Here is a 56,117-nt window from a genome sequence, read left to right on the forward strand (position 1 = left end):
GGCCGGGGCGGCAGTGAACAATGCAACCGGTTCGACGGCACAGCCAAATACCGCAGGCACGGGGCAACGTGTTGATAATCGTGGCACCCAGTTGTTTGGCGTGATTGAAAACGAAGGCTCGCCGCCCTCTGTTCCGTCAGGTCCGGCAAATACATCTTCGGCGGCACCTGCCCGAACGGCAAGTGCGGCAGCCGGTGGCGCAGCACTTCCGGCCGGTACACCGGAAGAGCAGTATCGTTATGCTTTTGATCTTTTGCGCCGCCAGGATTTCGCCGCGGCTGAAACCGCACTTGCCGCGTTTGTCAAAAGCCATCCGGACAATGCATTGGCCGGTAATGCTCAATACTGGCTTGGCGAGACATTCTATGTTCGCGAACAGTATGATCAGGCGGCTGTTGCCTTTACCGAGGGCTTCCAGACATATCCCGATAGCAGCAAGGCAGCGGACAACCTGCTGAAACTTGGCATGTCGTTGGGCAATCTTGGCAAGAACGAGGATGCCTGCACGACTTTTGGCCATCTGATTGCGAATTTCCCGAACGCGTCGGCAGTGGTGCTTGACCGCGCCCGCCAGGAACGCAAAACACGCGGCTGTTCGTAAAAGCAGACTGATGACAGATCGATCAAACGATATGATCAAATCTGATCCGGCGTCCGATGGAACCCCATTGGACGCCGTTGTCTTTTCGCGACTTATGAACGCGTTTGCGCCGTTTGAAGACAGCCCCAAAATTGCCGTGGCTGTTTCCGGCGGTGCGGACAGCATGGCGCTGGCGTTGCTGGCGCATGAATGGTGCCAGTCAAACGGTGGCGAATTGATCGCCATTACGGTTGATCATGGTTTGCGTGCGGATGCGGCACAGGAGGCGATCTGGGTCGGGGAGCAGCTTCAAAAACACGGGATTGGTCATCGTATCCTGCGCTGGAACGGTGAAAAACCACAAAGCGGCATTCAGGAAGCGGCGCGCAAGGCCCGATATGAATTGCTTGATCGCGAATTGGGTGCGTTGGGTATCCTGCATCTGTTGGTCGCCCATCACCGGGATGATCAGCGTGAAACGCTTGTGATGCGGCAGAACCGTGAAAGCGGTGTCATTGGACGGGCAGGGATGAGCGCCCGTCGTTTTCTGCGCAATGCGCGCTTGTTGCGACCGTTATTGCCTGTTGCCAAGGCCAACCTGATCGCAACGGTGCGAGCATACCGGCAGGATTGGGTCGAAGACCCGTCAAACCGCAATACCGGCTTCGAAAGGGTTCGCATCCGGCATGGTTCGTTTTTGGCGGGTGATGCAGGGGGGGCAGATCAGGATCGCGGCACGGAAGAACGTCAGGCGGCTGAACATCTTATCGGTGATCTTCTGGCAGAGACGGTTCAGGTCGCGAATTGCGGTATTGCCCAGGTTGCATTTTTGAAATGGCGGGATGCCGGAACCGGTGACACCACGGCCTGCTATGGCCTTGGACATATTGTCCGGGTGATTGGCGGTGAAAATTACATGCCTGCTTTCGATGCGTTGGCGGCCGCCTTGTTACAATTGAGGGGGCAGGAAGACGCGCGCGTCAGTCTGGGCGGATGTGTGTTGCACCGCCGCGGCGATATTTTACTGGTTTATCGCGAAGTCGGGCGGATGGATATCGCGCCGGTTCGCATCAATCCGGCATTGGTGACGGGGCCAGCCGGTCAGCGCTGGGACAATCGTTTCGAGCTGTTTTTTGACGGCATCAGGCAGGTTGCAACCGCTGATTATGCTGATTTTGGCCGGTTTGTGATTGCGCCGCTGTCTGCTTGTGATGCGTTTCACACACGGGCATTTCGGGCCGCCATTGGCAAAATCTCGCCGTTTGTTGATCGTTTGCCGCGCGCCGCCCTTGCATCCATACCCGCCCTTTATGATAAAGAAGTCCTGCATTCCGTTGGCGGGCTTGAGGTTTCGGGCATTTCCGACGTATTATCCGCCGCCGGTTGCCGGACGGCCCCGATAGGGACAGAAAACGCAATCGGAATGCGATGGCGGTTTGCACCCCCGACACCTTTGTGGGAAAGTGGGTTTAAATCGTCGCCGAAACCCGACGTCCTACTTGCGTAAAGGTACCTTATCATTATCTGATGGTCAGGCCGTGCGCAGGGCGATTGCGCGTCATGGCGAACACAAATTGCGATCAGTAGCTTGGAATGAATATGGGAAAAAATCTCGCACTGTGGGTTATCATTGCCATCCTTTTGGTGGCTTTGTTTAACCTGTTTCAGTCGCCATCAGGACGGAGCGGCCAGTCAACGCTGGCGTTTTCGGACTTCCTGGCCGAAGTTGACAGCGGCCAGATTTCAGAAGTTACGATCCAGGGCAACACTCTTACAGCGCAAACCCGCGATAACCGGACCGTTAGTGTTTATACCCCTGATTATCCGAACCTCGTCGAAAAGCTGAACGACAAGGGCGTTCGTATTATCGCCCAGCCGGAAGAAAGCCTGTCGCCGCTTATGAGCGCGCTGATCAGCTGGTTCCCGATGCTGCTGATTATCGGTGTGTGGATTTTCTTCATGCGTCAGATGCAGGGCGGCGGCGGCAAGGCCATGGGCTTTGGCAAATCAAAGGCCAAGATGCTGACCGAGAAATCCGGTCGTGTGACCTTTGAAGACGTGGCCGGGATCGAGGAAGCCAAGGGCGAGCTTGAAGAAGTCGTCGACTTCCTGCGCGATCCGCAGAAATTCCAGCGCCTTGGCGGTAAAATCCCCAAAGGCATGCTTCTTGTCGGGCCTCCGGGTACTGGTAAGACGCTTCTGGCGCGTGCGATTGCCGGTGAAGCAAACGTGCCGTTCTTTACGATTTCGGGTTCCGACTTCGTTGAAATGTTTGTTGGTGTCGGTGCATCGCGTGTGCGTGACATGTTCGAACAGGGCAAAAAGAACGCGCCATGCATCATTTTCATCGATGAAATCGACGCCGTTGGCCGCCATCGTGGTGCCGGTCTTGGCGGCGGTAACGATGAACGCGAGCAGACCCTGAACCAGCTTCTGGTCGAGATGGATGGTTTCGAAGCCAACGAGGGTGTTATCCTTGTGGCGGCAACCAACCGTCCGGACGTTCTGGACCCGGCATTGCTGCGCCCCGGTCGTTTTGACCGTCAGGTTGTTGTGCCGAACCCGGATCTTGAAGGCCGTGAACGTATTCTTGGCGTTCATGCCCGCAAGGTTCCGTTGGGGCCGGATGTTGATCTGCGCACTGTTGCGCGTGGTACGCCGGGCTTCTCGGGCGCGGATCTGGCAAACCTTGTCAACGAGGCAGCGCTTCTTGCCGCCCGTCTTGGCAAGCGTGTTGTCACCATGGCCGATTTCGAGAATGCCAAGGACAAGGTGATGATGGGGGCGGAACGCCGTTCCATGATCATGACCGACGACGAGAAGAAGCTGACGGCCTATCACGAAGGTGGTCATGCGCTTGTCGCGCTGCATACCCCGGCATCCGATCCGATCCACAAGGCAACTATCATTCCGCGCGGTCGTGCGCTGGGTATGGTGATGCGCCTGCCGGAACGTGATCAGGTTTCCAAATCCTATGAACAGCTGATTTCCGACCTTGCGGTTGCCATGGGTGGTCGCGTTGCCGAGGAAATCATCTTTGGCAAGGACAAGGTAACGACGGGTGCGTCTTCCGACATCAATATGGTGACGCAGTATGCGCGCAAAATGGTGACCGAATGGGGCTTCTCGGACAAGCTTGGCAACGTCAAATATGTGGACAATCAGGAAGAAGTGTTCCTGGGGCACAGCGTTGCCCAGCACAAGAATGTTTCCGAGAAAACTGCACAACTCATTGACGAGGAAGTGCGTCGTTATTCCGACGAGGCATATGTCTTTGCCAAGCGGGTTCTGACCGAGCATCTTGACGATCTGCACGTTCTTGCCAAGGGGCTTCTCGAATACGAAACCCTGTCGGGCAAGGAAATCGATGCGCTTCTGCGTGGCGAGGAAATCAACCGTGCGGGCCATTCCAATGGCAGTGGCAAGGACACGGGCGGCGGTCGCCGTTCGACGGTTCCGACCACCGGTGGCGCACGCAAGGAAAACCCGGGTGAAGGTGGCGGGGATTTGTCCCCGGAGCCGCAGCCGGGCAGCTAACTGAAAGAGACTGATGGACAAGATCGAAGGATCGGTCCTGCGAAGCCCCGCCGATGTGCGGGGCTTTGCTGATTTTGACGGACCGTTATATTACGCACCTACCGGTTTCATCGACCATGCCGATGATCCCAATACGTTACCGCTTGCCGGATCGCGCCGCGGGTTTTCCGCGCTTGAAATCATTCGCCGTCGCGACGGCGGCGGGGCCGAAAGCATGATCCTGCCGTTGCTGGCCCTTGAAGGCTGGGTCCAGAATTCCGGGCGGGTTGATGAAATCAATGACGTCCTGAACCGTCTGACCACGAAGCGTTCCGATTTTGCCGGGCTTGATATGGCGTCCTGCCATGTAATGGGCATTGTTAATGTCACGCCGGACAGCTTTTCCGATGGGGGCGATTACAATACCACTGATCAGGCGATTGCACGTGCCCGCGCGCTGGCCGCGCAAGGGGCGTCCATCCTTGATATCGGGGGGGAATCGACCCGTCCGGGGGCGGAAACCGTTTCCGAAGTGGACGAGATCGCGCGCGTTGTTCCGGTGATCCGTGCCCTGGTCGAAGACGGTCATTGCGTTTCCATCGACACCCGCCATGCGGGCGTGATGGAGGCCGCGATTGAGGCCGGTGCGGCCATCATCAATGACGTTACCGGGCTTGAGGGGGATGAGCGGTCAATGGAAGTTGCCGCCGCATCCGGCAAGCCGGTGATCCTGATGCATATGCAGGGCGAACCGGGCACCATGCAGGAAAATCCGCAATATGATTGTGCGGTTCTGGATGTGTATGACTATCTGCTGGACCGCATCGAAAGTTGTGAACGGGCGGGGATTGCGCGCGACCGCATCTGTGTCGATCCGGGCATTGGTTTTGGCAAGTCATTGTCGCACAATCTGGAACTGTTATCGCGTCTGGCGATTTTCCATGGCCTGGGCTGCCCGATCCTGTTGGGGACATCGCGCAAATCCTTTATCGGCAAGATTGATCCGGCAGCAACCCCAAAAGAACGTCTTGGCGGGTCGATTGCATCGGCGATCAATGGCTGGCGGCACGGGGTTCAGATGATCCGGGTGCATGATGTCCACGAGACGGTTCAGTCGATTTCCGTCACGACGGCCACGTCCCTGGTATAGGCTTCTTCGACCGTCAATCTATGGATGTATAGATTGACGGTTGTTACCGACGATTTATAAAAGGCCTGCAGTTTTGTGTACTTTCGGGTGCCCGGGCTGCGGGCCTTTTTACTGGTGTGGGGAATCTGGCAATTTCTGACAGATAGTGCTTGGGGCTTGCGGATTTTCCCCAATCGCCACATACCATTATAGATAAAATTAAATGCGACCAGGAAGGTCGCGCGAATGGTTGGTTCTGAGCAAACATTGAAAGCGAAGTTGAATGAATGGATACAGCGCGCACCTGCGCGTTGAGCAGTCCGGAACGGCTGCAGGTCAGGAAACAATGGCGACTTGTGTTTTCGTGGTTGAGGACAATACCGATCTTAATCGGGATTTGTGTGAGTACCTCGAGATGTGCGGCTTTGATGTTGTCGGTTGCGAGACCGGTGCAGCGTTTTACCGTGCGCTGACAACCAAATCACCGGCGGCGGTCATTCTTGATATCATGCTGCCGGATGCCGATGGCTATGAGTTGGCCAAATATGCGCGCGCCAATCTTGATTGCGGGATCATGATGCTGACATCCCTTGCGGGGATGGATCATCATCTTACGGGCTATAAATCCGGTGCGGATGTGTATCTAACCAAGGACAGCCCGCTTTCGGTGATCGAGGCGGCCCTGCGTCCGCTGCTGCGCCGGGTCGGCCGGAGCGAGAACGAGGCGGAAGCCGAACTTGAGTCGCTGGCCCGTGAAGATCGCTGGACGCTTGATATGCTGAACTGGACGCTCAGCAATTCCGAGGGCAATTCTTCGAGCCTGACGGCGACCGAGCGCACGATTGTGCGGTTGCTGGTAGAAGCCAATGGTGCGTGGTTGACGCGTCCGGAAATTGTCATGGCACTGGGCAAGGCCGATACGGCTGAAAACTGCCGCAATCTTGATACGGCAATACGGCGTGTCCGCCAGAAGGTGCTTCGCGAAGTTGGCGAGGAATTGCCGATCCGGACCGCTTATGGCCGCGGATATGCATTTACATCCTCTGCCGCTATTGTGGGTGTGCCCGAAAGCGCCTGAGACCCTAATCGTTGAATGATCCGGTGATCTCGTCACAGGGCAGTAACAGACAGAGTTCGACACCGTCTGTTCCCTTGTCGCGCATTTTAATCGATCCGCCATGCGCATCGACAATGCGTTGCGAAATATGCAGGCCGAGTGCGCTTTGCAGGGATGCTGCCTCAACCTCGCGGCGGAACAGGGCATCGCTGATGCGGCGGATTTCGTCGCTGTTCAAATCCTGCCCGTGATAGGGGATATCGATTTCCACAAGCCAGTCACTGTTGGGGTGTGCTGTCACATGAATGGGTGTGCCTTGGGCATATCGGCGTGCGGTTTCGATCAGGTTGGTGATGGCAAGGCCGACAAGCGTGATATCGACATAGGTTTCCAGATGTTCGGTTCCGATGCATTCAAGCGTGATTTCGGCATCGGCGCGTGATGTGTTCGATACGAAGTCGGCCAGCAGGCGATTGACCGGTACCAGTTCGCGGGCCAGGGCAAAGTCACCGTCATCGATGCCATCCTTGTTGAGGAAAATATCCACCAGACGGGATAGTTTTCGCGCCTGATCCTGAATGCGCTGCAGGCGGTCAGTCACATCGCTTCGTGCTTCGCGCAGGCGCAGCGAAAGCATTTCGGACGATCTTTGAATGACGGCAAGCGGTGTGCGGAATTCATGGGAAAGCATGGAAATCAGTTTGCGCTGTTCACCGACAAGCGAGGTTGTTGCTGCGGCGATTTTGACCATGTCCATGCGTTCCTTTTCGATTCGGGACAGGCGAAAGCCCATGATCACGCTCATGGCGCACATATGGAAAAGCAATGTGAACTGATGCAGTCCGAGCCGCAGCGGCGTGGCTTCGATCAGGCCTGCATGGGTCAGTTGCAGCAAGACGGCAGCCCCGGTCGGAAGGGCAAGCACAACGAAATAAAGCCATAACAGCCATTCGGTCGGCGCGCGTATGATCCGGTAGGCAAGAACAATGCAAAATGTGGTCAGCAGTGCGGCATGCAGCGGCACAATGTAGGAACCATAAAGCGCATAAAAATTATTGGTTGCGGTCAGTATGCAGGCAATTGAAAGCACGCAATAAATTTTGATGAGCCTTGCCACGACATTGTTCTGGCTGTTCAGATCGAGAATATAGAACCACAGGAAAATGGCGGCCGCAGCGGCCAGGGTATTGGTTCCACCAACGATCAGATCATTGGCATAGGGCCATTCGGGTTGAATGATCGACAGTGCAAGGCCGCTTGCCGATGATGCGAGGATCCCGATCGACAGGCCACAGAAACCATATGCCGCGATGGCCCGGTCACGTGCCAGTGTTCCCAGAATGATGTAAACCACCCCCAGCATCAGAATAACGCCGAAATAGATGCTCAGTCCGGCATCGCGCAAGGTCAGGCTGGAAACCAGTTGATCAGTTGGCCACAGCTTGGCCATAAGGAACTGGGTGCTGTTTGATTTGGTTCGGATGGCAAGCACATAATCACCTGCTTCCAATGGGGGAAAGCGGTCGACCTGTTCACTGCCTTTCATCGGCCGCTGGCTTGCCGGGATATGATCCCCCATCTGGCTTTGCCACACGTGCCGCGATGTGCCTTGTCGGACCAGATAAACATCAATGAAGTTCATATAGCTTGGGCGAATTTCAAGATGCAGCGGTTCGTTCAATCCTTCGGGGACCGAAAGCGCCAACCAATACCAGACGGTGTCACCGGTATAACCGAAACTTGGAATGCCGGGGCTGGGGACAAAGTTTTCGGCGGGCATCTGCAGGATGTCTTCAAGTGTCAGATCATTTGTCCTGTCTTCAAGTGACAGAACATGATTATGCAGATTAACCGGGCTGGAAATGCCGGGCAGAAGTGTCAGTTTGCCAAAATCCGAAGCCCTGGCCGATGACATGATCGCTATGCCGAACAGTAATGTCATGACCGCCAGCACGACGTGTTGCCAAACAGAATATCCAGACAGGGTTTTGCGGTGGTTCATGACGGATTTCCCTCGCGGGAAACCGGCATGGCCGGCGGATCAAGATTATCGGTTCCTGCGGCTTCGATATTGTTGTTGGTCAGTTCGCGGTCATAAGGCAAACGGATCAGAATGGTCGTGCCGCCGGTTTCGCCGACGCTGATCGTCATCCGGCCACGATGGGCATTGATGATCCGGTTGGTGATGTGCAGGCCCAACCCGACGCCATGGGTGCTGCCTGATGCATTGCCGCGATAGAATGCTTCCGAGGCCAGTGCCAGATCATCCTGGGATATTCCCGGCCCGTTGTCGGTCACGCGGATATAGACATTGCCATCGCTTCGATGGGTGAAACCGATACGGACACTGGCATTCGGGGCATATTTCCGGGCGTTTTCAATCAGATTGCTAAGTGCCCGTTCGATCAGGGTGCGGTCGATCTGGATGACGGTGAAATCGGTTTCGCCCAGATCGACATCATGATCCGGGTTTTCGCGTTGGCGCCGTTTGACCAGATCCTTCAGGAACGGGGCCAGAATGGTTGGTTTGGGCGAAATACTGAAATTGGTGCTGTCCAGAGTTTCCTTAGTCAGGAACACATTAACCAGTTCCGACAGTTGCGAGGCATTGCTGCGAATGGTCGCGATACGGTTCGTGACAGCTTCGGGGGCGTTCTGAACATGCAGCGCAACCATTTCCGCCGCGCGCTGGATAATCGCAAGCGGTGTCCGGAATTCGTGGGACAGCATTGTAATGAATTCACGTTGCTCGTCAGCGAGCTGGTTGGCGCGCGTATTGCTGCGATAGGCCGAAACGCGCTGATTGGCGAGGTCATGCGTTCGTCCGGCCATCGCGATCCCCAGCAACAGCAAGTGTGCAAGAGACGCCACCTGATAACAGTTGCTGGTAAAGACGTTGGCCTGGACAATGCCCATCAGCATCAAAAGATGCACGATTGCCGCAACCGCAGGCAAACCAAGAGCCACAAAATACACGCGCAGCATTCGGGCATCTGATCTGGTCCAGCCGAAATAGAACAGATATCCAAGGAGGATCAGCAGGACACCGATATGCGGCAGGAACATGCCGCGGGCAAAATAGATATAGATGTCACTGACCGATGTAAGGGCACATAGACCGGCAAACGCGGCATAAATCGCCAGGGCCCGGAACACATTGCGTTTGAACCGGTCCAGTCCAATGATGTAGGCCCACATCATAACACTGGTCGCAATCGAAAATGCCGTACCCGATCCGGTGATCGCGTCACTTGCCCGTTGCCATGTTCCCGCCAGAAGAAGATGGGCATATCCTGAAATGCCCGCCGTCGCGGTGAACAGGGCAAGAATGTAAAGACCGTACCAGATAATTGCCCGGTCGCGGATCAGCAAACCGAGCGTGAAATAGACCATAAAGCCAATCAAAAGAATGCCGAGATAAAGGCCGTACAGGAACGTATCCTGCACGTTTTCGGCAATCAGAACCGTATCGGATTTGATATGTGCATTCAAAAGCTGGGCGCTGTTGCTGGAAACGCCAATCACCAGCCAGTAACTGCCCGCAGACAGGTTTGGCCATGTGCTCAGATGCTGTCGCCCGCGAGCTTCTGATGCATTCGGGGTGATATGGTCCCCGACGATGTTGTTCCAGACCGGCAATCGGGTCTGGCGATCAAGAATGGTCAGCGTGATCCGGTTCAGATAGGGCGGTGAAATTTCCAGATAGCGTTTGAATTGTAGGGGTTCCGCACCGGCCTGCGTGACATGGATCTGCATGCGGTACCAGACGGTATCAAGCGTATAACCCGCCCCTGCAGACCCGATAACCGGGGTGAAATCGTCTGTCGGAAGGCCTGCGACCTCGGATGCTGTACGGGCGGCCGGCCGGTTTGCTTTCAGCCTGTCAATCAACGGGGTAAGGTCGATATTATCCTCGTCTTCGGAATAGGACCCGATGACCAGTTCATGATTGCCAGGATGGGCAAGGGCAGGGCGGATCATGGAAATCATCAAGACGATGACCTGTAATATGATCACAGCCATACAGCCGTTGCGGTAACCGATTTTCCGCAAAATGCCCCCGATTTCGGAATATTCAAACGCTTCGTATCCTAGATACCGGGTTTTAAAAGCAAGGTCATGGCTTTTATAAGCGAAGTATGAAGGATGCGATTAACGGATCGGTTGCTTATGTTTCCTATAATGGGTCACTTGCCGGTAGCATTGCGCGGACACTTTGATATAACCGGCAGTCAGGAAAAATAACCCGCGCATCAATGTGTCGGGATGGAAGCAGAGAAGACGAGCATGAGCCGTAAATATTTCGGGACCGACGGTATCCGCGGAACCGCCAACACCGCCCCCATGACAGCCGAAGTCGCGCTTAAGGTCGGGATGGCCGCAGGCCATTATTTCACGCGAGGCAATCATCGTCATCGTGTGGTGATTGGCAAGGATACCCGTCTGTCGGGCTATATGCTTGAACCGGCTTTGGTGGCCGGTTTTACATCCATGGGGATGGATGTGATGCTGGTCGGGCCGATGCCGACCCCGGCGGTCGCCATGCTGACCAAATCGATGCGTGCCGATATCGGCGTGATGATTTCGGCGTCCCACAATCCGTTTCAGGATAACGGCATCAAGCTTTTTGGCCCGGATGGTTTCAAACTGTCTGACGAGGTCGAACTTGAAATTGAAGCCATGATGGATAGCGATATGTCGGCGTTGCTGGTAGCCGCAGACAAGCTTGGCCGTGCGCAGCGCATTGATGATGCGCCGGGACGCTATATCGAGGCGGTCAAATCATCGCTGCCGTCTTCGGTGACGCTTGAAGGGCTCAAGATCGTTCTGGATTGTGCCAATGGCGCGGCTTATTCCGTCGCCCCCAAGGTCCTGCGCGAACTGGGTGCGGATGTCATTGAAATCGGGACCAAGCCGAACGGCCTTAACATCAATGCCGAATGTGGTTCCACGCATACTCAAACCATGTGCGACCGTGTATTGGCCGAAAAGGCCGATGTCGGGATTGCCTTGGATGGTGACGCCGACCGCGTTCAGATGTGCGATGAAAAAGGCCAGCTGATCGATGGCGATCAGTTGATGGGCCTTGTGACCACCCATTGGAAACGCACCGGGCAGTTGCGCGGGAACGCGTTGGTCGCGACCGTGATGTCGAACCTTGGACTTGAACGTTACCTTGAAAGCAATGGTCTGCGCCTGATCCGTACCAAGGTCGGGGATCGTTACGTTGTGGAACAGATGCGTGCCCTTGATTGCAATGTCGGCGGGGAGCAGTCCGGCCATATCGTGCTGTCGGATTTTGCGTCGACCGGTGATGGCTTGCTGGCATCCCTTCAGGTTCTGGCGGTTCTGTCAGATCGTGATGGCCCGGTTTCGGAAATGAGCCGCGTGTTCGAACCGTTGCCGCAGATCCTTAAAAACGTGCGGTATGCGGTGGGTTCCGATCCGCTGTCGCACAGCAGCGTGGTTGATGCGATTTCCAGTGCCGAGCGTGCCTTTAACGGAGATGGTCGCGTCCTGATCCGCAAATCGGGGACCGAACCGCTGATCCGTGTGATGGCCGAAGGCGATGACGCGATCAAGGTCGAACAGATCGTTGATGGCATTGTTGCCGAAATCATGGCTGTTGCGGGTTAAGGCAGCAGACCTATCTTGAAGCGAATATCAGAAGTGCTTGGAGGTCGATCATGAAAGGTCGCGTGTTGATCATTGCCGGTTCTGACTGTTCCGGCGGGGCCGGAATTCAGGCCGACATCAAATCCGTGACCGTTCTGGGCGGATATGCCGCAACCGCGATCACGGCGCTGACGGTGCAAAATACCACCGGTGTTTTTGATGTTCTGGGCATTGATCCGAAACTGATCGTCCATCAGGCCGAAGTCACGATTGATGATATCGGTGCCGATGCGATCAAGACCGGTATGCTGCATAGTGTTCCGGTGATCGAAGCGGTGGCCTCGTTCATCCGCGCCAAAGCCAGCGATATTCCGATTGTTGTTGATCCGGTGATGGTATCGCAAAGCGGTTCGCGTCTTTTGAACGAAGATGCGGTTGATGCCTTGATCAAAAACATGGTGCCGCTGGCGACCGTCCTGACGCCGAATATTCCGGAAGCCGAAGTGCTTTCGGGGATAAAGATTTTGACCGAGGGCGACATGATCGAAGCTGCCCGCAAGATCGGCGAACTCGGGGCCAAGGCCGTGCTGGTCAAGGGCGGCCATGCCGATGGGGATCGCATTGTCGACATCCTTTGGCGCCATGATGGCGATATCGAAGGGTTCGAGGCGGATCGCATTCCATCGGAAAACAATCATGGTACGGGATGCTCGCTTGCCAGTGCGATTGCGACTGGGCTTTCGCAGGGCATGGGGCTGAGCGATTCTGTGGCACGTGCGCGGGCCTTTGTGCGCGAAGCGATCCGTACCGCCCCTGATTTTGGCAAGGGCAATGGTCCGCTTAATCATGCCCACCCCGTTACCGGCGAGTAAGGGGACGGGGTTTCATGCAGGGAGTATCTGCCATGCCGGGAACCTCCTTTTTCCATCAGGCACGTAACAATGCGTGGTCCAATCATCGATTGTTGACGGTCTGTTCCAGACTGTCAGATGCCGAACTGAACGCCGAACGCACATCGTTCTTTCCGACGATCCTTTGGACGCTTAATCACATCCTGATTGTCGACTGGTTTTACATCGATGCCCTTGTGGCAGGTGGGCGCGGGCGAGACTGTTTTGTCGAGGAAAACCCGTTTTCCGATATCGCGGCACTTTCCGATGCCCAGCGAGAGAGTGATCGCACATTGCTGAAATTCTGTGAAAATCTGTCTGATGCCGATGCCGCCCGTTTGGTGGCGCTAGATCGCGGTAACGGACAGATTGCGCATGAAACGACCGGTGCGGTTTTATCGCATCTTTTCGTGCATCAGACCCATCACCGCGGGCAGGTGCATGCCATGCTGAGCGGTACATCGCAAAAGCCGCCGCAACTTGACGAATATCATCTTGATTGTGATGCCGAATTTCGCGGCACCGATTTTCACGACCTTGGCTGGGACGGCGTATGACATTCAGACTGACGGATCGAACCAAACGGCGTCTTTTTCTGATCGCGGTGACGGCACTGGTTGTTGCCACGATTGCCGATGGATCACGCCGTTTCGTGGCCGACCTGATCTGGACGGATGATGCTGCCCCTTGGGAAAAGGTGACGGCGGTTTATTATCCCGACACGCAGAAACAAACCGATATCCGTATTTCGGATGCAAGGTTTGATGACGTTGCCGAATGCCGAGCGCATATAGGCGAACTTTCATCGGAAAATGGCGACCCGGACCTTAAAAAGGGACGATATGAATGTGCCATCGGGTTTTACCGCGATGGCACGGGCGAGGGCAGCTATCGCCTGATCGTCCGGTAGGTCTAGAGCACGTACCACAGCAGGCCGGGCAGGGCGATGGCGGCAAGGAAGCTGGAGCTGATGACCACACCGGCGACTTCTTCGGGTTCGCGGTTGTAAAGCTGGGCAAACAGATAGCAGAACACCGCAACCGGCATCGAACATTGCAGGATGACGACCCCGCGTTCGATCCCGGTAAGGCCCATGGCTTCGGAAAGGCCGACGCCAACCGCAAAGCCCATCACAAGGCGCAGCATGCTAAGTGCGGTACTGCGTGCGAGGCTGACCGGGCGGAGGCGGGCCAGCGACACACCCAATGTAAACAGCATTAACGGAATGGTCAGCTGCCCGATCAGGTTGGTCGTGTTGTAAAGCCATGCCGGGACTTCGGTATTGGTCGCAAGGAAGCCGGTTGCAATCAGGGTTGCCGGGATGATCGGCATCTTGATGATCGATTTGAGCGAGAAACTGCCCGAAACGAACGCCACCCCGATGGTCAGCTGCAAAACCACATAAACCGCGAAAAATGCAACTGACAGGGCCAGACCATCCTGCCCATAGGCAAGCATGCAAAGCGGCAGGCCGACATTGCCGACATTCGGCCAGGTCAGCGATTGCAGATAGGTCCGTGGGGCCAGCTTGAAAATTTTGAGGATCGGCCAGCCGATCAGAACGAAAATGATGTTCGCGGCAAGGGCGGCAGTACCCATCGATACCAGCGCATCCGCACCAAGATCAACCGTGGCGAGGGCGGCAAAGGTCAGGCAGGGGGTGGCAAAATAGGTGACGATGGATGTCACCAGTCCCGTATCGAAATGTCTGCCGGACCGTGCCCAGATATAACCAAGACCCGTGGTTATGAAAACCGGTGCAAGAATGGCAAAGATATCGGCAAACATGAAATTCAGTATCCCCAGATGGCTTGGCCCGATGGCCCCCGGGTGAAATTGTCATGACCGATAGTCGCGGGGCAAGCGAATAATGGTAATACCAGTTGCTTTTCCGCATCGCGACAAGTCGGTGCAAATCTGGTTCGTGAAAACTTGTCATTCCGGATGCGGATGGTGCATGTTAGCCCGACATTGGCCCGGAAGCACAAGACACAGGGTTAGGCATGAGCCTCAGAAAATACGATTTCGTTCACCGCCATTTCATTGACCCCGCACCGCGCTGGCGCGATCAGCGTAATCCTGTGCCTGCGGTCTTTCTGGATCGTGATGGGGTGGTTAATGAAGAGGTGCATTACCTGTCAAAGATTGAGGATCTTGCCCTGATCCCCGGAACCGCCAGCGCGATCAAGCAGCTTAACGATGCCGGTATTCCGGTTGTGATCGTGACCAACCAGTCGGCGGTGGCGCGTGGCTATCTGTCCGAAGAGGGTCTTCGTGATCTTCATGAGGCGATGATTGCGATGCTGGCGCGCGCGGGGGCATCGGTGCAGGGGATTTACTATTCGCCCTATCACCCGGATGGGATTGAGGGATATCGCCGCGATAGCACATGCCGCAAACCGGGCCCCGACATGATCCTTGCGGCGGCCGAGGATTTTGCGATTTCGCTGGGGGACAGTGTCCTGATTGGTGATCGCATCAATGATATCCGAGCCGGTCGCACGGCGGGCACCCATGCGGTGATCGTGCGGACCGGGCACGGCGCAAAGGAAACAGGCTGGCCCGAGGCGGCAGAGGCCGACTTTATTGCCGATGATTTGCAGGCGGCGGTATCGAAATTATTCGCGCGCGGTGTGCTGGCGCGTTAGGCGCATCATAACGCGCACCAGGTTTTCCACATATCCCGGGAGGCTTCTTCAAGCTCGCGGGCGGCGGCTGGGCCGCTCATGGCCTTGCTGTTTTTCATACGGTCGCGCATGCCTGCCCGAATAGTGGTAAGGGCGTTGATATCCTGCGTCAGAAGGAGGGCCTTTTCGACGTAACCCTTTTGCGTTTCCGCCGCCAGTGCATCGAGCCCGATATCGGATAGAAGGCAAAGCCCCGCGCGTGATGCCGGTGTTTCCCCGGCCATCGTGACAAACGGAATACCGTGCCACAGCATATCGAAATAGCGCGCGATATCGATCATCGGGAAGGGTGCCAGCCCGATATCGATCCGGGCGTAAAGATCGGGTTTGTCTTCGGGACTGACCGCGCCAATCAGATTGACGCGATCCGAGTGCAGTCCGGCCTGACGCAGCCGATCCAGCATCGTCTTTTTGGCAAAAGCGTCGCCTAGAACATCATCCTGAATGACAAGGCGACTGTTTTTGACCTTGTTTAAAACGCGTGCAAAGCAGTTCAGGCTGGCGTCGCTGATGTTTGATAATTGGTCAAAGCAGCCAAAGGTCACGACCTCGTCAATTGCCGCCGGAAGGAGGCTTAGCGGTGCGGCATCATCAGCACCGGCATAGGCAAACGGCCCCGATCCCAGATGTTGTACATTTTCGCAAAACAGTTTGTTTTCGGCCGGTCTTGACGGGATCGCACGGTGATGGACAAGGATGTAGTCCATCTGGCTGATGCCTGTGGTCATTGGGGCGGTGCTGGCCTGAACCGGGGCGGCGCGATGGGCGAATACCGTGATCGGCTGATCCGGTACCGGGCCGGTCAGGTCAAACAGGATATCGACCCGGTCCTTGCGGATGCGCTCTGTGATCTGAAGCGGGCTTTGGCCATATATTTCGCGCCAGCCATCGGCCATGACCTGCCATGAACGGGTGGTCTGATCCGGGCGCGGGGTGGCCGAATACAGAAACAGTTCGACCTCGTTGCGGTTAAGGTGTCGGGCGACACTTGATAGCAGGGCAAAGCAGGCATGTTCGCAAAAATGCGGTGACAGCCAGCCGATACGCAGCCGCTTATCGACCTGCTTGCTGTTGATGAATTTCGGTTCGGCCATTGCGGGCATATGGCTGCGCGCCCACTGACGGGCCTGTTTAAGATATTCGACCCCGCCGATATCGGGCAGTCTGGCAACGGCGGCAAGAAGGGCGGTATGGGCATTGGCATTTGCGGGGTGTTTTTCCACAAGCACAGTCAGTTCTGCAATCGCGCTTGCGATATCGCCGCACCGCAATTCGATATCGGCAATTTCAAGATCGATTTCGATCCTGCCCTTGGCAAGGCGCTTGGCGGTTTTAAGGATCGCGATCGCCTTGGCATAATCGCCCTGTGCCGATAGTGCGCGGCCCAAACCGTGCAGGGCAGGGACATGACGCGGATCGATGCTAAGCGCGCGTTGATAGAGGTTTTGCGCCATGCCGGGATACCCAAGGCGCAGCGACACATCGCCGACACGACAAATCATATCGGGGGTGATGCCGGCGGCCTCGGCGGCGCGGTCAAGCGATGTCAGGGCGGCCTCTTCCTGCCCCAATGCGTGCAATGCCTCGCCAAATAACAAAAGGCCTTCGTAATGATCGGGTTTAAGGCCCAGCAACCGCCCCAGAAGATCGACTGTCTGCCCGACATGGCCGCGAGGCATTTCAAGGCGTGCGAGGTGATAAAGGGCGGTGGGGAAATCGCCGTGATAGCTGATGGCCTGACGGAATTCGTCAATGGCCTTTTCGATCAGCCCGGCGCGTTCCAGCGCAATCGCGAAATTGCACCGGACGGCGGGATTGGCACCAAGCCGCGGCAGGCAGCTATCAAACAGTTCAAGTGCTTCGCGGTGGCGATCAAGACCGGTCAGAAGAGTCGCCAGAAGATGTTCGACTTCGGGGTTGCCGGGCGAAAGCGATAGCGCACGACGGTAAATTTTCTCGGCCTCGTCAGGACGGTTGCCTTCATGCGCGCTTAGTCCACGCCTGAGCAGGGTCTTGAGATCGGCCGACATCGATATGCTTTACCTCGTAAGATGGACAGTCCTGATCGCTGTCATATGGGGCAGCATGCAGAAAAAGGAACGTTCTGTCATTGCTTTAAAGCATTTCATCGTTTCAGGAAAAAGAATGATGGCGCCGTAAAAAGCATAAAAAAAACCCCGAGCCTGCAAGCAGGCCGGGGTGAGAATGGGAGTGGGAGAATCGCCTGGCGGCGATAATCACCTATTAAGATATGGATTGTGGTCGAGGCCGTCGCCTATCTAATGGGATAGCATTTTGGGTCTTTCGGGTAGGTTGGCTAGGGGAAGGTGGTGGAATTCCCGAAACTTAACCCGGTGATTGAAAGTGCTGCCTTGGAAAGGGAGGCTATCTTTCAGGTAGCATTCGTTCCATATGGCGCAAAAACACGAAATTTTCGGGCAAAAAACTGTCATTGGGCGCGAAGACTGTGCTAGAAGCCCTAAATATGTGACAATGATAAATACCCCGCGAAGATAGAGAGGTTCGACCATGCCGGAATATCGGTCCCGTACAACCACCCATGGCCGCAATATGGCCGGTGCGCGCGGCCTTTGGCGCGCCACGGGCATGAAGGATGAAGACTTTGACAAGCCGATCATTGCGGTCGTCAACAGCTTTACCCAGTTCGTGCCTGGTCACGTTCACCTGAAAGACCTTGGTCAGATGGTGGCACGCGAAATCGAAGCCGCCGGTGGTGTCGCCAAAGAATTCAATACCATTGCCGTTGATGACGGTATCGCGATGGGCCATGACGGCATGCTTTACAGCCTGCCGTCACGTGAAATCATTGCGGATTCCGTTGAATATATGGTCAACGCCCATTGCGCGGATGCGATGGTCTGCATTTCCAACTGTGACAAGATCACGCCGGGCATGCTGATGGCCGCCATGCGCCTTAACGTTCCGGCGGTGTTCGTTTCCGGTGGCCCGATGGAGGCCGGGAAGGTCACCATCAATGGTCAGGAACGTCATCTTGACCTTGTTGATGCGATGGTCGAAGCCGCCGATCCGAAAATTTCGGACGAACAGGTTGCGGTTGTCGAACGGTCGGCATGCCCGACCTGCGGTTCGTGTTCCGGGATGTTTACCGCCAACTCGATGAACTGCTTGGCGGAGGCGCTTGGCGTTGCGCTTCCGGGTAATGGTTCGGTGCTGGCGACGCATGCCGCGCGTCAGGAACTGTTCCTTGAGGCAGCGCGCACGTCGGTCAAGCTGGCGCGCCGTTATTACGAGGAAGAAGACGTTACCGCGACCCCGCGTGGCATCGCGACGTTCAAGGCCTTTGAAAACGCCATGGCGCTTGATATCGCGATGGGCGGTTCGACCAATACGGTTCTTCATCTGCTAGCGATTGCGCGCGAGGCCGAGGTCAACTTTACCATGGCTGACATGGATCGTCTGTCGCGCCAGATCCCACATCTGTCGAAGGTTGCGCCCTCGCATCCGCTATATCACATGGAAGACGTCCATCGTGCCGGCGGCATCATGCGTATTCTGGGCGAGCTGGAACGCGGTGGGTTGCTGCATACCGATGTGCCGACGGTTCATAGCAAAACCATGGCCGATGCCCTTGAAAAATGGGACATCCGGCGCACCAAGAACGAAGCGGTGCATAAATTCTTCCGCGCCATGCCGGGGGGCATCCCGACCCAGACTGCGTTCAGTCAGGAACGGTATTGGGATGATCTTGACCTTGACGAAAAAGAAGGCTGTATCCGCGATATCGAACATGCCTACAGCAAGGATGGCGGTCTGGCGGTTCTGTTTGGCAATATGGCGGTCAATGGCTGTATCGTTAAAACCGCCGGTGTCGATGCCAGCATCCTGAAATTCACTGGTCCGGCCGTGATCTGCGAAAGCCAGGACGAGGCGGTTGCCAAGGTTCTGGGGGGTGAGGTCGAGGAAGGCGATGTTGTCGTCATCCGGTATGAAGGCCCCAAAGGTGGTCCGGGCATGCAGGAAATGCTGTATCCGACCAGCTATCTGAAATCGATGGGGCTGGGCAAGGCCTGTGCGCTTGTCACCGATGGGCGTTTTTCGGGCGGGACGTCGGGTCTTTCGATTGGTCACGTATCGCCGGAAGCCGCAGCAGGTGGGGATATCGCATTGATCGAGCCGGGCGATATCATCGAAATCGATATTCCGAACCGTTCGATCAAGATTGCGGTCGATGATGCGGTTCTGGCGGCACGTCGTCAGGAGATGGAAGCCAAGGGCAAGGATGCTTGGAAACCGGCCAAGCCGCGCAAGCGCAAGGTGACAACGGCCCTTCGTGCCTATGCGGCACTCGCAACCAGTGCCGATCGGGGTGCGGTTCGCGATGTGACGCAGGTCGAATTTTAAGTCGTTCAAACCATAACATCAAAAAAGCCGCCCGGTTCGCCGGGCGGCTTTTGTTTTGGCGCGAGGATGATCAGGGTTTGCGAAGAGCGCCGAACCCATGCGCAAGGCTGTGGCCAAGGTTGGGCAGGGCATTGGCAATCGCCTGCACGGCAAAACCGATAAACAGAATTCCGGTGGCGCGCACGATCCAGATTTCATGGCGCTGATAGGCCCGGCGTAAAATCCCAAGCCCGACAACCCAGATCAGGATCAGGTCGGCAATCAGAAACCCGACGGCAGAGGCCAGCAAAAGCCCGGTCATGCTGTCCCAGCCAAGCGATGCGGCATCCTGTGCCAGAAGGGCTGTGAACATCGCGACCGCGACCGGATATCCCTTGGGATTGGTGATCCCGAAGATAAAGCCGCGTCGCCACGGACGGCGCACGGTGATATTAACCGCGCCGTCGACCTTGCGCTTTGCGGTGACAGCCCGGATACCAAGCCAGAACAGGTAGACCCCGCAAATCATCGCCAGAATATCAAACACCATCGGATCAAGGACGCGTGACCCGATGATCGCAACCAGTGCCAGACTGGCCCACATGATATCCCCGGCAAAATGCCCGAACAGGAAGCCGGCACTTGCCCGGCGGCCCTGCGCGGCGCCAATGCCCAGCATCGCCAAAAAAGCCGGGCCGGGTGTCAGAGTATAGATGGCGGCCGCGACCATCGCCCCGATCAGCATCGATATTTCCATGGTCATTTCATCCCGAATGTATTTTTCAGCAAGGCTAGCATAGCTCAGGACAACAAACCCCGCCAAAATGATTGGCGGGGTCTGCGTGGGGCAGGGTGACTAGTCCTGCCGGGAGGTTACGTTAAGCCGGTTTACGCCAGCACACGATCAAGCGGTAGGTAATCGTACCCAAGATCACGTGCGACGGCCTCATAGGTGATGCGTCCTTCGTGAACGTTTAGCCCTGCGGCCAGATGGGGATCATCCTGACAGGCTTTTTTCCAGCCCTTGTTAGCAAGGGCCAAGGTGAAGGGCAGGGTCGCGTTGTTCAGCGCAAAGGTCGATGTGCGGGCGACCGCACCGGGCATATTGGCAACGCAGTAATGCACCACGTCATCGACGATATAGGTCGGATCGGCATGGGTGGTGGCTTTGGATGTTTCAAAGCAGCCGCCCTGATCAATCGCGACGTCGACAATCACCGAACCGGGCTTCATTTTTGAAAGCTGGTCCTTGTGGATCAGTTTCGGTGCTGCGGCACCCGGGATCAGGACCGCGCCGACAATCATGTCGGCATCATAGACCAGTGCCTCGGTATCATCGATGGTGGCATATTGCGTTTTGATACGCGGGCCAAACAGATCGTCAATCTGTGTCAGGCGTTTGACATTCTTGTCGAGAATGATGACATCCGCGCCCATGCCCGCAGCAATGCGGGCGGCATTGGTGCCGACAACACCACCACCGATCACAACCACCTTGGCCGGGGCAACACCGGGCACACCGCCCAGCAACATGCCGCGTCCGCCATTGGCCTTTTGCAGGGCAGCAGCCCCCACCTGCGGGGCCATGCGACCGGCAACTTCGGACATCGGAGCCAGCAACGGCAGGCCACCATTTTTATCGGTCACGGTTTCATAGGCAATCGCGGTCACACCGGATTTGATCAGACCCGCGGTCTGTTCGGGGTCGGGGGCCAGATGAAGATAGGTAAACAGAAGCTGCCCTTCGCGGAGCTGCTCGTATTCGACTTTCTGCGGTTCCTTGACCTTTACGACCATTTCGGATCGGGCAAAGATTTCGGCCGCAGTGTCGACGATTTTTGCGCCGGCTGCGAGGTAATCATCGTTGCTACAACCGATACCGGCGCCAGCATTGGTTTCGATGATCACATCATGCCCGTGTGCCGTGACTTCACGCACGGAGCTTGGGGTCAGGCCGACGCGATATTCATGGTTTTTGATTTCTTTCGGAATGCCAATCAGCATTGTTTCTCTCCCGGACAAACGTGGCGATGATAACGGTTTTCCCGTTTTTAGTTATCTATGCAGGATACCCGAAAATTGTGGCAATTTCCCTTCAATCATCGGTGAGTTTGGTGGTATTAATGCTATATAATTTTAAAAAATCCGCTTCAGGCAGGGAGAATATTCGAAATGCAGATGGACGAACGTGACCGGATGATCCTGCGGCTGCTTCAACGCGATGGCCGTATCAGCAACGCCGAACTGGCCGAAAAGGTCAATTTATCGGCGTCGGCCTGTTTGCGCCGTGTCCGGCTTCTGGAAGAAGCCGGTCTGATTGACCGTTACACCATGCTGCTTAATCCGGCCCGCATCGGCAAACCGGGCAATGCATTCGTCAATATTTCGATTGCACGCCAGACCCGCGAAGCGTTGGAAACCTTTGAAAAGGAAATCCAGTCAGTGCCCGAGGTGGTCGAATGCTATCTGCTGGCCGGGCAAAGCGATTATCTGGTGCATGTGGTCTACAGTAACACAGCCGACTATGAACGCATACATAGCGAGGTCCTGACCCAGTTGCCCGGTGTGGAACGTGTTCAGACCATCATCACGCTACGCGAAGTCAAACGGACGACCGAATTGCCGCTCTGATATCCCGTTACAGTTCGCAGTCGCAGCGAATCAAATCTGTACGGATTTGCCGATTTTGTGCGTCGATACGTTCCGCGATTGAGATGTGGTGACCAATGTTCATCTATCGCGCGCTCAAAAAACATAGGCGAACTGTTTGTTACATAAAAGTTTCTTTGATTTATTCTATCGAAAGTCGCCGTGCGATTTGACTTTTGAATGAATTAAAAGGCATTAATATAGGTTCAGGGAGAATGTTGGGGGAATAATTCTCTATGGAAAACGAATGTCTTGTTCGTGCGCGTAGCCACGAGCAAAAGCTAAAACGTAGAAACGATATACTTGTCGCGGCCGAGGCGCTTTACCTTGAAGGGGACGGACAACTGCCATCGGCAGCCGAAGTTGCCAAGAAGGCAAACCTCGCCAAAGGCACGCTATATCTTTATTTTTCAAGCAAGGAAGCCCTTTTTCTGGAAGTCCTGCGCGGATTCCTGAAGGGGTGGTTTGAAAACAATCTTGAAGTGATTGAGCAGGAAGCGTTGCGGCGTCCCGAAGAACGGGATTCGGCACGCGTTGCACAACAATTCGTGCAGTATCTTGTCAAACGGAAGCAATTCCTGCATCTGGCGTCCCTGTCACAAGGGGTTCTTGAGCAGGGGACGGACGATGAAGCGGTTCTAAGCCATCGAAGATTTATCTCTTCCATGGTGAAACGGACGGCAGATGCCCTGTCCGAGCTGTATGCCATCACGCCTGACAATGCCAACAAGCTGATGCGGACATCCTATGCACTGGTGATTGGCATGTGGCAGATGTCACAGATTCCGGAACGTGTTGCCGAACTGATGCGCCAGAACGCGCTTGATAATCTGATTATCGATTTCAGTGTGGCAACCGAAGAAGCGGTGGTGTCGTACTGGCGTGTTCTTGCGCCGGGTATGAAATGTCGTGAATTCCTGCGTCAGATGGAAGAACAGAACCGGGCCTGATTCCGGTTCCGCCATCGGCACTTCAATCAGGATCATAAAAAAAGCAGCACCCGCAAAGGTGCTGCTTTTTTGTTTGAAAGGTTGCGGGCTCAGCTTTCTGATGCTGCCTGATTCATGGACCGGCTGCGTGCCCGTTCGGATCGCAGGATCAGCAGGCTGGAAATCACGATCATCACCGATACGGCAAGGATGATCAAGGTTGCGAGCGCGTTGATTTCCGGCGAAACGCCAAGCCTTACCGACGAGAAAACCTTCATCGGCAGGGTGGTGGAGCCCGGACCGGCGACGAAGCTTGCAATCACCAGATCGTCAAGCGACAGGGTAAATGACAAAAGCCACCCGGCCAGCAGGGCCGGCAGGATCATGGGCAGCGTGATGACAAAGAAAATCTTTGCCGGTTTTGCGCCAAGGTCCATCGCGGCTTCTTCGACCGAGGTATCCATGCCCGCTAGTCGCGATTGCACCACAACCGCGACATAGGCCGCACAGAAGGTGGTATGCGCGATCACGATCGTCGTCACGCCACGCCCGGCTGGCCAGCCGATAAGCTGTTCAAGGGTGACAAACAGCAATAGCAGGGACAGGCCAGTGATGACTTCGGGCATGACAAGCGGGGCGGCAACCATACCCGAAAACAGTGTGCGGCCCTTGAACCGTCCAAAGCGAGACATGACAAGCCCGGCAGGGGTCCCGACGGCCAATGCCAGCGTTGCCGACATCACCCCGATCCGAAGGCTGTTCCAGGCCGCATCAATCATGCCGTCATTGGAAAACAGCGACACATACCATTTGAACGAGAAGCCGGTCCAGACGGTCACAAGCTTGCCCTCGTTAAACGAGTAAATGATCACAAGCAGGATCGGCACATAGAGGAATGCAAAGCCGAACACCAAGGCACTGAGAAGGAAAGTTGAACGTTTGCCGGTCATTGTCCGTTTTCCTCCTGCTTGGTCTGGATATGCTGGAACCACATGATCGGTACGACAAGGAACAGCAGCATCGCAATCGCGACCGAGGATGCAATCGGCCAGTCACGGTTGGCAAAGAATTCGTTCCAAAGCGTTCGACCGATCATCAGGGTATTTGGTCCGCCCAGAAGTTCCGGGATGACGAATTCGCCAACCGATGGAATGAATACCAGAAGTGAGCCCGCCAGAATGCCTGGCATGGAAAGGGGCAATGTCACCTTTATGAAGGCCTTCCATGGCTTGCAACCAAGATCAAGGGCGGCCTCGATCAGGCTGACATCCATTTTTTCCAGCGTGGAATAAAGCGGCAGGATCATGAAGGGCAGGTAGGTATAGACAATGCCGATATAGACCGCGAATTCGGTCTGGCGCATGATCAGTGGCTCGGAAATGATGCCGAGGTTCAGCAGTAGCGCATTGATCAATCCTTCGCGGTCCAGAATGCCGATCCAGGCATAAACACGGATCAGGAAGCTGGTCCAGAAGGGCAGGATCACCATCATCAGAAGGACACTGCGAAGCGACCCTTGCGCGCGTGCAATGCCATAGGCCATCGGATAGCCGATCAGAAGCGTGATCACGGTTGAAATCGCCGCAATCCGGATCGAGTTCAGATAGGCCGAGATATAAAGACTGTCACTGAGAAGGAACAGGTAATTGCCGAAATTGATCGTGATATTGACGCCTTCGTCAATCCACGTGAACAGCGCGCTATAGGGCGGTTGGGCATATTCGGCGGTGGCGAAGCTGATTTTCAGAACGATCAGGAACGGTATCAGGAAGAACAGCATCAGCCAGAGATAGGGCAGGCCGATCACAATAATCCGGCCATGCCTGAGCATCAGGCGATCATAGCGTTGTTTCAGGGTTGGCTTGTCACTGCTCATTGGTTCAGAACCGAAGCAGCCCCGGCCTCCCACGTCACCCAAACGCGATCTTCCCACGTGTAACGCGGTTCGATATGGCGGCTGGAATTGGGTTCGGTGACCTTGATGCGGAAACCGCTATCAAGGCGCACATGGTAGGTCGAAAGTCCGCCTAGGTAACCGATTTCCTCGACCTTGCCCGACAGGCAGTTGTATTTCGTATCGGTCGGCTGTTCGGTCAGCAGGCGCAAGCGTTCCGGGCGGAGCGCGATCCAAAGCGTCGCACCTTCGTGGCCCTGAACAGCGTGGTCGATATAAATCTCGCCACCGGCATCGTCGGACTGGATGACCGCGTATTTTTCATCATCATCAACAAGCGTTCCTTCGATCAGGTTGACCTGACCCAGGAAGTTCGCGGTAAAGCGGCTGTTGGGATATTCGTAAAGCTCGAACGGCGTGCCAAGCTGACGGATCACACCTTCATTCATCACCGCAATGCGCGATGCCATGGTCATGGCTTCTTCCTGGTCATGGGTGACCATGACGAAGGTGGTGCCGACCTTTTCCTGAATGTTGACCAGTTCGAACTGTGTCTGTTCGCGCAGCTTCTTATCAAGCGCGCCAAGCGGTTCGTCGAGCAGCAGCACCTTTGGCTTTTTGACAAGGGATCGCGCCAGAGCAACACGTTGGCGCTGTCCGCCGGAAAGCTGATGGGGTTTGCGTTTGGCAAATTTGGTCATCTGCACAAGGGCCAGCATGTCCGAGACCAGTGTGCGGATTTCCGATTTCGGTAATCCGTCCTGATGCAGGCCAAAGGCCACATTCTGTTCAACCGTCATGTGCGGGAACAGGGCATAGGACTGGAACATCATGTTGGTGGGACGTTCATAGGCCGGGACCCCGGCCATATCGACACCATCGATGAAGATTTTACCTGCTGTCGGTTCCTCGAACCCGGCCAGCATCCGCAAAAGCGTTGTTTTGCCGCAACCCGATCCGCCCAGAAGGGCAAACAATTCATGCCGGTAAATATCAAGCGAGACATCATCGACGGCATAAAAGTCGCCGAATTTCTTGGTCACATTCTCGAAACGGATAAACGGGACCGCGTCGGGATTGTTCCAAGGCTGAGTCTTGTGCACATCCTCGTGTGCTTTCTGCAAAGCCCCCTGCGACACCAAGCTTCTCCCCTTGTTTGTTGTCGAGATACACCCAAAACATCGGGCGACATGCCCGGCTGGTCTTTTCAGTCCGATTACGTTTGACGTGCCGTCCGATGTTTTGGTTTTTCCTGATTAACAGGATGAAGCAATTCCACAATCTGTAAAGAGGGGTGTGCGATATTTTGAACGTTTTGTGACCAATGTTGCGATAAATGGCGGAAAAGTCAGCAGGGGTGTTCAGAAAATGGGCATTGTTCGCGGTTTCATTTCCTGCTGTCCTGCCCGGGTGCCTTGCGCGGTTTCACGCACACTATCGCGAGTCACAATGCCGCCGCCCTATTATACCACCATGCAAAAGGGGCGCTGCATGACTGCAGCGCCCCTTCGACAGGTTTCGATGTCAACCGGATCGATTACTGACCGGTTTTAAGCTTGGTCCACAGGCGGGTACGGGTACGCAGTTCTTTCGGACCCGGCTCGATCTTGGAGCGCAGGCGTTCCTTGACTTCCTGTGACGGGTAAACACCCGGATCGGATTTCAGGTCTTCGTCGATGAATTCCATGGCCGCTTCGTTCGGGCTGGCATATTCGACATAGTTGGCAAGATCCGCACCGACATCGGCACGCAGGATGTAATCAATGAATTTGTGGGCCAATTCCGGGTTCGGCGCGTCGGCCGGGATCATCATCACGTCAAACCAGATCAGCGTGCCTTCCTTTGGAATCACGTATTTGATCTCGTTGCCGTTGCCGGCTTCTTCTGCGCGAAGGGCAGCCTGGCCAACGTCACCCGACCAGCCGATAGATACGCAGACGTTACCATTGGCAAGGTCGTTGATGTATTGCGAGCTGTGGAAATAGGTGATGTAGGGACGGACTTTTTCGAGTTCGGCCATCGCGGCTTCGATGTCTTCGTTCGACTGCTTGGAGTCCGGTTTGTCGAGATAGAAATTGACCAGCGGCACGATCTCGCCCGGATCATCAAGCATGGTCAGGCCGCATTTCGACAGCTTTTCGGCATATTGCGGGTCAAATACCAGCGCCCAGCTATCGAGCGGTGCATCGTCGCCCAGAGCTTCCTGAACCTTGGCAACGTTATAGCCAATGCCGTTGGTGCCCCAAAGGTAAGGAACCGCATAGTCGTTGTTCGGGTCGTATTTGGCGGTCTGGTTCAGGATCACCTTGTCCAGATTGCCAAAGTTTTCCAGTTTCGATTTATCGACTTTCTGGAAGATGCCCGCCTGGATCAGGCGCTGCGCATCGGCCAGCGTCGGAACGACCAGATCATAGCCCGAATTGCCAGCCAGAAGCTTGGCTTCGACAACCTGGTTGCTGTCATAAACGTCGTAATTGACCTTTACGCCATATTCCTTTTCGAAATTGGCCACGGTCTCTTCGCCGATATAATCAGACCAGTTATAAACGTTAAGGACTTCCTGTGCCGATGCACTTGCGGCAAAGCCCGAAAGGGCTGCGGCAAGGACAACAAGGCTTGAAGATTTAAGAAGTGATTTCATTTCGCTGAGCCTCCCATGTGGCAGCGTTTGAAAATTTGAAGGTCCTGTTATTGCTTTCTCCAAGACCTTCATATCCTTCGAATGCCTCAGGTTTTTGTCAAACACAAGATGGATTTTTGGGCATTTTTCGCATCAAGTGAAAAATTAGGCATTCATCATGCAACATTCTTGCGCCGGGGATGATGCCCCGGCGCAAGAATTCAATCAAACGTTCAGCAGAAGGTGTTCACGCTCCCACGCGCTGATCACCGTCTGGTAGGCATCCCATTCGGCTTCTTTGACGGCCAGAACCGCGGCCGAAAATTCTTCGCCCAACAGGTCTTTTAGCGGTTTGCAGCGATGGAATTTTGCCAGCGCCTCGTGGATGTGGCGGGGCAGGGAATGTGCCCGGTCATAACCCGAACCTTCGATCTGGGCGGTCGGGTCGATTTCCTCGATAATACCGAGCAAGCCGCAGGCAAGCGATGCCGCAATCGCCAGATACGGGTTGGCATCCGCACCCGGAATCCGGTTTTCGATGCGGCGTGCATTGGCCGGACCGTTAGGCTGGCGCAGGCCGACCGTACGGTTATCAAGTGACCAGTGCATGTTGATCGGTGCATCCGACCAGGGCTGCAAACGGCGATAGCTGTTCATGTTCGGGGCCAGAAGCGGCATGGCAGCCGGAAGGTAACGTTGCAGGCCGCCGACATAGTTCAGGAACATCTGTGAATTATCGCCATTGTCATCGGCAAACAGGTTTTTGCCTGTTTTGATGTCGATGACGCTCTGATGGATATGCATGGCGCTGCCCGGATGGTTACCCATCGGTTTGGCCATGAATGTGCCATAGACCCCGTGCTTGAGCGCGGTTTCACGCAGCGTGCGTTTGAACAGGAATGCCTGATCGGCCAGTTCAAGCGGCGCACCGTGATTGAAGTTCATTTCAAGCTGGGCGGGGCCCGACTCGTGGCTCATGGTATCGGCGTCGATATCCATGGCTTCGCAATAGTCATAGAGGTCTTCGATCAGCGGATCGAATTCGTTGATCGCATCAATGCCAAAGGCGTTCGATGCCCGTTCCGGGCGGCCCGAACGGCCGATTGGCGGTTCAAGCGGGTTGTCCGGGTCGGTGTTTTTTGCCACCAGATAAAATTCAAGTTCCGGGGCAATGATCGGCTTCATGCCGCGTTCTTCAAAGGCGGCCAATACGCGTTTGAGAACGTGGCGCGGCGAGATCGACACCTCGTCGCCATAAAAATGGTAACAGTCGCAAATAATCTGTGCTGTCGGTTCTTCGTACCACGGCACGACGCGAATGGTTTCCGGATCGGGCACCATGACAACGTCTTTTTCCGCCGGGTCCAGAAACGCGTCGGTTTCTTCCGGGTAACCCCCGGTGACCGTCATGGAAAAAATTGCCTCGGGAATGGCAAGGCTTTTGGCTTCAAGCCCGCGCAAAAACTTTTGCGTTGGCAGAACCTTGCCTCGGGCCACCCCGGACATATCTGGGACAATACATTCGACTTCTTCAATTTTGCGGTCAGAAAGCCACTTTTTGAGATCGGTACTCATGTGTAGTCGGACGCTTTCGCGCCAGTCCTTCAAAATTGCATTTTCTTGCTTTTTCCGGGCGTTTCCCGGTGAAATTCACAAGAAAGGAGGTTTGTCTTCGATGAATTCAGAATGTTTTTTTGTTATTTGTTTCGATATTCGAATTTTGTGCGAACATTTCGGTGGATAGTCGAAGATATCAATTCATATATCTGGATGGCTCCCACCAAGTTGCGTTATAGTCGCCCCAGATTATAAGGGCAGCGGTTGGACGCTGGTCAAGGAGGTAAAATGAAAATCGAACATCCGTATCTTATGTTTCTTGGTGATGCACCGGACGAACTGGCTGCAAAAACCGCGATTGGCATCAAGCAGTGGCGCCCGGAATGGTGTGTCGCACAGCTAAGTCTTCCGGGCTGTCAGGCTGATCTTGGCCTGCCGGAAATGTCGATTGCCGAAGCCAAGGCCGCAGGCGTCAAAACCATCGTTCTGGGCGTTGCTAACCGTGGCGGCGTTATCGGACCGGCATGGATGGAAACCCTTCTGGCAGCGATTGATGCCGGTATGGATATCGCCAATGGCCTGCATACGCGCCTTTCGACGATTCCCGAACTGGTCGAAGCCGCCAATGCCAAAGGTGTGAAACTTTTCGATGTGCGTCACTTTGATGGCAAACTGCCGATTGGCAATGGTGAAAAGCGCCCGGGCAAACGTGTCCTCGCTGTTGGAACTGATTGCTCGGTCGGGAAAATGTACACCGCACTGGCCCTTGATGCCGAAATGAAAAAGCGCGGCATGAAGTCGACTTTCCGTGCGACCGGCCAGACCGGCATTTTCATTGCGGGCGAAGGCATTTCGGTTGATGCGGTGATTTCGGACTTTATTTCCGGCGCGGTTGAAACCATTGCGCCGGCCAACGAGCCGGACCACTGGGACGTTGTCGAAGGGCAGGGCAGCCTGTTTCATGCATCGTTTGCCGGTGTCTCCATGGGCTTGATCCATGGTTCGCAGCCTGATGCGATCATCGTATGCCATGAACCGACCCGTACCCACATGCGTGGTCTGCCGGGTTACAAGCTTCCGGACCTGAAAACCACGATGGAAGTCAACCTGATGCATGCGCGCCTGACCAACCCCGATTGCGTGGTTGCCGGTTTTGCGATCAATACCAAGTCGCTTGACGATGCGGCTGCCAAAAAGCTTCTGGCCGAAGTCGAAGCCGAGTTTGGCCTGCCATGTGTTGACCCGGTTCGGACCGGTGTTGCTCCAATCGTCGACAAGCTGCAGGAGATCTGATGTGCCGCGCATAAGTGTCACATCCGAAGTCTGGCCGCTGCGCGGGGCGTTCAAAATCTCGCGCGGGGCCAAGACCGAGGCCCATGTCGTCAAGGTCACCCTGACCGATGGTGAATTCACCGGATATGGGGAATGTGTTCCCTATGCCCGGTATGGTGAAACCGTCGAAGGTGTCATTGCCGATATCGAGGCCCAGGCCGATGCCCTTTCGCGTGGTATGACGCGCAAGGAACTGCAGGACGCGATGAAGGCCGGTGCGGCGCGCAACGCAGTTGATTGTGCCTATTGGGACCTTGAGGCAAAGCGGTTTGGCCGCCGTGCCTGGGAACTTGCCGAGCGCAAGGCACCCGAAGGTCTGATTACGGCGGAAACGCTTAGCCTTGATACGCCTGATGCGATGCGTGAAGCCGCGCGCAAGGCGGCATCCGCACCGTTGCTCAAGCTAAAGCTTAACGGTGAAAACGTTCTCGAATCCGTTCGTGCGGTTCGGGAAGGCGCGCCGACATCGCGTTTGATCGTTGATGCCAACGAGGCATGGTCGATTGAACTGCTTGAAGATATCGGGGCCGAGCTCGACGCGCTTGGTGTGGAAATGATCGAACAGCCGCTGCCTGCCGGGCAGGATGATGGCCTGCTAGATATTGATTGTCCGGTGCTGCTTTGTGCCGATGAATCGATCCATACCGTCGCCGATATCCCGCGCCTTGCGCAGCTTTACGACATGATCAATATCAAGCTCGATAAAACCGGTGGTCTGACCGGGGCGCTTGAGCTTGCCGATGCTGCCGCCAAGGTCGGCATGCAGATCATGGTCGGCTGCATGGTTGGGACCTCGCTTGCGATGGCGCCGGCGATGATCGTTGCGGCCGATGCGCGCATTGTCGATCTCGACGGGCCGCTCTGGATGGCAAAGGACCGTGAAAACGGTCTGGCGTTTGACAAGGGCGTCATGGGGCTTCCTGATCGGGCGCTTTGGGGCTGATCCCGTTCCAGACGGATTTCGATTTTCTCTGATTCTTGCCGCCATACCGGGTTTCCGGTATGGCGGTTTCTTTTTATCACTTGGCTGCCTTGCCCTTTATTGCGAGTCGCGAATGTTTCTTGGTTCGCCTTAGGGTTTTGCGAGTGAGGTGCGTTGGAAAAACAACCTGTGGGCGTGAATCTACGTTCGACTTTGTGTTGAAACAGGTGCTTATTTGCATTTTTTTACGCGCCGTTAGTTAAAAATTAATTCAAATTTATACTGCCACCTCTTCTGGATAGTTGAATTGGCGGTTAAATCAGGGAACGATCATAAAAAATTCGGGGCTGCTGTGGCTCCTTCGCAAAGATGAGTTGGAGCTGACCCGCGTGCTATCTGGTCCCCGAAGAGATAGTCGGCGCTTCGCAGGGCCACTGCGTTGCCGCTATCGAGATTTCCTTTACACGCCCCGGCAGGCAGAGTTACTGCATCTGCGGCGCAAGGAATCGGTCCAGTTAACGGCACGTTTTGCTGCCTTTTTCACCCTTGTTCTGCTTGCGCTTGTCCCGATCTGGGATGGGGCCTATGGCAATGGGTTCTGGCAATCGCAAACCGTGATCATGCGTTTCCTTGTCATGGGGATTGCGATTGCGGTGCTGATTAATCGTGCGGTCAGTTCGCGATGGCGACGACGTGCGCCCTATCTGCCGATGTTGTTCCTTGTGATTGCTGCCACCCTGCTTTGCGGTTTTTCCGGGCTTGATCCGGATGCTTCGGCCAAGATGCTGACCGCGCACAGTTTCCTTTTGCTTGGCATCGTTGTCCTGGTCGCGATCATGCCTTTGACGCTGGCCGAGGCGGGGATAATGGTCTCGCCCATACTCGTCCTGCTGGTCTTCGGGGCGCAGGGGCCGGTTGCCAGTGGCTATGTTCCGGTTGAAATGATTCTGTCGGTCTTGCTGCCGCTTGCGGTAATGGCGGCACTGGTGCAGCTTTACCGTACGATTGTTGCCGCCCAGGAAATCGCGATTGATCCGCTGACAGGCGTTTATACCCGTGCCTTTGGCATGGAAATGCTGCGCCTGAATTTTGAAACCGCCTATCGGAAACGCAGCCCGCTGACCGTGGCCTTCGTCGATCTTGATGATTTTAAAAAGATCAATGACCAGTTTGGTCATGATTACGGAGATCGTATTCTTGAAGAAGCCGGGCGCAATCTTGCGCACCGGTTCCGGCGTACCGATCTGGTGATCCGCTGGGGCGGGGAGGAATTCCTTGTTATTCTGCCGGATCTGACGCTGGATCGTGCGAACGATGTCATGCATCGCGTCATGTCACCCGGTCTGGCTGCTCTTGCCAATGGCATGACGCAGCAGGCCAGCTATGGCCTTGCCGAACGGATCGAAGACGCCATTTCACAGCCCCACAACCTGATCGATCTGGCGGATCAGCGGATGTATGACGCCAAAAAGCGCCATGACCGCGAACAGATCGTTGCTGATGGCCTGTCGGGCCGCAAGGTTGCAAACCCGGTATCGGTCAAACCGTCGGTCCGGGCTGATGGCGAGGTTGTCAATCAAACCCTGAACTAGGGCCGTTCCCAAAATAAACTCTTCTGCATTTCGCCGGTCACAGGTCCTGTGGCCGTTTTTTATGTTGAATCGGGGCGAATCCCGTTTGGGGCGGGGTGGTTTGGCTGATGTATTTTCCGGTGTATTTTCCCGCCCGAATGCCCCTGAAATCGTGAAACTGAGATTTTCTGCGGGTTTGGAGTATATTCTCATGACGGGAATCGAAGGGTGAATTTTCGAATTCATCGATGGAATCGCAGATTTTCTGTCATTCGCTGGTATTCTGATTCGCTGTGAGTCGCCAAATTTTCACAAATGAACAGGTGACGGGAATGGGGCCTATGCTGAAAAAGTGACCTCGTATGGGCGGGATTCAGTTCGAAAAAGTGTCAGTTTGGTGAAATTTTGATCAAAAAAGGTGCATTTATTTTTTTGATAAAAAAATAGTCAAAAACGTGTTGCGTCCGCCGGATCTAATGGGTAATGTCTATTTGTGCGCTGCGGTAGGACGCAGTGCATTCCGGCGAGCGACTTGTCGCTCGTTTCTTGGACGTTTCCTCCCTAGACTTGGGCCGCTGTCACAGGCGGCCTTCTTTTTTGCCTGAATTCCAACGATTTATGTGGATTTCAGGGGGCAGGAATTCTCAGCAAAAATATCATTGTGCTACCCGCGCGGAATTGTGCAGTGCAAATCGCGCCTTGGTTAAACGCGGATGCTGTTTCCCTTTGGGGCAATCCGGTGCGCGATTGGCCTTCAGCTATGCAAAACAAAAGGCACCGTCTGTCTGGCTGGTGCCTTTGTTCGTTTGCTGTATGATATGAAGGTCGGGGGGCTGGGTTATTTCTCCCGCCCCGGATCGCGTTCCGGGAAATTGCCATCCCCGTCGCCAAGGCCGCGTTGCATGATCACGCTATCGACCCAGCGGCCGAGCTTGAAACCTGCCGACTGCAATGTACCCGCAACCCGGAAGCCCAGACGCGCGTGCAGCCCGATAGAGGCCACATTGGCGCTGTCGCCGATCACGGCGACCATCTGGCGATAGCCAAGGGCGGTGCAGCGTTTAATCAGCTCGGACAGAAGTGCACGACCGGCCCCCTTACCGACGACATCGGGCGCGATATAGATCGTGTCCTCGACCGTAAAACGATAAGCCGGTCGCGGGCGATAGGCTCCGGCATAGGCAAAGCCTTCGACGCGGCCATCAATTTCCGCTACCAGATAGGGCAAGCCGCGTTCGCGGACATGCTGCCAGCGCGATGTCAGTTCGGCGATTTCGGGTGCGCGTTCCTCGAACGAGGCCAAGCCATGCAGGACATGGTGGCCGTAAATTTCGGTGATGCGGCCAAAATCTTCTGGCTCGGCATCGCGGATCACAAGATCCTCAAGGGGGGCGTCGCCATTTGGCACCGGTTTGCCCGATGGCACAGAAGAAACGGGGCTGGATGTCATCAGAAGGGGTTCCCGTCAAGATCGTGGAAGCACGAGATCAGATGCGTCATCTGTTCGCGCAGGGTGTCAAATCCGCGATGGGGCGTGATCGTGTCTTCTTCCATATAAAGCGAGCGTGAAAGCTCGATCTGCAGGCTGTGCACGTGGTTTTCCGGTTGCCCGTAGTGGCGCGTGCAGAACCCGCCTGCATATGGATCATTGTGCGACGGGGTAAAGCCCAGATCGCGGACACGATCTTCCACAAAGCGCGTCAAAGACGGATGGCAGGAACTTCCATAGCAATCGCCCAGAACCAGATCAACGCGGTTTTTGCTGCTGTCGACAGAATCCCCGGGCATCGAATGGCAATCAATCAGGATGCAATAACCAAACTGGTCGCGCGTCGCGTCAATCAGTTTGCGAAGCGCGCTGTGATAGGGGTGGTAATAGGTATCGATCCGGTGCATCGCCTCGGCAACCGGCAGGCGCGCCTTGTAAATCTCGATCCCGCCACTGACGACGCGCGGGATTGATCCCAGCCCCGAGAGGGCCCGCATCGAATGAATGTCGGCATCCGAGGGCAGGGGGCCATCAAACATGCGAGGGTCAAGTTCCAACGCCCCGCGATTGACATCAACAAAGGCACGCGGAAATGTCGCGCACAGCATCGGGGCGCCAAGTTTGGGGGCGCTCGCAAAAAGCTGATCGACAAAGGCATCCTCGGATGCACGCAGGGCAAACGAGTCAATGCGGGCAATCTCGATCAATTCCTGCGGATAATGGCGCCCGGAATGGGGCGATGCAAACACCACCGGCAGGGTTTGCCGGGATGGCAGGATGACGGTTGCCGGTCCACTGCCGGTAAGATCCGATGGCAACTGGTTCATTGTCGTTTGTTATATCTTCCCTAAACTGGATGATGATCATAGCAACAGCGATCCATCCCGTCCCCCCATAGATGAAGATTTTTTGTCAAAAAACCAATTGAGGGGTTGCACCTTTTTCTGCCTTGGGCTAAATACCGCCTCGCCGTCACAAACGGCGCTGACTAAGCCTTCCGCTTTGAAGGCCGGTCAGATGAAAGATGGGTTAGAGGGCCTATAGCTCAGTTGGTTAGAGCGTTCGCTTGACATGCGAGAGGTCACAAGTTCGAGTCTTGTTAGGCCCACCATCTTTCCCCAAATACAGGGGCCTATAGCTCAGTTGGTTAGAGCGTTCGCTTGACATGCGAGAGGTCACAAGTTCGAGTCTTGTTAGGCCCACCATTTCCTCCCCGCCGGTTTCCGAGCGGGGTTTTGTGTTTCTGGCCTGAAATTCTGGATTTTCCCAAGGTTATCAAGGCTTCCGGCGTGTCACGGCTCAGCCGTATATTTCCCGCTTGAAGTTGGTCGTGTTATGTGTTGAATGCATTCAATCGAGCGTTTTGTTCCGGTCTGATGCGCTATCATCGGGCCAGGCGATCTGACGGAGGCCTTCCATGATCATGTCTTTTGAAACCGTCCTTGGCCTTCTTGCCGGATCACTGACCACGATTGCCTTCCTGCCGCAGGTCATCCGCACCTGGCGCACGCGCTCGACGGCTGATATCTCGCTTGTGATGTTTCTGATCCTGTGCACGGGGATCGCACTTTGGCTGGTTTATGGCCTGGTCCGTGGCGACTGGCCGGTGATCATTGCCAACGGTTTTACCCTTGTGCTGGCCTCGACCATCCTGTTTTTCAAGCTTCGCCACGGATAACCGGGCCTTCCGGTTCTATCGCATTGCCGCGATGCTTTTGCGAAAGCGCATGGCGCTAAAGGCGAAGAACAGGGCGGCGATCACGAAGACGATCAGGAATTCCTGCCAGACAACATCGATCCCGGCATCGCGATACAGGATTGCCTGTGCAAAGCTGACAAAGTGGCTGGACGGGACGAATTGCATGATGTTCTGAAGCGTTTCAGGCATGCTTTCAAGCGGCGTATTCCCGCCCGACAACATCCGCATTGGCAAAACGACAAGGATAAATAGGAGCCCGAATTGCGGCATTGATTTTGTCATGGTCGCAAGGAAAATGCCAAGGGCAGTGGCAAAAAACAGATACAGCATCGTCCCTGCCAGGAATAACAGTTTGGAGCCGATAATGGGCACGCCAAGCATCAGTTCGACGACGAAAAACAGCGATAGCGCGCTTGCGATCAGGATCACAAGACCGTTTGCCCAGACCTTTGCCAGCATGATTTCAAACGGATCAAGCGGCATCACCAGCAGATGCTCAATCGTGCCGTGTTCGCGTTCGCGAATAAGGGCGGCACCTGACAGGATGATCGAGAGCATGGTGATGTTGTTGATGATCTCCATCGCGCTGGTAAACCATGAACTGGTCGCGTTTTCGTTATAGGCATAACGCGTGACAAGCTGTGTCGGTGGTTCGTGGCTGGCCGCGACATAGGCCGAAACGCCACCCATGAAGGTCTGGACTTCCTGGGCGATGATGTTGCTGACATAGCCTTGGCCGATCCCGGCCTGCATCATGGCGGTGGCATCGATGTTAAGCTGTATTTCCGGCTGGTGACCGGCAATCAGGTCTTTTTCAAAATCGGGCGGGATCACCAGCACAAAGGTATATTCGCCGCTATCCATGGCTGCGTCGATGTCGCCTTCGCTGATTTCCGCCGGTGTCTTGAAAAACGGTTGCAGGAACGCATCACCGATCTGGCGGGACAGTTTGGATTTGTCCAGATCGGCAATCGCGATTGATGCGTTTTTAAGGTCATGGGAAAAGCCGGTCGCAGCATTGTAGATCGCAAATGAAAACGCCCAGCAGATCAGGATCAGCAACACGACATCGCGACGGAGGCTGAAAAGCTCCTTGATGCCAAGGCGATAGATATTTTCAATCCGTTTGCCATACATCGCGTTCATGCCTCCTGCTTTTTAAGCAGCAGCATCGAAAGGGCGGTCAGTGCCGGGAAGAAAATCACAAGCGTGATGATTTCCGGATAAAGTTCGGCAAAGCCAAGCGCCTTGGTAAAGACCCCGACACTGATCGACATGAAATGCGATGTCGGCATGATGGTCGACAGCACGGCGGGCGCACCGTCAAGTGACGAAATCGGCTGCATCATCCCCGAAAACATGACCGATGGCACCATGGTTGCGATTGCGGTTCCGAACAGGGCGGCGATCTGCGTTTGGGTAAAAGACGAAATCAGAAGCCCAAGTCCGGTCGTGGCAAACACAAACAGGAAGGCCCCGACAACAAGGGTAAGCGGATTGCCTCGCATCGGGACCTCGAACCAGAATAGCGCCATCGCGACCATCAGAACAAAGTTGATCAGGCCAAGCCCGACATAGGGCAATTGTTTACCGATCAGGAATTCGATCCGTGTGACCGGTGTGACATAAAGGTTGGTGATTGATCCCAATTCCTTTTCGCGCACGACGCCGACCGCCATCAGAACGGCGGGAATGAACATCAGCAATAGCGCAATGACTGATGGCACCATGGCATAGATGCTTTTGAAATCCTGATTATAGCGATAGCGGGTTTCGATGCTGACCGGCAGGGTTTGAACCGGCAAACCGGTGTTGCGCATACTGCGTTCGTTCAGATATTTGCTGTGAATGCCTTCGACATAGCCATGGATGGTTTCGGCGCGAAACGGCATGGTGCCGTCGATGGTTGCGGCGACTTCGGGGCTGCGTCCGGCTTCAAGGTCACGGCCAAATCCCGGCGGAATTTCAATCGCCAGCGCAATGTCACCCGACAGCAATCTTTGTTCAAGTTCATCATTGCTGTTTAATGGTGGCTGTTCGCTGAAATATCGGGACCCTGCAAGGTTTTCAAGATAGGTGCGGCTGGTTTCGGTCCTGTCGCGATCCAGCACGGCATAGGTCAGGTTTTCGACATCAAACGTGATGCCATACCCAAAAACCGGCATCAGGATCGCCGTACCCAGCAAGGCAAACATCAATCGGATCGGATCGCGGATCAGTTCCATGGTTTCACGCAGCGAATAGGCCCAAAGCCGACGCAGGCTGAAAAACGATGCCTTGGCCGGTTTCCATTTTGTCGTTCCATTTTCGCCGTCGCCTTGCATCGCCGATGCATCGGGGGCGGGGGCATTGTCATCAATGCCGCTGGCTTCTTCCAGATGGCTGATAAACGCTTCTTCAAGCGTGTCACAACCGCGTTTCTGCGTGATTTCATCCGGGGTGTCGCTGATCAGCACCTTGCCCGCATGCATCAGCGATATGCGATCACAGCGTTCCGCCTCGTTCATGAAATGGGTGGAGATGAAAATCGTCACCCCCTGATCGCGCGAAAGCTCGACCAGCAATTGCCAGAAGCCATCACGCGCCACCGGATCAACGCCCGATGTCGGTTCATCAAGTATCAGGATTTCCGGGCTGTGAATGATGGCAACCGCCAATGATAAACGCTGCCGCACGCCAAGCGGCAGGCTTTCGGCCAGATCATCGTGATATTCGGTCAGGCCGAACCGTTCGGAAAGCTCGTCAATTCGGGGCTTTATCCGGTCCGCAGGCAGGTGAAACAACCGCGCATGCAGTTCAAGGTTCTGATAGACGCTGAGTTCGGCATAAAGCGAAAAGGCCTGGCTCATATAGCCGACCCGTTTGCGAAGTTCGGTATCCTGCCCATCGACCGGTTTGCCAAAAAGTTCGGCCGTGCCTTCGGTTGCGGGCAAAAGCCCGGTCAGCATTTTCATGGTTGTCGTCTTGCCGCACCCGTTCGAGCCGAGAAAACCGAAAATCTCGCCTTTTTCAATCCGGAAGCTGACATTATCGACCGCGGTAAAATCGCCAAACCGCATCGTCAAACCATCGGCGACGATGGCGGGAACATCGCCATGTGTGGTGCGGGGTGGGATGACAAGGTCCTTGTGACCCTTGCGTTCTTCTTCGGGCAGAAGTCTTACAAATGCAGTTTCCAGATTGTCGGCCCCGGTGCGCTCCAAAATCTCGCTTGCTGTGCCGCTTGCCAGCACCTTGCCGTCATTCATTGCGATCAGTTGGTCAAAGCGTGCTGCTTCATCCATATAGGCGGTGGCGACCAGCACGGTCATGTTGCTTTGGGTTCTGCGGATCTGCTCGATCAGTTCCCAGAACTGCCGACGCGACAGGGGATCGACGCCGGTTGTCGGCTCGTCCAGTATCAATATTTCCGGATCATGGATCAGGGCACAGCAAAGGCCAAGCTTCTGCTTCATCCCGCCCGAAAGCTTGCCGGCCGCGCGCTCGGTAAAGGGTTCAAGCCCGGTCGCCTTGACCAGCCGTTCAATCCGGTCCTTGCGTTCGCGGGCCGATTGGCCAAACAGACGGCCAAAAAATTCAAGGTTCTCGCGGATCGTCAGATCCATATAAAGGTTCTTGCCAAGCCCTTGGGGCATATAGGCGATCTTGGGCAGGACACTGTTGCGATGGCCTGTGTCATCCATCGGTCCGCCTAGTGTTTCGACCGTTCCGTCCTGCAATTTGCGCGCCCCGGATATCAGGGCAAGGGCGGTGGATTTACCCACCCCGTCCGGCCCGATAAAGCCGATGGTCCGGCCTGCCGGGATATCAAGGCTGATATCGTCAAGCGCATGGACATGGCCGTATCTGTGGCTGACATGATCGAGGCGCGCGGCAAGCCTTGCGCCATTTTCGGGCGTTTCGATCATTCCTGAAGGCTCTTGTTCAGGGTCGCGTCATCCGGAACATTGGGGGTAAAGCGTTCCGGCCAGTTTTGATGGTCAGCCAGCATGACATAGGCTTCGCCGGGCAGGCCGGTCTTGACCCGCTTGCGATGTTCTTCGAGCAATTCGCGTGCGATGCGGATTTTTACCCGGAACATCAGCTTGTCGCGTTCGCTTCTGGTTTCGACCTCGCGCGGGGTGAATTGTGCATCATCTGCGACAAACGAAACATGGGCCGGAATGACAAAGCCCGGTGCTGCATCCAGAACAATGCGTGCCTCATTGCCGACAAAGGCCAGACCGGCCTGCCGGGTCGGCAGGAAGATCGTCATGTAAACATCGGTGAGGTCCAGAACCGTTACCACCGGATCGCCACCCGCAAGAACTTCGCCGGGCTCGGCAAGACGATATTGCACCCGCCCGCCACGCGGTGCCTTAAGCACGGAATCATTGATTTGAACCTGAATGCGCTCAAGTTCGGCCTGGGCGGCCTCGACATTGCGTTCGCTGCTTGTCAGGCGCGATTTTGCCGCCGCAAGGGCGGCCTCGGCCACGTCGCGTTCCGATTTGCGCTGATCGACCTGTTCACGCGCGATATTGTTGTTTTTGACAAGCTCGTTGGCGCGTTCAAGCTGACGCTGCGCGAGGGAAAGCTGGCTTTCTTTCTGAGCGATATCGGCCCTGGCTTCGAAAATGCCTTGTTCCGCACTGGCAACTTCGGCGCGGGCCTTGGCAAGGCTGGCCTGAAGTTCGGCCGTATCCATCCGCGCCAGAACCTGACCGGCTTGCACCACGTCGCCCTCATCGACCAGAACCTCGTCGACCCGGCCGGCATATTTGGTTGCCACCCGGACTTCTTCGGCCTCGATCCGGCCATTGCCGCTGGCGATGAATTCGGGAAGGGTTTCCTGATTTTGCTGCCAGTAATAATAACCACCCCCGGCAATCGCGATGATCACGACAAGGATCGCCAAAGGCACGCGCAGTTTGCTCATTCCGCCCTCCAGAACAGGATTGCCGGGCTTCTGGCAACGGATGTGCCACCGGCAAAAATCGGGTATCGCAATTTAAACGCGATAAAGTCTGGAATGATCCTGACCTGAACGGCAAGCTAAATCTTTGATCTTACGCAATTTAGAAAAGTATCAAGAATGTGCCGGAAGGTGTTGTAAGCCGCCCTCAGACATCGATATCAGCCCAGATCAGATGGTGATCCGATGCTGCCTGATGCTTTTTGGTGAAGTCCGGATATGTTGTCCAGCGTGCCGGGCGTGATCCCGGCCATATGCCTTTGCGATAAATGCCGCCTTTGATCACCCGGTCAAACAGGGCAGGCGAAAGCAGCAGATAATCGATTTTGTCGTCGTCATTGCCAAGGCCATGCGTCCCGGTTCCCCGGTCGCCATTTCCGGCATTGAATTCGAACTCGGTAAAATTCGGATGGGCCGACACATCGCGCAGAGCGGTGCCGTTCAGCAACGGGTCAAGCTCGGCACTATCGGGTGTATCGTTAAGGTCGCCGAGAACCACGATATTTTCAAACCCTTCGGCGATCAGGCGGTTGTAATAGGCCGCAACCGCAAGCGATTGCGCCAGTCGCTTTGCTTTGCTTGCCGTGTCATTGCCGCCATATTTGCTTTTGAAATGGTTGGGCAGGACCATGATCTGCGCACCCGATGGTGTGATGATTTCATATTCCGGGCAATCGCGGCTGAAAATCGGGGCACCATCAGGTTTCAGGTCATCGACGTGGCTTCGCATTTCGCCAATCGGGTAACCTTCATGGGTGGCAAGCCCGACATCAATGCCGCGCCCGTCATTGCCATCAATAATCATCATGTGGCGATAGGGCACGGGCAAAACGCCCTTTTCGCGCATGAAATCCTGAAAGGCCAGCAGAACCGGGCGGCTTTCAATCTCGACCAGAGCCAGGACATCCGCCCCGACATCACCGATCATGCGCGCGGTGTTTAACATTGCGGCTTCGTCCACTGGCCCCATGCGAAGCTCGCACCAGCCGACCCAGTCATCGCGGCCATTGGCCTTGATAAAGGGCTGCTTTGGCGGGCGCGGGCGTGAAATCAGCTGACCGCGGATTTTCCGAATACGGGTAAATGGCCCTTCGTCGCCGCGCAGCATGCCCAGTTTTGTTATCAGCGTTAACATATGTGCCTTGTCGGCATCGCTGTAAACCGGCTTTTCAAACAGCTTGTTCAGTTCTGCATGCGCATCCAGCACATCACGATGTGCTTCGGGGTCTTCATCGTTAAAGACTTTTGCCCGGTCAAACAGGTTTTCAACGTTAAATGCAGCAATCCGCATGACGTCCCCGATGCTCGTTTCACAGTGCCGTGGTGAAAGATGAAATTCTACCACAGGTATTATGCTGGCCTGGCGTCAATTATGAAGTGTCATGTTTGTGACGATACCGGCAGGGAGGTGTTATTCAGTCCCCAAATGGGGATGTTTTCAAATTTTGGCCCCGCGTAGGTTCCTGAATGTAACGGGCGATCCGCCGTCTGAAATGGCGTGAACGCTTTCTGCTTCGTCGGGAAGGTTTTGCAATCGTGATCAATGTTAACCCCTTTAAGCCGACTGTCGTGTTTGTCGACGATGACGAAAACATGCTGCGCGGCGTTACCCGGGCTCTGGGGCAGCGTTACAATGTGATTTCGTTCTCCGAACCTGCCGGGGCTCTTTCCTGGCTTCGGGAAAATCACCGAAAAGTTGATGTGATCCTGTCCGATCTGGCGATGCCGGGTTTTTCCGGTATGCGGTTGTTGCGTGAAATGGTCAGCGTTGCGCCGAATATTCCGCGTGTCCTTCTATCCGGGCATCTTGATAATTCTGCGATGAACAAGGCCATCAATACGGCTTTTGTGTCCTGCATTCTGTCGAAGCCTGCACCGATAGAGCTGATCCGCAAATCCATCGAACAGGCGTTAAGTTCGCGGGTGATTGACCTTGCCGGAACTCTGATTACGCCGGGGCTGGTAATGCGCGCGATCAAAAACAACGGTTATTCGGTTGTCTTTCAGCCGCGCATTGACGCAAAGACCGGATCGGCTTGCGGGCTTGAAGTGCTGGTGCGTTTCCCGAACCTGCAGAAACGCTTCCTTCTTGAAGAAATCATTCTGGCCTGCGAAGGCCATCCGGCGATCAACCTGCTGACCACAGCGGTGATGAACGAAGTCCGTAAACAGGCCAAGGATATCCGGTCCCGGTTTGATTTTTCACCGACGGTTTCGATCAATTGTTCGCCCTATTCCATTCGCAATAACTGCTTCCTTGAGGAAATCCTTCATTTCAGAAGTGACATGCTGCTTCGGGATATCAGGATCGAAGTCGAAATCACGGAACATAGCGATATTGTCAAAGACCCGGCATTCCTTGCCAATGCCGCAATTCTCAAAAATCGGGGTGTTGCGATTTACATCGATGATTTTGGCTCGGGAAGCAATTCGGTGGAGCTTCTTGAAACCGGTGTTTTCGCCGGTGTCAAAATTGATCGCGAATTCATCGCAACGGCAAACGGGGATTGCGTCAAATCATCGTTTGCAGAATGGATTGTGAAAGCGTCGCATGATCTGGGCCTCCGCGTTGTTGCCGAAGGTGTCGAAGACGCCAAAGTCGCGCAAAGGATGCAGGCGCTTGGCGTTGAGGAAATGCAGGGTTTCTTTTTTGCAAGGCCGGCAGTGCTTAAAAAAACACCGACCGGTGCATTTGCCATGTGCTGAGAGCTGTTTTGTTTTTGGGAGAGGAGGCCCGCCCCTCACATCTCCAGATCAAACACGATCAGTCCTGAAATTTCGCCATCGGCGGCTTTGACAAGTTCAGCGCCCAGCGCCTGATGTGCCGGATGCTCAAGATAGGCATCACGTGCCGCTTCATTGTCGAAATCGATGCAGAAGCCGTGCTTGAAACCCTGTTCCAGTTGTTCCGGACTGACCGATATACCGCCATCAAAACCCCGCATCCCCGCGATCTGGTCGCCAAGGTCAGACAGGGCGTCAAACAGACTGTTAATCACGGCCTCGTCAATGCCGGGTTTGAATTTGATCAGGACGATATGACGGATCATGGCTGGGGCCTTTCCGGAGCCGGGGGGGAAGCGCGATTGAACCGGGATATCACAACCGGTGTCAATAGCGGCGATAAACCAGCGGTCCGTCCGTTTGGTGTGTTGTAACCAAGGGTTGCGTCGAGAGGCTTGTGAAATAGCACACATATCACGATTTTGCCTCTTGAATTGAAGAAATGACTTCATACTTTAGGATAGGAAAAGTTGTATAGGGTAACGATTCCTGGCCGGTGATCCATTCAGACGTATAAGGGGCAGATTGACATGGCATTCAATATTTTCGGGAACGGCGGTGCGTCACAGCAAGGACAACAGATTTACGAAGCCCTCGGTAGATCAATGGCCGTGATCGAGTTTTCGCTGGACGGTAAAATCCTGACAGCCAATGCCAATTTTCTTGCTACAATGGGTTATGAGCTTGGCGATATTGTTGGCAAACACCACGCGGTTTTCGTGACCCGCGATTACGCACAAAGTGCCGAATATCGTGATTTCTGGAAAAAATTGTCAAAGGGCGAATTCGCGGCTGGCGTTTTCCAGCGCGTGCGCAAGGACGGCGAAACGGTCTGGCTTGAAGCCACCTATAACCCGATCCTGAATGCGGCCGGAAAGCCGGTAAAGGTGATCAAGTTTGCCTCTGATATTACCGCGCGCCGCAAGGAGCGCGCGCTCAATGAAGGCATTCTGACCGCGATTGACCGGTCCCAGGCGATGATCGAATTTGATCTGACAGGCAAAATCCTTAAGGCCAACGGGAATTTCCTTAAAACCATGGGCTATTCCGAAGGCGAGGTTGTCGGCAAGCATCACAGCATGTTTGTCGAGCCGGCTTACTCGAAATCTGCCGAATACAAGGATTTCTGGGCCAGTCTGCGCAAGGGCGATGTGCAGGCCGCACAGTTCAAGCGGTTGGCAAAGGGGGGCAAAGAGGTCTGGCTTGAGGCGACCTATAACCCGATTTTTGATCAGAATGGCAAACCCGAACGGGTGATCAAGCTCGCCACCGACATTACCGAGCAGGTGGAGCTTCTGGTCGATCTTAAAAAAATGATCGATACCAATTTCACCGAAATTGACAGTAACATCGTAAGCCTTGACGAGGCCGCCATGAGCGGAACATCCGCCGCGGCGCAAAGTTCGAACTCGGTGCAGACCGTTGCCGCCAGTGCAGAGGAACTTTCCGCCTCAATCGCCGAAATTTCGCGCAGCATGGCGCAAAGCCGCGATGAAACCGAACGGGCCTTTTCCCAGACCGTCAGCGCCAACCAGTCGACCCAGAAAATGGCCGATGTGGTCGCAGCAATGACCGGCATTGTCGAAGTCATTCAGGGCATTGCCGGGCAGATCAACCTTCTGGCGCTCAACGCCACCATTGAGTCCGCTCGTGCGGGCGAGGCTGGCAAAGGCTTTGCTGTGGTTGCGAACGAGGTCAAGAACCTTGCCAATCAGGCGGCCAAGGCCACCGATCAGATTTCGGCAGAAATCAGCGGTGTGCAGGAAATTTCAAACGAAGTCGTTAGCTCGCTTGAAACCATTCGCGGCTCCATCGAAACGGCACGCGACAGTGTCACCAGCATATCGGCATCGGTCGAAGAACAAAGTGCCGTGACCGAAAGCGTGTCGCAAAATATGCAGACAATGGCCGTTTCGGTCGATGAGCTTGCCCGGCGGCTTGACGAAATACGTTCGATTTCCGGCGGGGTCGGGAGTTCGGTCAAGCGCACCCGCGAGGCAGCAGAAGTGCTGACGCGCTAGACCAGAAGACATCCGATACGATAAAAGCCCGGCTGGTTAAGCGATCAGCCGGGCTTTTGTTTTGGGGAACGGGGAAGGGGCGATTAGCGGCCCGACAATGCGCCTTCAATCGATTTGGCGATGATCGACAGGCCGAGGTCGAGTTCCTCGTCACTGATCGTCAGCGGCGGGGCGATGCGGAACACGCCGCCCATGCCGGGAAGCTTGACGATATTCATGCTAAGCCCGTTTTTAAACGCTTCGGCGGCAATCGCCGCACCCAGATCATGATCGGGTTCTCTGAACTGGCCATCTGCGCCTCGTTTCACGATCTCGACACCGAGCATAAGCCCACGCCCGCGCACATCGCCAATACAATCAAAGCGGTCTTTGAGTTTGGATAAGCCATTAAACAGCTTCTGACCCGATAGCCGGGCACGGTCGACCAGTTTCTCGTCGCGCACCACGTCAAGCACGGTCACACCAACCGCCGCGGGCAGGGGATCGGACACATGGGTGGTATAGAACAGGAAACCCTTTTCATGGGCGGCATCCTCGATTTCAGCCGTGGTCATGACAGCCGCCAGTGGCAGGCCCGCGCCGATGGTTTTGGACAGGGTCATGATATCGGGTGTCACGCCATCGCGTTCAAAGGCAAACATGTCGCCGGTACGGCCAACGCCCGTCTGTGCTTCGTCCAGGATCAGCAACATGCCACGTTCAACGCATTTCTGTTTAAGGGCGGCAAGATATCCCTTGGGCAAGGGCAGCATCCCGCCCGATGACAGGATCGGCTCGGCAATAAAGGCCGCAAGATTGCCGGTTGACTGGCTATCGACCAGATTGAACGCGTCATCAAGCTCCGTCTGCCAGTCCAGCGACCCGTCGGCATGTTTGAAGCGCGGGCGAAAGGCATTGGGGGCGGGAATGGCGAAGGACCCGACGGCGGCCGGGCCATATCCCTTGCGCCCGGCGCTATAGGTTGCCGATGCGGCAACGCCGGTCATTCCGTGCCAGCTTTTGGAAAAGGCGACGATTTCGTGTTTGCCGGTGACGAGCTTTGCCATCCGGATCGCGGCCTCGTTGGACTCTGCCCCGGTGGAAACCAGCAAAACCCGATCCAGTCCCGGTGCCAGTTCCGCCAGACGCTCCGCCAAAGTCACGACAGGGCGGGACAGCATGCCGCTAAACAGATGGGCGACTTTTTCGACCTGGCTTTGCACGGTTTCGACGATTTTCGGATGCCCGTGACCCAGAAGCGCGCTCATTTGACCCGATGTGAAATCCAGAATGGGGCGATCATCGGCGTCATAAACGAACGATCCCTTGGCGCGTTCGATGATGGCGGGCTCAAACGTGCCGCCATAGCGGATCAGGTGTTTTTTGGCGGCGTCCCAGAATTTCGGATCGGTGTTGCGTGACATGATGGGCTCCCTGCATGCCTGTGTCTTTGGCTGATCCTCATCGTATCTGCTGGCACGCCACCCGTAAAATTGATAGTTATGGCATTCTGGTATTGGAAAAATTGATATGGTGCTGGTGCGGCGATGCAGACTTTGCTTGATCTCAAACTGCTTGCGACCTTCGTGCGGGCCGCGCATTCCGGCACGCTTAGCGCCACGGCCATTCAGGTCGGCCGCACCCAGTCAACCGTGACAATGCAAATCCAGCGGCTTGAAGAAACACTGGGCCAAAGCCTGTTTCACCGAAGCGGCAGCGGGGTGAGCCTGACCGGGGCGGGGGAGCGGTTTCTGGGCTATGCCGAACGGATTTTACGCCTGCATGACGAGGCCGTTTCGGCCTTTTCCGACAAGGGTTTGCATGGCTCGATGGTGTTTGGCTGTCCCGAGGATTACCTGATCACGTTTTTCCCGGCCCTGCTCAAAAGCTTTGGCACCATTCACCCGGATGTCGAGATCAAGGTGGTTTCCGCGCCAAGCCCGGAATTGAACCGCCTGCTGCATGCCAGCCAGATCGATATGGCGATTACCTCGACCCCGGAAATCCATGACCGGCAAAAGATCGTGCGCACCGAACAGCTCGCCTGGGTCGGAAGCAAACCGGCGCTGGAGCTTCACGATTTCCCCGATGGCGCCATTCCGCTTGCGATGCCGGCCTCAAACGCGATGGATCACAAGGCGGCCTGTGATGCGATGGATGACGCAGGGATGCGCTATAAAATATCCTATGCCAGCAACAGCCTGACCGGCCTGATCGCGGTGGCGCGGTCCGGCCTTGCGATCAGCGTGATGATGCAAAAAGCCGTCCCGGCGGACCTTTATATCCTCAAATCCCCAATGCCCGCCTTGCCACAGCTTGGATTGCAGGTCGTGACATCAAGCACCGCGCGCAGCCCGGCCATCAGTGCGTTTGGCGATCATATCCGCAATTTATTGCCGTTTTTGTAGATCTGAATGTTTCAATAATGTGCTATATTCAGAAGATGTTGCATAACAAGGACATTTGCGAATTTCACTCTCTTTGTGATTGATAGCAAGCTAGATGCGGTAGGTATGGTGAATAAGCGGTAGTCTATGAAGACAAAACGTCAGATAGATAGGCAGCGAGAATCTGCAATCACTCTTAAAGTTGGAGGAAAAGAAGACAATTCCTCCATTAGAGAGTTCGTATCTACTTCATCTGCTCTCTATACGATAACGGAACTTGCCGTATATGCAGTCCGCTTAGCCGATGATATCGATCCGGAACGATCTAATCCGAATATTCCAAACTTAAGCCAGAAAGTTGTTCCTGCTGGTTATGGTGATGAGGTCGTCGGACGAGTGATTCTAACTGCGAAAAGCTTATTTGATGAGAAGAATGCCACGGTCGGCCGTCAAATTGGTGGATATTTCGAGGCAACTATCGAGCTAGCAAATCATATCTTAGAACTGAGAGGAATGATTGGTAGTTTAAGGCAAGAAATTTCTGCCAAAGAGCAAGGTTTCGTTGAGGAACAGCAGCAAATACATTCATACACAATTCCATCTGTCACTGATTTGAAGACTAAAATTCACAACATTTTGGTAAAGGTAGATAAATCCAAAGACGCTACTTTGAAATTATATCAAGAAGTATTTTTACCTGATCGATCATCTCGGCCAACATTGGAAGAATATGATCAGGTGTTTCGAGAAATTCCAAATATGCCAACTGAGTATATTAGTGCATGGGAGGAGAATAGAAATTTCTGGTCTTTGGTTCGTAATATAAGAAACTGCAGCGAGCACCCCAAAAAAGGATATCAAATTTTAATAAGTGATTTTCAAATGCATTCGAATGGCGAGGTGACGTCACCACTTATAGAAGTGGAGCATAGCAAAACCCCCTTCGGGTTGTTGCCTGTTGTCGAGTTTGTACAGTTTCTAGAAGACATGACTTTAGGTTACGCTGAGTTATCGCATGTTTTCATCAAGTCTGTTGAGCTACTTGATAAAAAAACATTTAATGAACGGGTTTCCGAAGTTCCAGAGCAAAATAGGCGGCATCCGTACGTTCGATTTTACCGTACCATTGAGATAGGCGGCACGGAGCGCATATTAGGGTGATGGCCTTCTTCTTTTGATTCTAGTTTTATTTATTGGATCAATTTTGCCAGATACTCCACCGGATGCTGCGGCTTCGCCCCTTCAAAGCGTGCGACCTGACAGCGGCAGGAATAGCCGGTGACGAGCATGTTATCCAGGCCCGTCTGATCGACTTTCTTTTTCCAGCTTTGGTCATAAAGGGCGCGGGATGTTTCCTGATGGCGGGTTTCGTGGCCGTAAACGCCAGCCATGCCGCAACATCCGGTTTTCTCGGTCGCGAGTTTGATGCCGAAGGCCTCGAAAATCTTTTGCCATTTGACGCCGACATCGGGGATGGATGTTTTTTCCGTGCAATGCGGGAAGAGGGTTGCCGGGGCCGTAATCCCTGCATTCCCCTTGGTTGCGGGCAGGGTGAGGCGGCCTTCCGCGATCTCGGCGGCCAGCCATTCATGGAACAGATGCACGCGGTAATCCGGGCGATCCGTACCAAGGCGCTGGGCATATTCCTGCCGATAGGTCAGCGTCACGCTGGCCTCAATCCCGATCAGCGGCACGCCAGTTTTGGCCAGTCGGCCATAGACGATATCGTTTTGCTTTGCCTGATAGTCAAAGCGTTTGAGGAAACCCTTTACATGCAAGGCCTTGCCATTCGGGCGATAGGGCGGCACGAAAACGCGGTAGCCGAGCTTCTGCAGAAGATCAATATGGGCGGTGAAGACATCGATGTCATAGTGGCTGGTGAAGCAATCCTGCAAAATCACCACCGATTTGGCACGATCTATATCAGAAAGAGCTTCAAGATCGGCCAGCCTGAATTTGCCAATGCCGCGTTTGCGAAGGGCCGAACGCACGCTTTGGCGGCTGAGTTTCGGCAAATCGGTCAGGCCGATCAGGCTTTTGAAAATCCATGGCATCGGCGGGATGGATTGCAGGGCGTTGAAAAGCAAGGGGGCCTTTGCCATCAGGGGCGCGATGCTTTCAAGCTGTGCAATCACGTAATCCTTCACCGGCCGTTTGTAGCGGGTGTGATAGGCCTCCAGAAACCGTGATTTCATTTCCGGGATATCGACCTTGACCGGGCATTGCCCCGCACAGGCCTTGCAGGACAGGCAACCGGCCATCGCATCGTAAACATCGTGCGAGAAATCCCGCGCATTGATCACGGCAAGATCCTGATTGCGCGGATCGGTGCCGACCGAAAGCTGCCGGATCCATTCACGGACCAGTCCCGCCCGGCCCTTGGGCGAATGGACACGGTCGCGTGTGACCTTGTAGGACGGGCACATCGCATCCATCAGGTCCCAGTTAAAGCAGGCCCCGTTGCCGTTACACCGGGTTGCGTTGAGGTATTCATCACGCAGCCTGTCTTCGATCTGGCGGTCAAGCTGGCCACGCATCGGGGCTTCGTCAATTGCGGTGATCGGGGTGTTTTTCGAATAGGGGGAGGCGATCTTGCCGGGGTTTAATTGTCCTTCCGGATCAAAGGCTTCCTTGATGCGCTTGAGCACATCATAAAGCTCCGGCCCGAAATAGGTTGGCGAATATTCGCCGCGGAAACCCTTGCCATGTTCGCCCCAGATCAGGCCGTTATATTTTTTGGTCAGGTCAACGACCTTGTCCGACACACGGCGCAGGCGCGCTTCATCCTGCTCGTCACACATATCAAGCAACGGGCGGACATGCAGACAGCCGACATCGACATGGCCAAACATGCCGTAATCAAGGCCTTCGGCATCGAGCAAAGTGCGGAATTCCGCGATAAAATCGGCAAGGTTTTCCGGCGGAACAGCGGTGTCTTCGACGAAGGGGGTCGCGCGGCGCTTGCCTTCAAGATTGCCAAGCAGCCCCACCGATTTCGCCCGGATTGACCAGATGGCGGCGATCTGCGTCGGATCGGTGGCCTGGACAAAGCCGATGGGGGCGTAATCGGCATTCGGATGGGCGTCAAGATGGGCACGAAGTTCGGCCTGTTTGGCGCTCACTTCCTCGGCGGTTTCGCCAACAAATTCAACGACATTGAAGCCGCGGGTCGGCACGGCGCTATCCTCTGTCCCCAGCAATTTTCCCAGCAGGTGCCAGCTTTCATCCTGCTTTGCCAGTTCCATGACCTTGTCATCGATGCTTTCAATCGCGACCGGATCAAACTGCACGAGGGTGCCGACATGGCGAAGCGCGCTATCGAAGCTGTCATAACGCACCACCGTGACCGCCTTGTGCTTTGGCAGGGGAATGACACGCAGCGTGATTTCCTTGACCATGCCAAGGCTGCCCTCGGCCCCGGCGATCAGGAAGCTTAAATTCATATCCCCTTGATCCGAAACGGCTTCCTTGAGGTTGTAGCCCGTAAGCCCGCGGTTCATTTCCGGGAAAATCGCGTTGATCTGACCCCGACGCGGCATGATTTCATCGTGGATTTTGCGATAAAGCCGACCGGTGCGGTCGTCACGCGCCATGATTTCGGCGGCATCAGAAGCACTCATCGCGTGGGTGCGGAAATCGGTGCCGTCGATCAGGACGGTGGTCATGTCATTGATATAATGGCTTGTTTTGCCATAAATCCGCGATCCCTTGCCGGAGCTATCGGACCCGATCATGCCGCCAATGGTTGCCCGGCTGGCGGTGGAGACGGCGGGCGGGAAGAAGAAACCATGCGGTTTCAGCCATGCATTAAGCTGATCAAGAACCACGCCGGGCTCGACATGGACCAACCCCTTTTCGGCATCAAAACCCAGTATGTTATTGAGATGCTTGGATGTATCAAGGGTGATGGTGGTGTTGAGAGACTGGCCGTTGGTGCCCGTCCCGCCGCCGCGGGGCGTGATTTTGACCTCGCTAAATTCCTCGCGCCCGGCAAGTTCCATCACAACGTTGATATCATTGCGGTTTTTTGGCTGCAGGACGGCGGTTGGCATTACCTGATAGACGCTGTTATCCGTCGCATTGATCAGGCGGGACGGGAAATCGGCATGGATTTCACCGGCAAATTTTCCTTCTTTTTCAAGGGTTTTGAGGAAACCAAGTGTCAGACTGTCAAGCGAGCGGTCCGGGGTCAGGACCGGCAGGCGATTGAAGCGCGAAAAGCTGCGGGGGGCGGGTGTCGGCTTGGCGGTCGGCTTGGCGATTGGGGCGGGCGCGGTCATGATGTCTCTCTGGGCTTTTTTGCGGCGCGGGCGGCGTTATTTTCCCCATTTGACAGGAGGTCGATTAAATAGACAAATTTAAAATTCCGAAGGATTATTCATTTTTAGTGAATAATCCGATTTTTCAACCCGGTCGGCAACCGCATGCCGACCGTGCCGAGGGGGCAAAAAAGGGCTCCAGCGTCGGTTTTGTTAAAGTCGTATCATATGATTATAATGAATTTTGTATAAATTATACTATCGCTTTGGTGCGCAAATGGTTCCGATCCATCAGGAAAACGGCGGTGTTCATAGCTTTGAGGCACCGCCGTTGCCGGAAATTATAAAAATCTTATCATATGATTTTTATTGATGCTGCCTGAGCCACATTTCCGCCCCTGATTCTGGCCTCGACCTGTCCCCGGCTTGGGTCCCGATTCAGGTCCCGAACCGGTCACGGCCTGACATTGCCACAAGACGAAATTGGATGCCTGTGGTGCGATGGCGACCGGGCCTGTGCCCGGAAGGGCGGGTGGGGTGAACCGGAACCGGGGCGGCGAAGCACCGACATGATCGCTTGTGTCAGCTATCGCGGCCGCTTCCTCGTTCCGCCCCTCCCGCATCGGCGGGAGTTCGTGGGGCGGGGGCTCCGGGGGCGATTTTGGTCGATGCGGCACAAAGGACTGGATTCCCGCCTGCGCGGGAATGACGGGGTGGTGGGATTGACCGTGCCGTGCGTTACAGACGGAACCGGTTGCGCAGGCCAAGGCCGATCAGGAACAGGAAGATGAAACTGAGTACGCCTTGGGTGATCATGAGGGCGTCTACGTATGAGCTAGGATCAGTCGTGTCGTATAGGGCTTTTAGGGCACCTGTACGTAATTCGCGCGATTGCGGCAGGAAGGGGAGGCTGTTGCTGGCGGATAGCAGGGCGGCTTGCGCCCAATCCGCCCAGCCATCGGTTGCGAGCTTTGGTAGCTGCTTGGCTTTGTAGGCATACATGCTTAGGGCAAAGATGACGCCAAGCCAGAAAGAAGGTCGCAATATGCTTTGGCCGTAATTGCTGAAAAAGCTAAACGCCATGTCGAGAACCGATCCAAACCACGAGGTTTCGATCCAGCGTTTTGCCCGGTTTTCATCGGCGGAAAAGCGCAGGGCGGCCTGATGGTCTTTGTTGGTTTCGGCGATTTCTTTGAGGCGGCGTAGTCTTGCGCCGTCTTGTGGGTCTTCTGCGACTTGTGAGAGTTTTATGGGCCAGCAGTGGTGTTTCCAAAGGCGACGCAGTTTGTTGAAATGCCTCAAGTTTATCCATTTCTTTCTGGCAAACTTGTATGCAAGTCGTGAAATAATGCCGGTTTCCGAAACCGCCTTTACTCGCAATTGATCGGTTCGACGACCGGGTTTTTGCCACCGACGCCGTAGCTTGACGGTTAACGCGCTGAGATCAACCTGATGAGAGTATCGGGTGGCGCGAAGGTCCGGGATGATGGACAGGGCGCCCTTGAGAGTTAGTGGGCCGTCGAAAGAGGCGCTGTGCAGGTTGAGCGATTTTAGCTTAATGGCAGAGGAGGGGAGGTCAAAAACAGCCCGCCCTTTGATTGATAGCCCTTCAGCAATAATTTCGCCTGTACCAATGGCTTTAGGGGTAAAAAGCAAGTCTTTAATCTGTGCCTGACAGAAGTTTATTTGGCCTTTACCGAGAGTGACATCAGAGAAGTACACGTCGCCGTTGCCGCAATTGGCCCTGAAGAAATTCACATCGCCGTCGCCGAAAGTGGCTCCGCTAAAATATATTTTGAAGTTGCCGAAAGTGGCAAAGGACAAGTCTATGTCGCCGTCGCCAAAAGTGGCTCTAGAGAAGTTCAGGTCGCCGTTGCCGAAATTGATGTTCGACAAACCCAAGTTGCAATTACGAAAGGAGGCTTGGGTGAAGTCTATTTCACCGTGGCCGAAATTGGCGTAACTAAAGTTTACGTTAATGTTGTCAAAACGGTATTTTGCGAAGGATAGTACCGCCAACGGATCTCGTTCGAGTGAGAAATCAATAAGAAAAAAATTGATATCCGAACCCGGATGTCGATCAATCCAACTGTTCCACGCGTTTCGCCCTTTACGCCATAGGTCTAGGGCCTCGTCGGCTACCAGCATTTCTATTTTTGGTATTGATTCTTCCGCCATATCCCTGATTTCATTCTCTGTTTCGCACAGGTGCAGTTGGGTATCAGAATGCCCTTTAAAGTAGCGTTTGGCGATATAAAACCGGTGGGGGCGGGAGAGGTTTGTGGTGGGGAGGCCTGCGTCCTGTCCGTCATTCCGGGCGAAGACCCGGAATCCATCGGGCGGCAGGTTCCGGGGCGATTTTTGCGGATGCAGCACCAAGGACTGGATTCCCGCGTGCGCGGGAATGACGGGGTGGTGGGGAGCGGTGCGGTATGCTGGGCCGGGCCGTCCTGTGGTGTTGTGCCGCGTGGTTTGGGGCGGTTTGTCGCGGCGGGGGCGGGGCCGGGTGCAGGAATATCTGCACAACGCGTAATTTACCCGTTAGTGTTGCAGTCTGGTCAATCAGTTAGCGGATGAAACATGCTGTCTTCCATCAGTTTGCGCCATATGCGGGTTTTTGTGGCGGTTGCCGATCATGGCACCTTTACCGCCGCGGCGGAGGTTCTGGGGCTGACGCCGTCGGGATTGACGGCGACGATCCGCCAGTTCGAGGATGTGGCGGGAACGCCGCTTTTTGATCGCACGACGCGACAGGTGACGTTAAGCGCGACGGGCGCACGGTTTTTGCCGACCGCCCGCCGGTTGATCAGCGAGTTTGAAGAGGCGCTTGGCGATCTTGATGCGCTGTCCAAGGGGATTGGCGGGACGATCCGCATTGCGGCTGCCCCCTCGGTCCTGACGCGCATTCTGCCCGGCGTGATCAGCCGGTTTGTCGATGAACATCCCGATGCACGGCTTCGCCTGGACGAGTTGAACGCGGGCGAGGTGCATGAGGCGGTGGCGCGCAACGAGGCGGATTTTGGCATTGCCGGGGAATGGCATGCCCTGCCCGATATTGCGTTCAGTCCGCTGTTTTCCGACCGGTTCGGGGTGCTGTGCCGCCCGACCCATGCCTTTGCCAAGCGTAGTGCTATTGCGTGGTCGGAACTGGCCGATCAGGCGTTTGTCGGGCTGGGCCCGGAATCCGGCACGCGCGCGATGATGGCGGCACAGGGAAGCTTCGCCGGTGACGCG

The 56,117-nt window shown here is 55.2% G+C and carries 43 protein-coding genes and 2 tRNA genes; 24 read left to right on the forward strand and 21 right to left on the reverse strand.

Annotated features, from left to right (window positions below; genetic code table 11):
* From ybgF to TH5_RS19900, 5 genes are all read left to right on the forward strand, one after another.
* Window positions 1-601 (forward strand): tol-pal system protein YbgF (ybgF, locus tag TH5_RS19880; RefSeq protein WP_114123329.1); only part of this gene is annotated, 601 nt, incomplete at its 5' end.
* A 10-nt stretch (window positions 602-611) separates the two neighbouring features.
* Window positions 612-2,087 (forward strand): tRNA lysidine(34) synthetase TilS, encoded by a 1,476-nt coding sequence (gene tilS / locus TH5_RS19885; RefSeq protein WP_114123330.1) that lies wholly within the window; start codon window positions 612-614, stop codon window positions 2,085-2,087.
* A gap of 86 nt (window positions 2,088-2,173) precedes the next feature.
* On the forward strand, window positions 2,174-4,117 hold the full coding sequence (gene ftsH, locus TH5_RS19890; protein ID WP_114123331.1) for an ATP-dependent zinc metalloprotease FtsH: 1,944 nt from the start codon (window positions 2,174-2,176) through the stop codon (window positions 4,115-4,117).
* Window positions 4,118-4,130: 13 nt separating this feature from the next.
* The gene (folP, locus tag TH5_RS19895; RefSeq protein WP_114123332.1) at window positions 4,131-5,246 is read left to right on the forward strand and encodes a dihydropteroate synthase; all 1,116 of its coding nucleotides are present in this window, start codon (window positions 4,131-4,133) and stop codon (window positions 5,244-5,246) included.
* A 262-nt stretch (window positions 5,247-5,508) separates the two neighbouring features.
* Complete coding sequence (locus tag TH5_RS19900) at window positions 5,509-6,303, forward strand: response regulator transcription factor (protein WP_114123333.1); 795 nt, start codon at window positions 5,509-5,511, stop codon at window positions 6,301-6,303.
* A 4-nt stretch (window positions 6,304-6,307) separates the two neighbouring features.
* On the opposite strand, the gene TH5_RS19905 is transcribed toward TH5_RS19900, so the two are convergent.
* Both TH5_RS19905 and TH5_RS19910 read right to left on the reverse strand, forming a co-directional pair.
* Window positions 6,308-8,284 (reverse strand): sensor histidine kinase, encoded by a 1,977-nt coding sequence (locus tag TH5_RS19905; protein WP_114123334.1) that lies wholly within the window; start codon window positions 8,282-8,284, stop codon window positions 6,308-6,310.
* Window positions 8,281-10,305 carry a sensor histidine kinase gene (locus tag TH5_RS19910; protein WP_114123335.1) on the reverse strand — a complete coding sequence of 675 codons (2,025 nt, stop codon included), beginning with the start codon at window positions 10,303-10,305 and terminating at the stop codon, window positions 8,281-8,283. Before TH5_RS19910 ends, TH5_RS19905 begins: the two co-directional genes overlap by 4 nt.
* A gap of 264 nt (window positions 10,306-10,569) precedes the next feature.
* On the opposite strand from TH5_RS19910, the gene glmM reads away from it, so the two are divergent.
* Genes glmM through TH5_RS19930 form a run of 4 tightly spaced genes read left to right on the forward strand, consistent with a single transcriptional unit; the run spans window position 10,570 to window position 13,698 of the window.
* Window positions 10,570-11,919 carry a phosphoglucosamine mutase gene (gene glmM / locus TH5_RS19915; protein WP_114123336.1) on the forward strand — a complete coding sequence of 450 codons (1,350 nt, stop codon included), beginning with the start codon at window positions 10,570-10,572 and terminating at the stop codon, window positions 11,917-11,919.
* A 50-nt stretch (window positions 11,920-11,969) separates the two neighbouring features.
* The gene (thiD, locus tag TH5_RS19920; protein ID WP_114123337.1) at window positions 11,970-12,770 is read left to right on the forward strand and encodes a bifunctional hydroxymethylpyrimidine kinase/phosphomethylpyrimidine kinase; all 801 of its coding nucleotides are present in this window, start codon (window positions 11,970-11,972) and stop codon (window positions 12,768-12,770) included.
* A 14-nt stretch (window positions 12,771-12,784) separates the two neighbouring features.
* On the forward strand, window positions 12,785-13,345 hold the full coding sequence (locus TH5_RS19925) for a DinB family protein (protein ID WP_244204985.1): 561 nt from the start codon (window positions 12,785-12,787) through the stop codon (window positions 13,343-13,345).
* A complete protein-coding gene (locus TH5_RS19930) occupies window positions 13,342-13,698 on the forward strand; it encodes a hypothetical protein (RefSeq protein WP_114123339.1) in 357 nt (118 codons plus the stop codon). Before TH5_RS19925 ends, TH5_RS19930 begins: the two co-directional genes overlap by 4 nt.
* Window positions 13,699-13,700: 2 nt before the next feature.
* On the opposite strand, the gene TH5_RS19935 is transcribed toward TH5_RS19930, so the two are convergent.
* Entirely contained in the window at window positions 13,701-14,576 is an 876-nt protein-coding gene (locus TH5_RS19935) for an AEC family transporter (RefSeq protein WP_114123340.1), read from the reverse strand.
* Window positions 14,577-14,791: 215 nt separating this feature from the next.
* Between TH5_RS19935 and TH5_RS19940 the strand changes: the two genes are divergently transcribed.
* Window positions 14,792-15,436, forward strand: coding sequence for a D-glycero-alpha-D-manno-heptose-1,7-bisphosphate 7-phosphatase (locus TH5_RS19940; RefSeq protein ID WP_114123341.1), 645 nt, complete (start codon window positions 14,792-14,794; stop codon window positions 15,434-15,436).
* A gap of 5 nt (window positions 15,437-15,441) precedes the next feature.
* Here TH5_RS19940 and TH5_RS19945 read toward each other — a convergent pair whose 3' ends face one another.
* On the reverse strand, window positions 15,442-17,505 hold the full coding sequence (locus tag TH5_RS19945) for a tetratricopeptide repeat protein (protein WP_114123342.1): 2,064 nt from the start codon (window positions 17,503-17,505) through the stop codon (window positions 15,442-15,444).
* A gap of 499 nt (window positions 17,506-18,004) precedes the next feature.
* Between TH5_RS19945 and ilvD the strand changes: the two genes are divergently transcribed.
* Complete coding sequence (gene ilvD, locus TH5_RS19950; protein WP_114123343.1) at window positions 18,005-19,858, forward strand: dihydroxy-acid dehydratase; 1,854 nt, start codon at window positions 18,005-18,007, stop codon at window positions 19,856-19,858.
* A gap of 70 nt (window positions 19,859-19,928) precedes the next feature.
* Here ilvD and TH5_RS19955 read toward each other — a convergent pair whose 3' ends face one another.
* Both TH5_RS19955 and ald read right to left on the reverse strand, forming a co-directional pair.
* Window positions 19,929-20,594: a LysE family translocator gene (locus TH5_RS19955; RefSeq protein WP_114123363.1), complete on the reverse strand. Its 666-nt coding sequence runs from the start codon at window positions 20,592-20,594 to the stop codon at window positions 19,929-19,931.
* A gap of 131 nt (window positions 20,595-20,725) precedes the next feature.
* A complete protein-coding gene (ald, locus tag TH5_RS19960) occupies window positions 20,726-21,841 on the reverse strand; it encodes an alanine dehydrogenase (RefSeq protein WP_114123344.1) in 1,116 nt (371 codons plus the stop codon).
* Window positions 21,842-22,009: 168 nt separating this feature from the next.
* On the opposite strand from ald, the gene TH5_RS19965 reads away from it, so the two are divergent.
* The gene (locus TH5_RS19965) at window positions 22,010-22,468 is read left to right on the forward strand and encodes an Lrp/AsnC family transcriptional regulator (RefSeq protein WP_114123345.1); all 459 of its coding nucleotides are present in this window, start codon (window positions 22,010-22,012) and stop codon (window positions 22,466-22,468) included.
* 254 nt (window positions 22,469-22,722) lie between these two features.
* Window positions 22,723-23,436, forward strand: a complete 714-nt coding sequence (locus TH5_RS19970) for a TetR/AcrR family transcriptional regulator (protein ID WP_114123346.1) — start codon at window positions 22,723-22,725, stop codon at window positions 23,434-23,436.
* An 89-nt stretch (window positions 23,437-23,525) separates the two neighbouring features.
* Here TH5_RS19970 and TH5_RS19975 read toward each other — a convergent pair whose 3' ends face one another.
* The 5 genes from TH5_RS19975 to TH5_RS19995 all read right to left on the reverse strand — a co-directional run bounded on the left by TH5_RS19975 (window position 23,526) and on the right by TH5_RS19995 (window position 29,504).
* Window positions 23,526-24,365, reverse strand: coding sequence for an ABC transporter permease subunit (locus TH5_RS19975; RefSeq protein ID WP_114123347.1), 840 nt, complete (start codon window positions 24,363-24,365; stop codon window positions 23,526-23,528).
* Window positions 24,362-25,291, reverse strand: coding sequence for an ABC transporter permease subunit (locus TH5_RS19980; RefSeq protein WP_114123348.1), 930 nt, complete (start codon window positions 25,289-25,291; stop codon window positions 24,362-24,364). The genes TH5_RS19975 and TH5_RS19980 overlap by 4 nt, the downstream gene beginning before the upstream one ends.
* Window positions 25,288-26,448 (reverse strand): ABC transporter ATP-binding protein, encoded by a 1,161-nt coding sequence (locus tag TH5_RS19985; protein ID WP_114123364.1) that lies wholly within the window; start codon window positions 26,446-26,448, stop codon window positions 25,288-25,290. Before TH5_RS19985 ends, TH5_RS19980 begins: the two co-directional genes overlap by 4 nt.
* A gap of 398 nt (window positions 26,449-26,846) precedes the next feature.
* Window positions 26,847-27,950 (reverse strand): polyamine ABC transporter substrate-binding protein, encoded by a 1,104-nt coding sequence (locus TH5_RS19990; protein WP_062951704.1) that lies wholly within the window; start codon window positions 27,948-27,950, stop codon window positions 26,847-26,849.
* A 204-nt stretch (window positions 27,951-28,154) separates the two neighbouring features.
* Window positions 28,155-29,504, reverse strand: coding sequence for a glutamine synthetase family protein (locus TH5_RS19995; protein ID WP_062960060.1), 1,350 nt, complete (start codon window positions 29,502-29,504; stop codon window positions 28,155-28,157).
* Between the two features lie 270 nt (window positions 29,505-29,774).
* On the opposite strand from TH5_RS19995, the gene dgcN reads away from it, so the two are divergent.
* The 3 genes from dgcN to TH5_RS20010 all read left to right on the forward strand — a co-directional run bounded on the left by dgcN (window position 29,775) and on the right by TH5_RS20010 (window position 33,332).
* On the forward strand, window positions 29,775-30,779 hold the full coding sequence (gene dgcN / locus TH5_RS20000) for an N-acetyltransferase DgcN (RefSeq protein ID WP_085646219.1): 1,005 nt from the start codon (window positions 29,775-29,777) through the stop codon (window positions 30,777-30,779).
* 1 nt (window position 30,780) lies between these two features.
* Window positions 30,781-31,761, forward strand: a complete 981-nt coding sequence (gene dgcA / locus TH5_RS20005) for an N-acetyl-D-Glu racemase DgcA (protein WP_114123349.1) — start codon at window positions 30,781-30,783, stop codon at window positions 31,759-31,761.
* 368 nt (window positions 31,762-32,129) lie between these two features.
* Window positions 32,130-33,332 (forward strand): GGDEF domain-containing protein, encoded by a 1,203-nt coding sequence (locus TH5_RS20010; protein WP_244204986.1) that lies wholly within the window; start codon window positions 32,130-32,132, stop codon window positions 33,330-33,332.
* Between the two features lie 817 nt (window positions 33,333-34,149).
* On the opposite strand, the gene TH5_RS20015 is transcribed toward TH5_RS20010, so the two are convergent.
* Both TH5_RS20015 and TH5_RS20020 read right to left on the reverse strand, forming a co-directional pair.
* A complete protein-coding gene (locus TH5_RS20015; protein ID WP_244204987.1) occupies window positions 34,150-34,761 on the reverse strand; it encodes a GNAT family N-acetyltransferase in 612 nt (203 codons plus the stop codon).
* Window positions 34,761-35,627, reverse strand: coding sequence for an N-formylglutamate amidohydrolase (locus tag TH5_RS20020; protein ID WP_114123350.1), 867 nt, complete (start codon window positions 35,625-35,627; stop codon window positions 34,761-34,763). Before TH5_RS20020 ends, TH5_RS20015 begins: the two co-directional genes overlap by 1 nt.
* Window positions 35,628-35,834: 207 nt before the next feature.
* Here TH5_RS20020 and TH5_RS20025 point away from each other — a divergent pair.
* From TH5_RS20025 to TH5_RS20035, 3 genes are all read left to right on the forward strand, one after another.
* A tRNA-Val gene (locus TH5_RS20025) sits at window positions 35,835-35,911 on the forward strand.
* A gap of 17 nt (window positions 35,912-35,928) precedes the next feature.
* Window positions 35,929-36,005: transfer RNA gene (locus TH5_RS20030), tRNA-Val, on the forward strand.
* A 212-nt stretch (window positions 36,006-36,217) separates the two neighbouring features.
* Window positions 36,218-36,478 carry a SemiSWEET transporter gene (locus tag TH5_RS20035; RefSeq protein WP_114123351.1) on the forward strand — a complete coding sequence of 87 codons (261 nt, stop codon included), beginning with the start codon at window positions 36,218-36,220 and terminating at the stop codon, window positions 36,476-36,478.
* 15 nt (window positions 36,479-36,493) lie between these two features.
* Here the strand turns inward: TH5_RS20035 and TH5_RS20040 are convergent, their stop codons facing one another.
* From TH5_RS20040 to TH5_RS20055, 4 genes are all read right to left on the reverse strand, one after another.
* Complete coding sequence (locus TH5_RS20040) at window positions 36,494-37,636, reverse strand: ABC transporter permease (protein ID WP_114123367.1); 1,143 nt, start codon at window positions 37,634-37,636, stop codon at window positions 36,494-36,496.
* Window positions 37,637-37,641: 5 nt separating this feature from the next.
* Complete coding sequence (rbbA, locus tag TH5_RS20045) at window positions 37,642-40,407, reverse strand: ribosome-associated ATPase/putative transporter RbbA (protein ID WP_114123352.1); 2,766 nt, start codon at window positions 40,405-40,407, stop codon at window positions 37,642-37,644.
* Window positions 40,404-41,417: an HlyD family secretion protein gene (locus TH5_RS20050; protein ID WP_114123353.1), complete on the reverse strand. Its 1,014-nt coding sequence runs from the start codon at window positions 41,415-41,417 to the stop codon at window positions 40,404-40,406. Before TH5_RS20050 ends, rbbA begins: the two co-directional genes overlap by 4 nt.
* Window positions 41,418-41,601: 184 nt before the next feature.
* Window positions 41,602-42,744: an endonuclease/exonuclease/phosphatase family protein gene (locus tag TH5_RS20055; protein WP_114123354.1), complete on the reverse strand. Its 1,143-nt coding sequence runs from the start codon at window positions 42,742-42,744 to the stop codon at window positions 41,602-41,604.
* 245 nt (window positions 42,745-42,989) lie between these two features.
* Here TH5_RS20055 and TH5_RS20060 point away from each other — a divergent pair, with 245 nt between their 5' ends.
* Window positions 42,990-44,159, forward strand: coding sequence for an EAL domain-containing response regulator (locus TH5_RS20060; protein WP_114123355.1), 1,170 nt, complete (start codon window positions 42,990-42,992; stop codon window positions 44,157-44,159).
* Between the two features lie 35 nt (window positions 44,160-44,194).
* On the opposite strand, the gene TH5_RS20065 is transcribed toward TH5_RS20060, so the two are convergent.
* A complete protein-coding gene (locus TH5_RS20065; protein ID WP_114123356.1) occupies window positions 44,195-44,503 on the reverse strand; it encodes a Dabb family protein in 309 nt (102 codons plus the stop codon).
* Window positions 44,504-44,767: 264 nt separating this feature from the next.
* Between TH5_RS20065 and TH5_RS20070 the strand changes: the two genes are divergently transcribed.
* Entirely contained in the window at window positions 44,768-46,258 is a 1,491-nt protein-coding gene (locus TH5_RS20070; RefSeq protein WP_114123357.1) for a methyl-accepting chemotaxis protein, read from the forward strand.
* A gap of 83 nt (window positions 46,259-46,341) precedes the next feature.
* Here the strand turns inward: TH5_RS20070 and TH5_RS20075 are convergent, their stop codons facing one another.
* Window positions 46,342-47,661, reverse strand: coding sequence for an aspartate aminotransferase family protein (locus tag TH5_RS20075; RefSeq protein ID WP_114123358.1), 1,320 nt, complete (start codon window positions 47,659-47,661; stop codon window positions 46,342-46,344).
* A gap of 123 nt (window positions 47,662-47,784) precedes the next feature.
* Between TH5_RS20075 and TH5_RS20080 the strand changes: the two genes are divergently transcribed.
* Both TH5_RS20080 and TH5_RS20085 read left to right on the forward strand, forming a co-directional pair.
* Window positions 47,785-48,645: a LysR family transcriptional regulator gene (locus TH5_RS20080; RefSeq protein ID WP_114123359.1), complete on the forward strand. Its 861-nt coding sequence runs from the start codon at window positions 47,785-47,787 to the stop codon at window positions 48,643-48,645.
* 126 nt (window positions 48,646-48,771) lie between these two features.
* Entirely contained in the window at window positions 48,772-49,785 is a 1,014-nt protein-coding gene (locus tag TH5_RS20085) for a hypothetical protein (protein WP_114123360.1), read from the forward strand.
* Window positions 49,786-49,814: 29 nt separating this feature from the next.
* On the opposite strand, the gene TH5_RS20090 is transcribed toward TH5_RS20085, so the two are convergent.
* Window positions 49,815-52,904, reverse strand: coding sequence for an FAD-binding and (Fe-S)-binding domain-containing protein (locus TH5_RS20090; RefSeq protein WP_114123361.1), 3,090 nt, complete (start codon window positions 52,902-52,904; stop codon window positions 49,815-49,817).
* Window positions 52,905-53,621: 717 nt separating this feature from the next.
* Window positions 53,622-55,262 (reverse strand): pentapeptide repeat-containing protein, encoded by a 1,641-nt coding sequence (locus tag TH5_RS20095; protein WP_147250136.1) that lies wholly within the window; start codon window positions 55,260-55,262, stop codon window positions 53,622-53,624.
* Window positions 55,263-55,463: 201 nt separating this feature from the next.
* Here TH5_RS20095 and TH5_RS20100 point away from each other — a divergent pair.
* The coding region (locus TH5_RS20100) for a LysR family transcriptional regulator (protein ID WP_147250137.1) at window positions 55,464-56,117 on the forward strand (654 nt) is incomplete at its 3' end.

The organism is Thalassospira xianhensis MCCC 1A02616 (assembly GCF_003326475.1).
Classification (GTDB): Bacteria; Pseudomonadota; Alphaproteobacteria; order Rhodospirillales; family Thalassospiraceae; genus Thalassospira; species Thalassospira xianhensis.

Bases quoted from the DNA above. Each gene is read 5' to 3' on its own strand.
- tilS (WP_114123330.1), top strand. From the start codon at position 612: ATGACAGATCGATCAAACGATATGATCAAATCTGATCCGGCGTCCGAT.
- ftsH (WP_114123331.1), top strand. From the start codon at position 2,174: ATGAATATGGGAAAAAATCTCGCACTGTGGGTTATCATTGCCATCCTT.
- folP (WP_114123332.1), top strand. From the start codon at position 4,131: ATGGACAAGATCGAAGGATCGGTCCTGCGAAGCCCCGCCGATGTGCGG.
- TH5_RS19900 (WP_114123333.1), top strand. From the start codon at position 5,509: ATGAATGGATACAGCGCGCACCTGCGCGTTGAGCAGTCCGGAACGGCT.
- TH5_RS19905 (WP_114123334.1), bottom strand. From the start codon at position 8,284: ATGAACCACCGCAAAACCCTGTCTGGATATTCTGTTTGGCAACACGTC.
- TH5_RS19910 (WP_114123335.1), bottom strand. From the start codon at position 10,305: ATGGCTGTGATCATATTACAGGTCATCGTCTTGATGATTTCCATGATC.
- glmM (WP_114123336.1), top strand. From the start codon at position 10,570: ATGAGCCGTAAATATTTCGGGACCGACGGTATCCGCGGAACCGCCAAC.
- thiD (WP_114123337.1), top strand. From the start codon at position 11,970: ATGAAAGGTCGCGTGTTGATCATTGCCGGTTCTGACTGTTCCGGCGGG.
- TH5_RS19925 (WP_244204985.1), top strand. From the start codon at position 12,785: ATGCAGGGAGTATCTGCCATGCCGGGAACCTCCTTTTTCCATCAGGCA.
- TH5_RS19930 (WP_114123339.1), top strand. From the start codon at position 13,342: ATGACATTCAGACTGACGGATCGAACCAAACGGCGTCTTTTTCTGATC.
- TH5_RS19935 (WP_114123340.1), bottom strand. From the start codon at position 14,576: ATGTTTGCCGATATCTTTGCCATTCTTGCACCGGTTTTCATAACCACG.
- TH5_RS19940 (WP_114123341.1), top strand. From the start codon at position 14,792: ATGAGCCTCAGAAAATACGATTTCGTTCACCGCCATTTCATTGACCCC.
- TH5_RS19945 (WP_114123342.1), bottom strand. From the start codon at position 17,505: ATGTCGGCCGATCTCAAGACCCTGCTCAGGCGTGGACTAAGCGCGCAT.
- ilvD (WP_114123343.1), top strand. From the start codon at position 18,005: ATGCCGGAATATCGGTCCCGTACAACCACCCATGGCCGCAATATGGCC.
- TH5_RS19955 (WP_114123363.1), bottom strand. From the start codon at position 20,594: ATGGAAATATCGATGCTGATCGGGGCGATGGTCGCGGCCGCCATCTAT.
- ald (WP_114123344.1), bottom strand. From the start codon at position 21,841: ATGCTGATTGGCATTCCGAAAGAAATCAAAAACCATGAATATCGCGTC.
- TH5_RS19965 (WP_114123345.1), top strand. From the start codon at position 22,010: ATGCAGATGGACGAACGTGACCGGATGATCCTGCGGCTGCTTCAACGC.
- TH5_RS19970 (WP_114123346.1), top strand. From the start codon at position 22,723: ATGGAAAACGAATGTCTTGTTCGTGCGCGTAGCCACGAGCAAAAGCTA.
- TH5_RS19975 (WP_114123347.1), bottom strand. From the start codon at position 24,365: ATGACCGGCAAACGTTCAACTTTCCTTCTCAGTGCCTTGGTGTTCGGC.
- TH5_RS19980 (WP_114123348.1), bottom strand. From the start codon at position 25,291: ATGAGCAGTGACAAGCCAACCCTGAAACAACGCTATGATCGCCTGATG.
- TH5_RS19990 (WP_062951704.1), bottom strand. From the start codon at position 27,950: ATGAAATCACTTCTTAAATCTTCAAGCCTTGTTGTCCTTGCCGCAGCC.
- TH5_RS19995 (WP_062960060.1), bottom strand. From the start codon at position 29,504: ATGAGTACCGATCTCAAAAAGTGGCTTTCTGACCGCAAAATTGAAGAA.
- dgcN (WP_085646219.1), top strand. From the start codon at position 29,775: ATGAAAATCGAACATCCGTATCTTATGTTTCTTGGTGATGCACCGGAC.
- TH5_RS20015 (WP_244204987.1), bottom strand. From the start codon at position 34,761: ATGACATCCAGCCCCGTTTCTTCTGTGCCATCGGGCAAACCGGTGCCA.
- TH5_RS20020 (WP_114123350.1), bottom strand. From the start codon at position 35,627: ATGAACCAGTTGCCATCGGATCTTACCGGCAGTGGACCGGCAACCGTC.
- TH5_RS20035 (WP_114123351.1), top strand. From the start codon at position 36,218: ATGATCATGTCTTTTGAAACCGTCCTTGGCCTTCTTGCCGGATCACTG.
- TH5_RS20040 (WP_114123367.1), bottom strand. From the start codon at position 37,636: ATGTATGGCAAACGGATTGAAAATATCTATCGCCTTGGCATCAAGGAG.
- rbbA (WP_114123352.1), bottom strand. From the start codon at position 40,407: ATGATCGAAACGCCCGAAAATGGCGCAAGGCTTGCCGCGCGCCTCGAT.
- TH5_RS20050 (WP_114123353.1), bottom strand. From the start codon at position 41,417: ATGAGCAAACTGCGCGTGCCTTTGGCGATCCTTGTCGTGATCATCGCG.
- TH5_RS20055 (WP_114123354.1), bottom strand. From the start codon at position 42,744: ATGCGGATTGCTGCATTTAACGTTGAAAACCTGTTTGACCGGGCAAAA.
- TH5_RS20065 (WP_114123356.1), bottom strand. From the start codon at position 44,503: ATGATCCGTCATATCGTCCTGATCAAATTCAAACCCGGCATTGACGAG.
- TH5_RS20070 (WP_114123357.1), top strand. From the start codon at position 44,768: ATGGCATTCAATATTTTCGGGAACGGCGGTGCGTCACAGCAAGGACAA.
- TH5_RS20075 (WP_114123358.1), bottom strand. From the start codon at position 47,661: ATGTCACGCAACACCGATCCGAAATTCTGGGACGCCGCCAAAAAACAC.
- TH5_RS20080 (WP_114123359.1), top strand. From the start codon at position 47,785: ATGCAGACTTTGCTTGATCTCAAACTGCTTGCGACCTTCGTGCGGGCC.
- TH5_RS20085 (WP_114123360.1), top strand. From the start codon at position 48,772: ATGAAGACAAAACGTCAGATAGATAGGCAGCGAGAATCTGCAATCACT.
- TH5_RS20090 (WP_114123361.1), bottom strand. From the start codon at position 52,904: ATGACCGCGCCCGCCCCAATCGCCAAGCCGACCGCCAAGCCGACACCC.